Below are 57,671 nucleotides of genomic sequence, written 5' to 3' on the forward strand. Positions count from 1 at the left end.
TGCAGCAGTTTCTCATCGAGGCGGTGCTGGTTTGCCTGGTCGGCGGTGCGCTGGGGGTGACGTTGTCGCTGATGATCGCGTTTATTCTGCAACTGTTTCTCCCGGGCTGGGAGATCGGTTTTTCGCCGCTGGCGCTGGTGACGGCGTTTCTCTGTTCGACGTTAACCGGGGTGCTGTTTGGCTGGCTGCCGGCGCGCAATGCGGCGCGGCTCGATCCGGTGGATGCCCTGGCGCGGGAGTAGTCGGGATGAGAAATAAAAATGCCAGTCAGAAGGACTGGCATTTTATTAGCAGGATGTACACAATGAAGCAAAAGAGTTATGCAGCCGTTTCCGCTTCCACAGGGACGATCACGCTGGCGTGGTTGCCTTTTGGCCCCTGGTGAACATCAAACCGAACGGCTTGTCCGGCTTTTAGCGTTCTGTAACCATCCATCTGGATGGTGGAGTAATGGGCGAAAATGTCTTCGCCGCCGCCCTCAGGGCAGATAAAACCGAACCCTTTGGCATTGTTGAACCACTTAACAGTACCCATTTCCATACTTCGACATCCTTCGTAAATCTTTATTAGTAAGATGGAATGAACCGGTGGTGGAGTGACGAGTTGTTCAATTGCTCGCCAACTCTCGCCACTACAATTTAGAGAAATACGAAAACGCGTCAAGCGATTGAGGAGGGGGAACGGCGAAAAATGCGTCAAAATTTGAAGCAGTTAACGCTATTGCCGGGGAATGTGACAGCCGTCGCGGATAGAAGCGATAGATGATAGTTATCTATGATCTGTTGTAGATTTGTGATGAGCATAACCTCTGGTCATCGACAGGCCTCCGCCTGTTGGCAACAGCAACCGATGATGAACACTGACGATGAGTAAGAGAGATTGGCTGGACTTCGAGCACCTGGTTGACGACGAAGTTCGTGATGCGATTAAACCGCCATCTATGTATAAAGTGATATTGGTCAATGATGACTACACTCCAATGGAGTTTGTTATTGACGTGTTACAAAAATTCTTTTCTTATGATGTTGAACGTGCAACGCAACTGATGCTCACGGTTCACTATGAAGGTAAGGCGATTTGTGGCGTGTTTACCGCGGAAGTGGCGGAGACCAAAGTCGCTATGGTGAATCAGTACGCGAGGGAGAACGAGCATCCATTGCTGTGTACGCTGGAAAAAGCCTGAATTCAGGCATGAAAATTGGGGGAGGTGCCTATGCTCAATCAAGAACTGGAACTCAGTTTAAATATGGCTTTCGCCAGAGCGCGCGAGCACCGTCATGAGTTTATGACCGTCGAGCACTTGCTGCTGGCTCTGCTAAGCAATCCCTCGGCCCGTGAGGCCCTGGAAGCGTGTTCAGTGGACCTGGTGGCATTGCGTCAGGAACTTGAAGCCTTCATCGAACAAACCACACCCGTCCTGCCAGCCACGGAAGAAGAGCGCGACACCCAGCCGACGCTGAGCTTCCAGCGTGTGCTGCAGCGCGCCGTTTTCCACGTGCAATCTTCTGGCCGCAGCGAAGTGACCGGCGCCAACGTGCTGGTGGCCATTTTCAGCGAGCAGGAGTCGCAGGCCGCCTACCTGCTGCGTAAACATGAAGTGAGCCGACTCGATGTGGTGAACTTCATTTCTCATGGTACACGCAAAGATGAGCCGAGCCAGTCTTCCGATAACAGCGGAAGCCAGCCTGGCAATGAAGAGCAAGCCGGCGGGGAGGAACGTATGGAAAACTTCACCACCAACCTCAATCAGCTTGCTCGCGTTGGCGGCATCGATCCCCTGATCGGCCGTGAAAAAGAGCTGGAGCGCGCCATTCAGGTGCTGTGCCGTCGGCGTAAAAATAACCCGCTGCTGGTGGGGGAATCCGGCGTCGGTAAAACCGCCATCGCCGAAGGCCTTGCCTGGCGTATTGTGCAGGGCGATGTGCCGGAAGTCATGGCTGACTGCACCATCTACTCGCTTGATATTGGTTCTCTGCTGGCCGGGACGAAATACCGTGGCGATTTTGAAAAACGCTTTAAAGCGTTGCTGAAACAGCTGGAGCAGGATACCAACAGCATCCTGTTTATTGATGAAATCCACACCATCATCGGTGCGGGAGCGGCGTCTGGCGGCCAGGTCGATGCGGCTAACCTGATCAAACCGCTGCTTTCCAGCGGCAAGATCCGGGTGATTGGCTCCACCACTTACCAGGAGTTCAGCAACATCTTTGAAAAAGATCGTGCGCTGGCCCGCCGTTTCCAGAAAATCGATATTACCGAACCGTCGGTGGAAGAGACCGTCCAGATTATCAACGGCCTGAAGCCGAAGTACGAAGCGCACCACGATGTGCGTTATACCGCCAAGGCGGTGCGTGCGGCGGTTGAGCTGGCGGTGAAATACATTAACGATCGCCATCTGCCGGATAAGGCGATTGACGTGATTGACGAGGCGGGGGCGCGGGCGCGCTTAATGCCGGTCAGCAAGCGTAAGAAAACGGTCAATGTGGCGGATATCGAGTCCGTGGTGGCGCGCATTGCGCGGATCCCAGAGAAGAGCGTCTCCCGCAGCGATCGCGATACGCTGAAAAACCTTGGCGATCGACTGAAAATGTTGGTCTTTGGTCAGGATAAGGCCATCGAGGCGCTGACGGAAGCCATCAAGATGGCGCGCGCCGGGCTGGGCCATGAGCACAAGCCGGTGGGTTCATTCCTGTTCGCCGGGCCGACCGGGGTGGGGAAAACCGAAGTGACCGTGCAGCTGGCGAAGGCGCTGGGTATTGAGCTGCTGCGTTTTGATATGTCCGAATATATGGAACGTCATACCGTCAGTCGTTTAATCGGGGCGCCTCCGGGCTACGTCGGCTTCGACCAGGGCGGGCTGCTGACCGATGCGGTGATTAAACATCCGCATGCGGTGCTGCTGCTCGATGAGATCGAAAAAGCGCATCCGGACGTGTTCAACCTGCTGCTGCAGGTGATGGACAACGGCACGCTGACCGATAACAACGGACGTAAAGCGGACTTCCGCAACGTGGTGCTGGTGATGACCACCAACGCCGGGGTGCGGGAAACCGAGCGTAAATCGATTGGCCTTATCCAGCAGGATAACAGTCCGGACGCAATGGATGAGATCAAGAAGATCTTTACGCCGGAGTTCCGTAACCGTCTCGACAACATCATCTGGTTCGATCACCTCTCCACCACGGTGATCCATCAGGTTGTCGACAAGTTTATCGTCGAGCTGCAGGTTCAACTGGATCAGAAAGGCGTCTCCCTGGAAGTCAGCCAGGAAGCGCGCGACTGGCTGGCGGAAAAAGGCTACGACCGGGCAATGGGGGCACGTCCAATGGGACGCGTCATTCAGGACAACCTGAAAAAACCGCTGGCGAACGAGCTGCTGTTTGGCTCGCTGGTCGACGGCGGGCAGGTGACGGTCACTCTGGACAGCGCGAAAAATACGCTGACCTACGACTTCCAGAGCGCGCCGAAGCACAAACCGGAAGCCGCCCATTAAGGCGATATCTTCAATGTAAAAAACCGGCCAGGGGCCGGTTTTTTTTTGCCTGCTGGCGGTAGAAATGAAAAGACCGGGAATTATCCCGGCCTTCAGCATCTGACGCCTTAAGGGCGAAAACAATCAGCGACTACGGAAGACAATGCGGCCTTTGCTCAGGTCGTACGGGGTCAGCTCAACAGTCACTTTGTCGCCCGTCAGAATGCGGATGTAGTTTTTACGCATTTTACCGGAGATATGCGCGGTTACCACGTGACCGTTTTCCAGTTCTACGCGGAACATAGTGTTAGGCAACGTTTCAAGTACGGTGCCCTGCATTTCAATATTGTCTTCTTTGGCCATCTAGTCCTCTGGGGTATCACTACCGTAGTTTTGAACCGGCAAGATAATGCCGAAGTTCATCATGTAAGTAAAGTTTTACGTGTCTACCCTGAATCATTCACCTTGCCGCAAGGCGCGCAGTCAGCACGCCGGCAATGGAAATATGACGGGTATGAATCGCCGAAGTAGTTTTGGCGCATTGCCCGGGACACACACGGCCATGCCGCGTGACAGGCGCAAACGTAAAGGGGAGTGACAGAACGATGGGCGTTATCTGACTCTTATTATTCCCAAACGGCGGCGGGGCAACAGGCAGAAGCTACTCTACCGCGCAATTATACCATCCTGACGCAAAATGTGCTGAAAACATTTTATTGTCCGCCCGGAAATAGCACCCGCGGTACCCAAAATCGCTCGGGCAGACGGTAGCCGCGTAATACTGACAGATAGTCCAGATAATCGCGGCGGGGAATATCCACCGCGCCTAATGATGCGGTATGGTTGTTCAGCACCTGACAGTCAATTAATTTACCGCCGCTCTGCGCAAAGTCCTGGCAAAATAACAGCAGCGCGGTTTTGGAGGCATTTTCCGCCCGGCTGAACATCGACTCGCCGCAAAACAGCGCCCCCTGTGCCACGCCGTACATTCCCCCCACCAGAGTATTCTCCTGCCAGACTTCAATGGAGTGGGCATGCCCCAGCTCATGCAGCTGGTGGTAGGCGCGAACGATGCTGCTGGTTATCCAGGTGCCTTCGTCACGATCGCTGGCGCAGCCCTCTATCACCTCGCCAAAGGCGTGATTGAGCGTGACGCGGTAGGGCGAACGCTGATGAAAGCGCTTCATGCTGCGGCTGAGATGGAACTGTTCCGGCCAGAGCACCGCGCGGGGATCGGGCGACCACCAGAGGATCGGGTCGCCGGGGGAAAACCAGGGAAAAATACCACGCTGATAGGCCATCAGCAGGCGCGCGGGGCTCAGATCGCCGCCGAGCGCCAGCAGGCCGTTAGGTTCACGCAGGGCGCCTTCCGGAGAAGGAAAGGCGATAGAATGCCGGGAGAGCTGAACCAGACGCATTTTAACCTCAATACGCATCAGCAAAAATTAGATAATAGCCTACAGACGCTGTTTAAACTGGAAGTACCGGCCCTGTTTAGCGAGCAGCTCCGCGTGACTACCTTGCTCAATTATCTGGCCGTTGTCCATGACTATTATCTGATTAAAACGCGCCAGGCCTCGCAGGCGGTGGGTGACCATCAGCACGGTTTTCTCGCGTAAGACTTCCGCCAGCAGATGCAGGATCTGGCTTTCGGTGGCCGCATCCAGACCTTCTGTCGGTTCGTCCAGCAGCATCAGCGGCGCATCGTGGAGCAGCGCGCGGGCAATGGCCAGCCGGCGCAGTTCGCCGCCGGAAAGCTGGCGTCCGCCTTCGCCCAGCCAGCCGTTGAGTCCGCCATCTTCCAGCAGTTTTTCCAGGCCTACCTTCTCAAGGGTGGCGCAGAGCAGAGTGTCATCAGCCTCAGGCGCCGCCAGCAGCAGGTTGTCGCGCAGGGTGGCGCTGAACAGGTGCACGCGCTGCGGTACCACGCTCATTGACTGCCGCAGGGTGGCTTCGCTGAGCCCGGACAGCGGCTGATCGTTGAGCAATATTTCACCCTGTGTCGGATCCCATGCGCGGGTGAGTAACTGCAACAGCGTCGACTTTCCGCAGCCGGTTCGGCCAAGAATAGCAATATGTTCCCCGGCGGCAATCTGCAGGGAGATGTTCTCCAGAGCGGGGGAGGGCTGCTGCGGGTAGCGGAAGGTGACCTGCCTGAAATCTAAGGCCACCTGCGCAGGCTTGCAGGCCTCGCCCTCGACGAAGGAGACTTCCGGCTGCTGGTCAGTGATCTGCGAGATCCGCAGCGCGGAGGCGATCACCTGACCTAAATGCTGGAAAGCGCCGGTGACGGGCGCCAGGGCTTCGAAAGCCGCCAGGGCGCAGAAGACGAACAGGGCGATCAGCGCCCCGGGCTGACTGTTGCCGCCGACGCCATCTGAGGCCAGCCAGAGCATGGCCACCACGGCGATACCGCCGATCAACAGCATCAGCGCCTGCGAAAGCGCGGTCAGCTCGGCCTGGCGACGCTGCGCCTCCTGCCAACTGAGCTCGGTCTTTTCCATTTGCGCGCGATAGCGGTCGCTGGCGTTAAACACCATCAGCTCCGCCTGGCCCTGCAGCCAGGCGGTAAGCTGTTGCCGATACTGGCCGCGCAGCTGGGTCATACTCTCTCCGGCCGGTTTACCGGCGCGATAGAACAGCGGCGGCATAACCAGCAGGGTCACCAGCATGATACCGCCGAGCGTTAGCGCGAGGGTGACATCGAGCAGGCTTAATCCGCAGGTCACCACCACAATCACCACCAGCGCGCCGACCAGCGGCGAAATGACCCGCAGGTAGAGATGATCCAGGGTGTCGACGTCGGCTACCACGCGGTTGAGCAGTTCACCCTGGCGAAAGCGCGCCAGCCCCGCCGGAGAGAGGGGGAGTAGTTTGCTGAAGGTGAAGACGCGCAGGTGCTGTAGCACGCGGAAGGTGGCGTCGTGGCTGACCAGACGCTCGAAGTAGCGTCCGGCGGTCCGGATAATCGCTGCGCCGCGGACGCCCGCGGCGGGCAGCATATAGTTAAAACTGTAGATCCCGGCGACGCCCACTACCGCAGAGGCGGAGAGAAACCAGCCGGAGAGCGTCAGCAGGCCGATACTGGCCAGCAGGGTCACAATAGCCAGTACGATGCCGAGCAGCAGCATCCATTTGTGGCGTTTGTACAGTGCCAGATAGGGTAAGAGCGCGCGCATTTAAATCTCCTCCTGACGATGGGCCAGCAGCGCCGAGAAGACCCCGCCGGCGCGGGCCAGCGTGGCGTAGTCGCCTTGTTCGATAATCTGTCCGTCCTGCATCACCCAGACGGCATCCCAGTCCGCCAGTCCCTCAAGCTGATGGGTAACCAGCAGCGTGGTTTGCTGGGTGGAGGCGTGGGTCAATGCCTGCATGACCCGTTGTTCGCTATGGGCGTCGAGGCTGGCGGCGGGTTCATCCAGCAGCAGCAGGCGGCACGGCACCAACAGCGCGCGGGCGACCGCGATACGCTGCGCCTGGCCGACCGACAGACGGCCCGCCTGATCGCCCACGGCGGTATGGATCCCATCCGGCAGCAGAGCGATAAACTCGCTCACCCAGGCCTTGTCCAGCGCCAGTCGAAGCTGGGCATCGCTGGCTTCCGGCCACGCCAGCAGCACATTTTCCCGCAGCGTGGCGGCAGGAAGCTGGGGATTCTGCCCCACCCAGCTTAACAGGCGACGCCAGCGATCGGCGTCCAGCTCGCGCAGCTCTGCGCCATTGACCTTCAGCGAACCCTCATAGGGCAAAAAGCCGAGCAGGGTGTTCAGCAGTGAACTTTTCCCTGAGCCGCTCTGCCCCACCAGCACCACCCGCGCGCCTGCAGGCAGTGAAAAGGTCAGCGGCCCGGCGAGGACTTTCCCTTCGGGAGATTTGATCAGCAGATCGCGCGCTTCCACGCCAATCAGATCGTTGTCATTTAAGGTTTTTTCGCCACGCTCCACCTGGGTCAGCGGGGTTTCCATAAACGTTTTCAGACTGTCTGCGGCGCCGACGGCCTGGGCTTTGGCATGGTAGAAGGTGCCCAGGTCACGTAATGGCTGGAAAAACTCCGGGGCGAGGATCAGCGTCAGGAAGCCCGCCATCAGCGTGACGCCCGCCCCATAGTGGCCGAAGTTCAGCTCGCCAAGGTATGAGAAGCCGAAATAAACCGCTACCAGCGCAATGGAGAGCGAGGTGAAAAATTCCAGTACCCCGGAGGAGAGGAACGCCAGGCGCAGGACTTCCATGGTGCGTTGGCGAAAATCCTGCGAGGCGTCGCGAATATTATCGATTTCTGCCTGACCGCGGTGAAAAATACGCAGGGTTTCCATGCCGCGCAGGCGGTCGAGGAAGTGGCCGCTGAGGCGGGCCAGCGCCTTGAAGTTACGCCGGTTGGCATCGGCGGCGCCCATCCCGACCAGCGCCATGAAAAGCGGGATCAGCGGGGCGGTGCCGAGGAGGATCAACGCGGCGGCCCAGTTAATCGGGAAAATAGTGATAACGATCAGCAGCGGTACGCAGGCCGCCAGCGTCATTTGCGGCAGGTAGCGGGCATAATAGTCATGCATATCGTCGATCTGCTCGAGGATAAGCGTTGCCCAACTGCCGGCCGGTTTGCCCTGGATCCACGCCGGGCCCGCCTGCTGGAGGCGGTCGAGCACCTGGCGGCGAATTTCATAGCGAATATGCTGCCCGGCCTGAAAGCCGACCCGTTCACGCAGCCAGACCACCCAGGCGCGCAGCACAAAGGTCAGCACCAGCAGGGTTAGCGGCAGCAGCAGGGCGGTCGCAGGAATATTCTCCATCACCATCCGATGCAGGATCCGCGCCAGGAACCAGGCCTGCGCCACGATCAGCAGACCGCTCGCCACGCCAAGGAGGCGGGAAATCATCAACCAGCGACGGGAGATAATGCTTTGCTGTTTTAACCAGCGGGTTAACTCTTGTTGACGGGTTTTATTCATTGCGCGCTTTGCAGGTGTCGTTATCGGAATATTGGGCACGGCAATGTTACATCGCGGCAAAAATAAAGGCGACTTTTCGTCGCCTTCTTTACCTTTGTTACTGACTTGTAAAGATTATTTGCAGGCGTCAGCCAGACCGTCGAGGTAACGTTCAGCGTCCAGCGCCGCCATGCAGCCGGTGCCGGCGGAGGTGATAGCCTGACGATAAATATGGTCCATGACATCGCCGGCGGCGAACACGCCCGGGATGCTGGTCTGGGTCGCATTGCCATGGATACCGGACTGCACTTTGATGTAGCCGTTCTCCAGCTCCAGCTGACCTTCAAAGATGGCGGTGTTCGGGCTGTGGCCGATGGCGACAAACAGACCGGCTACTTCCAGGAACTCGACGTTGTCGCTGTTTTTGGTATCGCGCAGACGCAGGCCGCTGACGCCCATCTGGTCGCCGGTCACCTCTTCGAGGGTGCGATCGGTATGCAGCACGATGTTGCCGCTTTCCACTTTGTCCATCAGACGTTTGATGAGGATTTTTTCCGCACGGAAGGAATCGCGACGGTGGATGAGGTGTACCTCAGAGGCGATGTTTGACAGATACAGAGCCTCTTCAACCGCGGTGTTGCCGCCGCCGATCACCGCTACTTTCTGGTTGCGATAGAAGAATCCGTCACAGGTGGCGCAGGCGGAAACGCCGCGGCCCTTGAAGGCTTCTTCGGAAGGCAGGCCCAGGTAACGGGCGGAAGCGCCGGTGGCAATAATCAACGCGTCACAGGTGTATTCGCCGCTGTCGCCGGTCAGACGGAACGGCCGGTTTTGCAGATCGACGCGGCTGATATGGTCGAAAATAATCTCGGTTTCAAATTTCGTGGCATGCTCGTGCATGCGCTCCATCAGCAGCGGACCGGTCAAATCGTTCGGATCGCCTGGCCAGTTTTCCACTTCCGTCGTGGTGGTCAGCTGACCGCCTTTTTCCATCCCGGTGATCAGCACCGGCTGCAGGTTGGCGCGTGCGGCATAGACCGCCGCGGTGTATCCCGCAGGTCCAGAACCAAGGATAAGCAGTTTACTGTGTTTGGCTGTGCCCATGAGATCCCCATAATAATTGGCATACATTGGGCTGGGATTGTAGGGAATTTGTTGTCGTAAAAAAAGAGCGCAGCGATTTTGTTAACGATGTGTGCAATAGAAGCGGCCGATGAATTGGCGATTTTCCCGGCAAGGAATATAACTATTTCTACTGTTGGCGGGACAATTATAAGACGAAAAAATGAGAATCAACCAGGGTAGATGATGAATATCTGGCATCTTGTACTAAAAATCGATGTTTTGCTTTGACAATCCCCTGTGCTTTTGCGAAAACATTCAAGGAAGAAGAAAAGCAGTATTTGGCGTGCGGCGAATTTTCATGCACGCAAATGCCATTTTTATCCGGGTTAACGAAATCTACGCATGGTGTGGACAGACGCCATGCGTGATGTCGGTGACTGCCGTCAGGCAACGGGCTTCTCACGTACCCCTGGGTTACCCAATGTCGTACGGGTAATAACAGGATGGGCTCTGGCAGTGAAGGCACAGAGCCGGAACAGGAGTAGGGAAGGAATACAGAGAGACAATAATAATGGTAGATAGCAAGAAGCGCCCTGGCAAAGATCTCGACCGCATTGATCGTAACATCCTGAATGAATTGCAAAAAGATGGGCGAATTTCTAACGTCGAGCTTTCTAAACGGGTGGGACTTTCTCCGACGCCTTGCCTTGAGCGTGTGCGTCGTCTTGAAAGACAGGGTTTTATTCAGGGCTATACGGCGCTGCTCAACCCGCATTATCTGGATGCATCACTTCTGGTATTTGTTGAGATTACTCTGAATCGTGGCGCACCGGATGTGTTTGAGCAATTTAACGCCGCAGTGCAAAAACTTGAAGAAATTCAAGAGTGTCATCTGGTTTCCGGTGATTTCGACTATCTGTTGAAAACCCGCGTACCGGATATGTCAGCGTATCGTAAATTACTGGGCGAGACCTTGCTGCGCCTGCCGGGCGTTAACGACACCCGTACCTATGTGGTAATGGAAGAAGTCAAGCAAAGTAATCGTCTGGTTATTAAGACGCGCTAACACGGAACAGGTGCAAACTCGACGTAGTTTGATTACACTCCTGTTAATCCATACAGCAACAGTGCCGGGGAGACCCGGCGCTGTTGTCCGTTTTAGCAGCAGGCAGGAAACAGCCTGATACCTGGAGAGCCTTTCTTGAGCCAGGAATACACCGAAGACAAAGAAGTCAAACTTACCAAACTCAGCAGCGGGCGCCGACTCCTCGAGGCGATGCTCATCCTTTGCTCCCTCTTCGCCATCTGGCTGATGGCGGCATTACTGAGCTTTAACCCCTCGGACCCGAGCTGGTCGCAAACGGCATGGCATGAGCCTATCCATAATTTAGGCGGCCCCCCCGGCGCGTGGCTTGCCGATACCCTCTTTTTCATTTTTGGCGTCATGGCCTACACCATCCCGGTGATCATCATCGGCGGATGCTGGTTTGCCTGGCGGCATCAGGAAAATGACGAATATATTGATTATTTCGCCGTTTCTCTGCGCCTCATCGGTGCGTTAGCCCTGATCCTGACCTCCTGCGGTCTGGCGGCGATTAACGCCGATGATATCTGGTACTTCGCCTCTGGCGGGGTGATTGGCAGCCTGCTGAGCACCACCCTGCAACCGCTGCTGCACAGCAGCGGCGGCACCATCGCGCTGTTGTGCATCTGGGCGGCCGGCCTGACGCTGTTTACCGGCTGGTCGTGGGTCAGCATTGCGGAAAAACTGGGCGGCGGCATCCTGTCCGTGCTCACCTTTGCCAGCAATCGTACCCGTCGGGATGATACCTGGGTCGATGAAGGCGAATACGAAGACGACGATGAAGAGTACGACGACGAAGAGGCGGCAACCCCCCAGGAGTCGCGTCGCGCCCGTATCTTGCGCAGCGCACTGGCGCGGCGTAAACGTCTCGCTGAGAAGTTTACCAACCCCATGGGGCGTAAAACCGACGCGGCGCTTTTCTCCGGCAAACGGATGGATGACGGGGAAGAGGCAGTGCAGTACAGCGCCAGCGGTGCGCCTGTTGCCGCCGACGATGTACTGTTTTCCGGCGCCAGCGCCGCGCGTCCCGCAGAGAATGATGTGTTGTTCTCCGGCGCCAGCGCCGCGCGCCCGGGCGATTTCGACCCTTACGATCCGTTGCTGAACGGCCAGAGTATCGCTGAGCCGGTGGGCGCAGCGGCGGCGGCCACTGCCGCGCCGCAGCCGTGGGCCGAATCACCGGCTGGTCATCAGGGCGCTGCGCCGGTTTATCAGCCGGAAGCTGGTTACCCGCCGCAGCCCTACCAGCCAGAGCCGGCACCGTATCAGCAGCCTGCTTATGCTCCTCATGCCGGTCAGCCGGCACCGCAGGCGTATCAGCCTGAGCCAGTGCAGTATCAGCAGCCGGTTTACGATCCGTATGCCGGTCAGCCGGCTCCGCAGGGGTATCAACCCGAGCCTGCGCCGTATCAGCAGCCGGTTTACGATCCGCATGCCGGTCAGCCGGCTCCGCAGGGGTATCAACCCGAGCCTGGGCCGTATCAGCAGCCGACTTACGATCCGCATGCCGGTCAGCCGGCACCGCAGGGGTATCAGCCTGAGCCAGTGCAGTATCAGCAGCCGGTTTACGATCCGCATGCCGTCCAGCCTGCGCCGCAGGGGTATCAACCCGAGCCTGCGTCGTATCAGCAGCCGGTTTACGATCCGCATGCCGTCCAGCCTGCGCCGCAAGGGTATCATCCAGAGCCGGCGCCGTATCAGCAGCCGGTTTACGATCCACATGTTGCTCAGCCTGCGCCGCAGGGGTATCAACCCGAACCTGCACCGTATCAGCAGCCGGCTTACGATCCGCATGCCGGTCAGCCTGCGCCGCAGGCGTATCAGCCTGAGCCCGCGCCGGTACCTGCCGCGCAGCCAGAGCCTGAGGTCGTGCAGGAAGAAGTGAAACGTCCGCCGCTCTATTATTTCGAGGAAGTGGAAGAGAAGCGGGCGCGCGAACGCGAGCTGCTGGCTTCCTGGTATCAGCCTATTCCGGAGCAGGAAAGTCCGATCGCCACCAAACCGCTGACGCCGCCCGCCTCGCCGTCCAAACCGCCCGTGGAGTCAACCGTAGTTTCTGCGGTGGCGGCAGGAGTGCATCAGGCAACGGCTGCCAGCGGCGGCGCAGCCGCTGCGAAGACGGCGACCGCCGCGTCCGCAGCGACAGCGCCATTGTTCAGCCCGGCCTCCAGCGGACCGCGGGTCCAGGTGAAAGAGGGCATTGGTCCAAAACTACCGCGGCCAAATCGCGTTCGCGTCCCGACGCGTCGGGAACTGGCCTCCTACGGCATCAAGCTACCGTCGCAGCGGGAAGCTGAACAGCGCGCGCGGCAGGCCGAGCGCGACCCCCATTATGATGATGAGCTGCTCTCGGATGAGGAAGCGGATGCTATGGAGCAGGATGAGCTGGCTCGCCAGTTCGCCGCCACTCAACAGCAGCGCTATGGCCATCGCTGGGAAGACGATAACGCGACTGATGACGATGACGCCGATGCCGCGGCGGAAGCGGAGCTGGCGCGCCAGTTTGCCGCCACCCAGCAGCAGCGCTACGCCTCCGAGCAGCCGCCGGGCGCTAATCCGTTCTCGCCGGCGGATTATGAATTCTCGCCGATGAAAACGCTGGTCAATGAGGGTCCGAGCGAGCCGCTGTTTACGCCGACACCGGAAGTACAGCCGCAGCAGCCAGCCCAGCACTATCAACAACCGGCCGCCGCTCCGCAGCAGGGTTATCAACCTGCGCAGCACCAGCCGGTAAACCCTCAGCCAGTGCCGCAGCAGCCCGTGCAGCCGCAACAGCCGGTTGCCCCGCAGGGGCACCAGCCTGCCGCGCCTGCGCCGCAGGAGAGCCTGATCCACCCGCTGCTGATGCGCAATGGCGATAGTCGACCGCTGCAAAAGCCGACAACTCCGCTGCCGTCGCTGGATCTGCTCACGCCGCCGCCCAGTGAAGTCGAGCCGGTCGATACCTTTGCTCTTGAGCAGATGGCACGACTGGTGGAAGCGCGACTCGCCGATTTCCGCATTAAAGCGGATGTGGTGAACTACTCGCCGGGGCCGGTGATCACCCGCTTCGAACTGAATCTGGCGCCTGGCGTCAAAGCGGCGCGAATCTCTAACCTGTCACGGGATCTGGCGCGTTCGCTGTCCACGGTCGCCGTGCGCGTGGTGGAAGTGATCCCGGGTAAACCGTATGTCGGGCTTGAGCTGCCGAATAAAAAGCGCCAGACCGTCTACCTGCGTGAAGTGCTCGACAACAGCAAGTTCCGTGATAACCCGTCGCCGCTGACCGTGGTGCTGGGTAAAGACATCGCCGGCGATCCGGTGGTGGCCGATCTGGCGAAAATGCCGCACCTGCTGGTGGCCGGTACCACCGGTTCCGGTAAGTCAGTCGGCGTCAACGCCATGATCCTCAGCATGCTCTACAAAGCGCAGCCGGAAGATGTGCGTTTCATTATGATCGACCCGAAAATGCTCGAGCTGTCGGTCTACGAAGGTATTCCGCATCTGCTGACGGAAGTGGTCACCGACATGAAAGACGCCGCCAATGCGCTGCGCTGGAGCGTCAACGAGATGGAGCGTCGCTACAAGCTAATGTCGGCGCTGGGCGTACGTAATCTGGCGGGCTATAACGAGAAGATTGCTGAAGCGGCACGCATGGGCCGTCCGATCCCGGATCCATACTGGAAGCCAGGCGACAGTATGGACGCCGTGCACCCGGTACTGGAAAAGCTACCGTACATAGTGGTGCTGGTGGACGAATTCGCCGACCTGATGATGACCGTCGGTAAGAAGGTGGAAGAGCTGATCGCTCGCCTGGCACAGAAAGCGCGTGCGGCGGGGATCCACCTGGTGCTGGCGACGCAGCGTCCGTCGGTGGATGTCATTACCGGTCTGATTAAGGCCAACATTCCGACGCGTATCGCCTTTACCGTGTCGAGTAAAATTGACTCGCGTACCATTCTCGATCAGGGTGGTGCGGAATCGCTGCTGGGGATGGGGGATATGCTCTACTCCGGGCCGAACTCCACCACGCCGGTGCGCGTCCATGGGGCGTTTGTTCGCGACCAGGAAGTCCACGCTGTGGTTCAGGACTGGAAAGCCCGCGGTCGTCCGCAGTATGTTGACGGCATTACCTCCGACAGCGAAAGCGAAGGCGGCGGCGGTGGTTTCGACGGCGGTGAAGAGCTGGATCCGCTGTTCGATCAGGCGGTCAGCTTTGTGACCGAGAAGCGTAAAGCGTCGATTTCCGGGGTGCAGCGCCAGTTCCGCATTGGCTATAACCGTGCCGCGCGTATCATCGAACAGATGGAAGCGCAGGGCATTGTCAGCGAGCAGGGCCATAACGGTAACCGCGAAGTACTGGCGCCGCCGCCCTTTGAATGAGTGCAAAGTTGGGTAAATAAGCGCAAAATCAGCCAATTCTTCTGTCCCGCCGCCGTCGGCGGTCCTACATTAGGGGCAGAAGAGGCTCCCGCGTCGGGAGTGACGCACATTAAGGAAGAACAATGAAAAAACTCGCAATCACCTGCGCATTACTGTCTGGTATGGTCGTCAGCCAGGTCTGGGCAGATGCGGCCAGTGACTTAAAAAGCCGTCTTGATAAAGTGAGCAGCTTCCATGCCAGCTTCACGCAAAAAGTCACCGACGGCAGCGGTAACGCCGTGCAGGACGGACAGGGCGACCTGTGGGTAAAACGCCCGAATCTGTTTAACTGGCATATGACCCAGCCGGATGAGAGCGTCCTCGTTTCGGATGGTAAAACCCTGTGGTTCTATAACCCGTTCGTCGAGCAGGCCACGGCGACCTGGCTGAAAGACGCCACCAGCAACACGCCGTTTATGCTGATTGCCCGCAACCAGTCCAGCGACTGGCAGCAGTACAATATCAAACAAAACGGCGATGATTTTGTGCTGACGCCGAAAAGCGGCAGCGGCAACCTGAAGCAGTTCACGATCAACGTCGGTCGGGACGGCACCATCCATCAGTTCAGCGCCGTCGAGCAGGACGATCAGCGCAGCAGCTATCAGCTGAAATCGCAGCAGAACGGCGCCGTCGACGCATCTAAGTTCACCTTTACGCCGCCGAAAGGGGTGACGGTGGACGATCAACGTAAGTAGAGGCGAAAGTGAGCAATCTGTCGCTCGATTTTTCCGACAACGCGTTTCAACCTCTGGCCGCTCGCATGCGGCCAGAAAATTTAGCGCAGTATATTGGCCAGCAGCACCTGCTGGCGCCGGGCAAACCCCTGCCGCGGGCGATCGAAGCCGGGCACCTGCATTCGATGATCCTCTGGGGGCCGCCGGGTACCGGCAAGACTACCCTGGCGGAAGTTATCGCCCGTTATGCCAGCGCCGATGTCGAAAGGATCTCGGCGGTGACCTCCGGGGTGAAAGAGATCCGCGAGGCCATTGAGCGCGCGCGGCAGAATCGCAACGCCGGCCGACGAACGATTCTGTTTGTTGACGAAGTGCATCGCTTCAATAAAAGCCAGCAGGATGCCTTTCTGCCGCATATTGAAGATGGCACTATCACTTTTATTGGCGCGACCACCGAAAACCCTTCCTTTGAGCTTAACTCAGCGCTGCTCTCCCGCGCCCGCGTCTATTTACTGAAATCGCTCACTACCGACGATATCGAGCGGGTGCTTGACCAGGCGATGAACGATAAAACCCGTGGCTACGGCGGCCAGGATATCGTTTTGCCGGATGAGACCCGCAGGGCCATCGCCGAACTGGTGAACGGCGACGCGCGGCGGGCGCTGAATACCCTGGAAATGATGGCCGATATGGCCGAGAGCGATGATGCGGGCAAGCGGGTGCTGAAGGCGGAACTGCTGACCGAGATCGCCGGCGAGCGCAGCGCGCGCTTTGATAATAAAGGCGACCGTTTCTACGATTTGATTTCCGCCCTGCATAAGTCGGTGCGCGGTAGCGCGCCGGACGCGGCGCTTTACTGGTACGCGCGGATCATCACCGCCGGGGGCGATCCGCTGTATGTTGCCCGCCGTTGTCTGGCGATTGCCTCGGAAGACGTCGGCAACGCCGACCCGCGGGCGATGCAGGTGGCCATCTCGGCGTGGGACTGCTTCACCCGCGTCGGGCCGGCGGAAGGCGAACGGGCGATTGCCCAGGCTATTGTCTATCTGGCCTGCGCGCCGAAGAGCAATGCGGTCTACACCGCCTTTAAAGCGGCGCTGGCCGATGCGCGAGACCGTCCGGACTATGACGTTCCGGTGCATCTGCGCAATGCGCCGACGAAGCTGATGAAAGAGATGGGCTACGGGCAGGAGTATCGCTACGCTCATGACGAACCTAACGCCTACGCCGCCGGCGAGCAGTACTTCCCGCAGGAAATGGCGCAAACGCGCTATTATCACCCGACAAACCGGGGGCTTGAAGGCAAAATTGGCGAAAAGCTCGCCTGGCTCGCTGAACAGGATCAAAATAGCCCGATAAAACGCTACCGCTAATTGAGGCGTTGCGGTAAGGTTATTACACTATTTCCGTGGCCGTAGCCTGCGGCCACTTTTCTTTTTTTAATTCGATAAGCACAGGATAAGCATGCTCGATCCCAATCTGCTGCGTACCGAGCCAGACGCAGTCGCAGAAAAACTGGCACGCCGGGGCTTTAAGCTGGATGTAGATAAACTTCGCGCGCTTGAAGAGCGTCGTAAAGTTCTGCAGGTGCAAACTGAAAACCTGCAGGCGGAGCGCAACTCCCGATCGAAATCCATTGGCCAGGCGAAAGCGCGCGGGGAAGACATCGAGCCATTACGCCTGGAAGTGAACAAACTCGGCGAACAGCTGGATGCCGCAAAATCCGAGCTGGAAGCGCTGCTGGCGGAAATCCGCGATATCGCGCTGGCGATCCCGAATATTCCTCACGATGACGTGCCGGTTGGCCGTGACGAAAACGACAACGTTGAAGTCAGCCGCTGGGGCACGCCGCGCCAGTTCGATTTTGACGTGCGCGATCACGTGACGCTGGGTGAAATGCACGGCGGGCTGGATTTTGCCGCCGCCGTTAAGCTCACCGGTTCGCGCTTCGTGGTGATGAAAGGCCAGCTGGCCCGTCTGCACCGCGCCCTGGCGCAGTTCATGCTGGATCTGCACACTGAACAGCATGGCTATAGCGAAAACTATGTCCCGTACCTGGTAAACCAGGACACCCTGTATGGCACCGGCCAGCTGCCGAAATTCGCCGGCGACCTGTTCCATACTCGTCCGCTGGAAGAAGAGGCTGACAGCAGCAACTACGCGCTGATCCCGACGGCGGAAGTGCCGCTGACCAACCTGGTGCGTGATGAAATTATCGATGAAGACGATCTGCCGATCAAAATGACCGCCCATACGCCGTGCTTCCGTTCCGAAGCGGGGTCTTATGGTCGCGACACCCGCGGTCTGATCCGTATGCACCAGTTCGATAAAGTTGAGATGGTGCAGATTGTCCGTCCGGAAGACTCCATGGCGGCGCTGGAAGAGATGACCGGCCACGCCGAGAAAGTGCTGCAGCTGCTGGGCCTGCCGTACCGTAAGGTCGCGCTGTGCACCGGCGATATGGGCTTCAGCGCCTGCAAAACCTATGACCTCGAAGTGTGGGTTCCGGCGCAGAACACCTACCGTGAGATCTCTTCCTGCTCTAACGTCTGGGATTTCCAGGCGCGTCGTATGCAGGCTCGCTGCCGCAGCAAGTCCGACAAGAAGACCCGTCTCGTTCATACCCTGAATGGTTCTGGCCTGGCGGTTGGTCGTACGCTGGTGGCGCTGATGGAAAACTATCAGCAGGCCGATGGCCGTATCGAGATCCCGGAAATCCTGCGCCCGTATATGCGCGGCCTCGAATATATCGGTTAATTTTTACCTTCTCCCTTAAAAGCGCCTGCGGGCGCTTTTTTTACACCCTTATTGATACCGGGCAATAATCCCTTCCGCGAATGCAGTGATACTCCCTTTGGATTAAATCAGCATAAAAAACCAATAATATTTCAAAGCATTATATATATGACTATATAGCGCTTATCAGTTTATTGTGAGCAACCAAAGCGAGTATCCATGAAAATTAAAGCCCCCGATGCTTTACTGGCTGCTGAGGTAAGCCGCCGTGGTCTGATGAAAACCACGGCAATAGGCGGCCTGGCGCTGGCCAGCAACGCACTAACGTTACCCTTTTCCCGTATGGCCCATGCCGCCGACACGCCAGCCCCGGCCAGTGAGAAGGTGGTCTGGAGCGCCTGCACCGTCAACTGCGGTAGCCGCTGCCCGCTGCGCATGCACGTGGTGGATGGCGCGATTAAATACGTTGAAACCGATAATACCGGTGACGATAACTATGACGGCCTGCATCAGGTGCGCGCCTGCCTGCGCGGACGTTCTATGCGCCGCCGGGTTTATAACCCCGATCGGCTGAAATACCCCATGAAGCGCGTAGGTAAACGCGGTGAGGGTAAATTCGAGCAAATCAGCTGGGAAGAGGCTTTCGATATCATCGCCAGCACGACGCAGCGGCTGATTAAAGACTACGGCAACGAGTCCATCTATCTGAACTACGGCACCGGCACGCTGGGTGGCACGCTGACCCGCTCCTGGCCGCCGGGGAAAACCCTGATTGCCCGTCTGATGAACTGCTGCGGCGGGTATCTCAATCATTACGGCGACTATTCATCCGCGCAGATTGCTGCCGGGTTGAATTACACCTACGGCGGTTGGGCAGATGGCAACAGCCCGTCGGATATTGAAAACAGCCAGCTGGTAGTGCTGTTCGGCAACAACCCCGGGGAAACGCGGATGAGCGGCGGCGGGGTGACCTACTATCTTGAGCAGGCGCGCCAGAAATCCAATGCCCGGATGATCATTATCGATCCGCGCTATACCGACACCGGCGCCGGACGCGAAGATGAATGGATCCCGATTCGCCCCGGCACCGATGCGGCGCTGGTATCGGGTCTGGCGTGGGTGATGATCACCGAGAATCTGATCGATCAGCCGTTCCTCGATAAATACTGCGTGGGATACGACGAGAAAACGCTGCCCGCCGGTGCGCCAGCCAATGGTCATTACAAAGCTTACATTCTTGGCGAGGGCACTGACGGTATCGCCAAAACGCCGGAGTGGGCCTCGACCATTACCGGTATTCCGCGCGAACGCATTGTTAAACTGGCGCGGGAAATTGCCACCGCTAAACCGGCCTATATCAGCCAGGGCTGGGGGCCGCAGCGTCATGCCAACGGCGAAATCGCCACCCGGGCTATCGCGATGCTCGCCATTCTGACCGGTAACGTCGGGATCAACGGCGGCAATAGCGGCGCGCGCGAGGGCTCCTACAGCCTGCCGTTTGAACGTATGCCGACGCTGGAGAATCCGGTTCAGACCAGCATCTCGATGTTTATGTGGACCGATGCGATTGAGCGTGGTCCGGAAATGACCGCCCTGCGCGATGGGGTGCGTGGCAAAGATAAGCTCGATGTGCCGATCAAAATGATCTGGAACTATGCGGGCAACTGCCTGATCAACCAGCACTCTGAGATCAACCGCACCCACGAAATCCTGCAGGACGATAAGAAGTGCGAGATGATTGTGGTCATCGACTGTCATATGACCTCGTCAGCGAAATACGCCGATATTCTGCTGCCGGACTGCACCGCCTCTGAGCAGATGGATTTCGCGCTAGATGCCTCCTGCGGCAACATGTCCTACGTCATCTTTGCCGACCAGGCCATTAAGCCGCGTTTCGAATGTAAAACCATCTATGAGATGACCAGCGAGCTGGCGAAGCGCCTTGGCGTTGAGGAGAAATTTACCGAAGGCCGTACCCAGGAAGGCTGGATGCGCTATCTGTATGAGCAGTCGCGCAAAGCGATTCCCGACCTGCCGGATTTCGACACCTTCCGTCAGCAGGGCATCTATAAGCAGCGCGATCCGCAAGGTCATCATGTGGCCTACAAAGCCTTCCGTGAGGATCCGCAGGCTAATCCGCTGACCACGCCTTCGGGCAAGATCGAAATTTACTCGCAGGATCTGGCGAAAATCGCCGCCACCTGGGAGCTGCCGGAAGGGGATGTTATCGATCCGCTGCCGATCTACACCCCGGGTTTCGAAAACTACAACGATCCGCTGACGGCAAAATACCCGCTACAGCTCACCGGTTTCCACTATAAATCTCGCGTCCACTCGACCTACGGCAACGTCGATGTACTGAAGGCCGCCTGCCGGCAGGAGATGTGGATTAACCCGATCGATGCCCGCCAGCGCGGCATTGCCAACGGCGATCGCATTCGTATCTTCAACGACCGTGGGGAAGTGCATATCGAAGCGAAGGTGACGCCGCGCATGATGCCGGGCGTCGTCGCGCTGGGGGAAGGGGCCTGGTATAACCCGGACGCCTCGCGCGTGGATCAGGCGGGCAGCATTAACGTGCTGACCACCCAGCGCCCCTCGCCGCTGGCGAAGGGCAACCCGTCGCATACCAACCTCGTCCAGGTTGAGAAGCTGTAAGGAGTAACCGATGACAACTCAGTATGGATTTTTTATTGATTCCGCCCGTTGCACCGGTTGCAAGACCTGCGAACTGGCCTGTAAGGACTACAAAAATTTGACCCCGGAGGTCAGCTTCCGCCGCATCTATGAATATGCCGGCGGCGACTGGCAGGAGGATAACGGCGTCTGGAATCAGAACGTGTTCGCCTATTACCTCTCCATCGCCTGTAACCACTGCGAAGATCCAGCCTGCACCAAAGTCTGCCCGAGCGGTGCGATGCACAAGCGCGAAGACGGTTTTGTGGTGGTCAACGAAGAGGTCTGCATTGGCTGCCGTTACTGCCATATGGCCTGTCCGTACGGCGCGCCGCAGTATAACGCCGATAAAGGCCATATGACTAAGTGCGACGGTTGTCATGAGCGCGTCGCCGAAGGGAAAAAGCCGATCTGCGTCGAGTCCTGCCCGCTGCGGGCGCTCGATTTCGGGCCGATTGCCGAACTGCGCGCTAAGCACGGCCAGCTGGCGGCGGTGGCGCCGCTGCCTTCGGCGCACTTTACCCGGCCGAGCATCGTGATCAAACCTAACGCCAATGCCCGGCCGTGTGGCGATACCACTGGTTACCTGGCGAACCCGAAGGAGGTGTGAGATGGGAAACGGATGGCATGAATGGCCGCTGATGATCTTTACGGTCTTCGGCCAGTGCGTCGCGGGCGGCTTCATCGTCCTGGCGCTGGCGCTGATGACGGGCAAGCTTTCCCGTGAGCAGGAGCAGCGCGTCGTGGGCAGCATGTTCGGCCTGTGGGTATTGATGGGGGTTGGGTTTATCGCCTCGACAATGCACCTCGGTTCGCCGCTGCGGGCCTTTAATTCGCTCAATCGCGTGGGGGCCTCGTCGCTGAGTAATGAGATAGCCAGCGGGGCGATCTTCTTCGCCATTGGCGGGATTGGCTGGCTGCTGGCCGTGTGCAAAAAGCTGCCTGCCGGACTGCGTAGCCTGTGGCTGGTAGTGACCATGGCGCTGGGGGTGATCTTCGTCTGGATGATGGTGCGGGTCTATAACACCATCGACACGGTGCCGACCTGGTATACCGTCTGGACGCCGCTGAGCTTCTTCCTGACGCTGTTTATCGGCGGCCCGCTGCTGGGCTATCTGCTGCTGCGCGTCGCAGGCGTCGACGGTTGGGCGATGCGCCTGCTGCCGGTGGTCACTTTGCTGGCGCTGCTGGCGAGTATTGTGGTGGTCCTGATGCAGGGGATTGAACTCGCCACTATCCGCAGCTCAATTCAGCAGGCCTCCGCCCTGGTGCCGGATTATGGGCTGCTTATGGCCTGGCGCGTGGTGCTGCTGGCGCTGGCCCTGGCCTGCTGGTGCGTGCCGCAGATTCGCGGCCGCAAGCCGGCGCTCTCGCTGCTCGGCCTGGCGTTTGTTCTGGTGCTGGCGGGAGAGATGATTGGCCGCGGCGTATTCTATGGTCTGCATATGACCGTCGGGATGGCTATCGCCAGTTAATCAGCCTCATCATGCCGGCGCAGGCGTGCCGGCATGATGAAAACGTGCTGTTGATAGATGAAATTTTTCGACTGAAATTAACGCCGGGATTTATTAATAAATTAAGAAAAACAATAGCGTATTATTTGTTGCCTCACCTTTCCCCCTTCTGTGGATAAAAAACTTCTATCGTGCCCTGCAAAACCGCGTCAGGCCTGATTTCAGGTGGATTGACAATGTTTTTAGCGGTGGCATGATGCGCTCGCGATCTGAACATTCCTCACGGTTTTTACCCATGACCATCTACACCCGGCCAGTGCAAATGCTGCTCTGTGGCCTGCTTTTACTGACCCTGGCGATAGCGGTGCTGAATACGCTCGTCCCGCTGTGGCTCGCCCATGAAAATATGCCAACCTGGCAGGTCGGCATGGTGGGGTCATCTTATTTTACCGGCAACCTGGCCGGTACGTTGCTTGCCGGCTGGGTGATCAAGCGCCTGGGGTTTAACCGCAGCTATTATCTCGCGTCGTTAATCTTTGCCGTCGGCTGCGTAGGGCTGGGGATCACCGTGGGCTTCTGGACGTGGCTGAGCTGGCGGTTTATCGCCGGCGTAGGCTGCGCGATGATTTGGGTGGTAGTGGAAAGTGCGCTGGTCTGCAGCGGCACTTCTCGCAGCCGCGGTCGTCTGCTGGCGGCGTACATGATGGTTTATTACGTTGGTACCGTACTCGGCCAACTGATGGTCAGTAAACTACCCACTGATTTAATGAGCGTCCTGCCGTGGGTGACGGGCCTGGCGCTGGCGGCGATCCTGCCGCTGCTGTTTACCCGCATTATGGGGCAGGCCGAAGAGCCGCATGAAACGGTACGGATCTGGCCGATGCTTAAGCTGCGCCAGGCGCGCCACGGGGTCAATGGCTGTATTATCTCGGGGATTGTCCTCGGTTCGCTGTATGGCCTGATGCCGCTGTGGCTGAACCATCAGGGCGTCAGCGACGCCGGCATTGGCTTCTGGATGGCGGTGATGGTGAGCGCGGGGATCCTCGGCCAATGGCCGGTAGGGCGGCTGGCAGACCGCTACGGTCGCCTGCTGGTGCTGCGGGTGCAGGTTTTTGTGGTGATTCTGGGATGTCTGGCGATGCTCAGCCAGGCGGCAATGGCGCCGGCGCTGTTTGTACTCGGGGCATCCGGTTTTACGCTGTATCCGGTGGCGATGGCCTGGGCCTGTGAGAAAGTGGAGCACCATCAGCTGGTGGCGATGAACCAGGCGCTGCTGATGAGCTATACCATCGGCAGCCTGCTGGGCCCGACGCTGACGGCGATGCTGATGCAGAACTTCTCGGATAACCTGCTGTTTATCATGATCGCCAGCGTGTCGTTTATCTATCTGCTGACCCTGCTGCGCAAAGCCGGGCATCATCCAACGCCGGTGGCGCATGCCTGATCCTGTAACGCGCAGCGTATGCTGCGCGTCATCCGTTTCAATTACCTATGTTTACTGCTGCAGAACCAACCTGTCGCTTTGCATGAGAAGGCAATGGCTGGACGGACACGGCTTCCCACGCCGTTGCAGGCCGGCATAGGTGCTTCACCGGCCCGGACGGGATTAGTACATCACTTTGTGGCCATACTGCTCAAGGATGCCTTTTACCCGCTCCATGGTCTCTTTCTTCGGCGGATGGACGCCGTCCAGCTTGTATTCTTCGCCCATTGCTACCCATTTGTGTTTGCCCAGCTCATGGTAGGGCAGCAGCTCGATTTTTTCGACATTGCCCATATCGCGGGTAAATTCGCCCAGGCGGTGTGCGGAGTCATCATCGTCTGACCAGCCCGGAACCACCACGTAGCGGATCCAGACATTGATATTCTTCTTCGCCAGATACTGGGCGAATTCCAGCGTACGATGGTTAGAGACGCCGACCAGGTTCTGGTGAATCTCATCATTCATCTGCTTGAGATCCAGCATCACCAGGTCTGTTACCTCCAGCAGTTCGTCGATAACCGGATCGTAGCGACGGACAAAGCCGTTGGTATCGAGACAGGTATGAATACCTTCTTTCTTACAGGCGCGGAACCAGTCGCGAACAAACTCCGCCTGCAGGATCGCCTCACCGCCCGATGCGGTGACGCCGCCGCCGGAAGCATTCATAAAGTGACGATAGGTCACCACCTCTTTCATTAGCTCTTCAACGGTGATTTCTTTGCCGCCGTGGGTATCCCATGTATCACGGTTATGGCAGTACAGGCAACGCATCAGGCAGCCCTGGAAAAAGGTAATAAAGCGGATGCCCGGGCCATCAACGGTGCCACAGGATTCAAAGGAGTGAATGCGACCAATAACTGACATTGCGGTGTTTTCTCCAGATGTGGCCCATCCGGGGCCGTGTTGGTGCACAGCTCAGCGGCTGTGTCGAGTCTGTTTTGACAGATACCCAAAGTATAGATAACTGGCAAAGCAGGCTAGGGCGGGGATTGCTTGTTAAAAAGGCCCCACTGATGTGGGGCCTTTATTGTACGCTTTTTCAGTCAGACAGGGAATTACATGGTCTGAGTGAAGGTACGGGTAATAACGTCCTGCTGCTGTTCTTTAGTCAGGGAGTTAAAACGTACAGCGTAGCCAGATACGCGGATGGTCAGCTGCGGATATTTTTCCGGGTTTTCCATCGCGTCGAGCAGCATTTCGCGGTTCATCACGTTCACGTTCAGGTGCTGACCACCTTCGATGGACGCTTCGTGGTGGAAGTAACCATCCATCAGACCCGCCAGGTTGGTCTTACGAACTTCGTCATCTTTACCCAGTGCGTTCGGTACGATAGAGAAGGTGTAAGAGATACCATCTTTCGCGTAAGCAAACGGCAGTTTCGCTACGGAGGTCAGAGAGGCAACAGCGCCTTTCTGGTCACGACCGTGCATCGGGTTAGCACCTGGTCCGAACGGCGCGCCAGCGCGACGACCGTCTGGGGTGTTACCGGTTTTCTTACCATATACCACGTTAGAGGTGATGGTCAGAACAGACTGAGTCGGGATCGCGTTGCGGTAGGTGTGCAGTTTCTGAATTTTCTTCATGAAACGTTCAACCAGGTCAACGGCCATGTCATCGACGCGAGCATCGTTGTTACCAAACTGCGGATATTCGCCTTCGATTTCGAAGTCAACAGCCAGACCGTCTTCGTCACGAATCGGTTTAACTTTCGCATATTTGATAGCAGACAGGGAGTCAGCAGCAACGGACAGACCCGCGATACCACACGCCATGGTGCGGATAACGTCACGGTCGTGCAGCGCCATCAGAGAGGCTTCGTAGCTGTACTTGTCGTGCATGTAGTGGATGATGTTCAGCGCAGTGACGTACTGTTTAGCCAGCCAGTCCATGAAGTGATCCATGCGCTCCATGACTTCGTCGAAGTTCAGGACGTCGCCTTTGATCGGTTCAGATTTCGGACCCACCTGCATTTTCAGTTTTTCATCCACGCCGCCGTTGATAGCGTACAGCATGGTTTTCGCGAGGTTGGCGCGAGCACCGAAGAACTGCATTTGCTTACCAACAACCATCGGGCTTACGCAGCATGCGATAGCGTAGTCGTCGTTATTGAAGTCCGGACGCATCAGGTCATCGTTCTCATACTGCAGAGAAGAGGTATCGATGGACACTTTAGCCGCGAATTTCTTGAAGCTCAGCGGCAGTTTTTCAGACCACAGGATAGTGATGTTCGGCTCCGGAGACGGCCCCATGGTGTACAGGGTGTTCAGGAAGCGGAAGCTGTTTTTGGTCACCAGAGTACGGCCGTCAACGCCCATACCGCCGATGGATTCCGTTGCCCAAATCGGGTCGCCGGAGAACAGTTCATCGTATTCCGGGGTACGCAGGAAGCGAACCATACGCAGTTTCATGACCAGGTGGTCAACCATTTCCTGCGCGTCTTGCTCGGTGATTTTACCCGCCTGCAGGTCACGTTCGATGTAGATATCCAGGAAGCTGGAGGTACGACCGAAGGACATTGCCGCGCCGTTCTGAGATTTCACGGCAGCCAGGTAACCGAAGTAGGTCCACTGGATAGCTTCCTGAGCGGTGGTTGCCGGACCGGAGATGTCGTAGCCATATTTAGCCGCCATCTCTTTGATCTGGCCCAGCGCACGGTGCTGTTCAGCGATTTCTTCACGCAGACGGATGGTCGCTTCCAGATCTTCGCCGCTTTCCAGTTTCGCTTGCAGAGAGTTGAACTGGGCGAATTTGTCTTTCATCAGGAAGTCGATACCGTACAGCGCAACGCGACGGTAGTCACCGATGATACGACCACGGCCGTAAGCATCCGGCAGACCGGTCAGTACGCCGGATTTACGGCAGCGCAGGATGTCCGGAGTATAGACGTCGAAAACGCCCTGGTTGTGAGTTTTACGGTACTCGGTGAAGATTTTTTTCAGCATCGGGTCCAGTTCGCGATTGTACGCTTTGCAGGAACCTTCAACCATTTTAATACCACCAAACGGGATGATCGCACGTTTCAGCGGCGCTTCGGTCTGCAGACCAACGATTTTTTCCAGACCTTTCTCGATATAGCCTGCGTCGTGAGAGGTGATGGTGGAAGCCAGGGCAGTGTCAAAATCAACAGGCGCGTGAGTGCGGTTTTCCTGTTTTACACCTTCCATTACGGTGTCCCACAGCTTGGTGGTCGCTTCAGTCGCGCCAGCCAGGAAGGATTCGTCGCCTTCATATGGGGTGTAGTTTTTCTGAATAAAGTCACGGACGTTGACTTCATTCTGCCAGTCACCTTTCGCAAAACCTTCCCAGGCTGTGGCTAACTTTTCATTAAGCTCGGACATGTAACACCTACCTTCTTAAGTGGATTTTTTATTTACTGCCTGAAACAACCCTTAGTGATGGTCGTTGCCACGCAGGTAAATGACCCAGTATGTCAACCCGACCAGCAGACCCCCGCCGATAATGTTCCCGATAGTTACCGGAATCAGGTTATCAGTGATGAAGTTCATAACGGTCAAGTGAGAGAAACTTTCCGGAGTCGAACCGATTGCGGTCCAGAATTCCGGGCTTGCAAAGTTGCGGATTACGATACCCATCGGGATCATAAACATGTTGGCGATGCTGTGCTCAAAGCCGCTGGCAACGAACATCGCTACCGGCAGGACCATGATCATCGCTTTATCCATCAGGCTACGACCGGAATAGCTCATCCATACGGCGAGACAAACCATCAGGTTAGCGAGGATACCCAGGCTCACGGCCTCCACAAAAGTATGGTGCATTTTGTGGTCAGCGGTCTGCAGGACATTGAGCCCCCAACCGCCGTTGGCAGTCATATATTCGCCTGATAACCACATCAGCAGCACAAACAGCAGTGCGCCCACCAGGTTACCAAAATAGACGTTGAGCCAGTTTTTTGCCAGTTGCCCCCAGGTAATTCGACCGCTGGCTTTCGCCACCACGATCAATACCGTAGAGGTAAAGAGGTCAGCGCCGCAGATAACGCACAGAATCAGACCCAGGGAAAAACAGACCCCACCGATAAGCTTGGCAATCCCATAAGGCATCGCGGCAGTGCCGGTGGTCGCGGTGATATAGAATACGAAAGCGATGGAGATGAAAACGCCAGCGGTGATCGCCAGATAAAAGGTCTTCATCGGATGCTTCGTTGCTTTATAGACACCTGCTTCTTCGGCGACTTTCGCCATCGCGGCAGGGAGCAAAAGATCAAAAGGGTTGTCAGCTTTCACACTAACTCTCTCTTTATATAAGTTGGCGGTGAGATACTAACAAAGCATTATAGAAGGGAAATTGATATAGATCATATCTCACCGGAACTATATGCCTTTTTAGTGTGTGGTTTTTGTGATTTATTGAATTAAGTAATTGAATGTTATGAGGAAAATAAATTTTAAAATTTATAAATTATGTTGAATTTTTTCGTTTTCACGCCATTTCTTGAGTTAATTAATATGGAGTATTTTATTTAAAATTAACGAATGGTAAATGTTATATGCGCGTTATTTACTATTAATTAACTTTACAACTACAAACTATAGTGGCCACCTCGTCAGGTGAAATCAACGGAGCCACATTGGGCTCCGTTGTTGGCAACCACGATGGCGCGCTTAGGGCTTATTTTGCCCAGAACGCTGCCTTCGCCCGCTGCAGTTTTTCATAAGCCTTCAGTAGAGACTGATGGGCCGGGAAGGCCTGCAGATCGCTGTCGACAGCCTGGAGGCCATAGAACGGCGCTTCCCCGCTCAGCGCCGCGCTGGCGGCTTCGACCGCCTCGGCGCCGTACATACGGATGAAGGCGTTCAGGTATTGCAGCGGCTGACGCTCCTCTTCCTGGCTCAGCAGCAGCAGGGTCTGCAGGCAGCGATAGTAGTTAGCACGTTCGGCGCTGAAGACCGAAGCGTTGAATTCCATGGTCCACTCGGTCCAGATCAGCGCCTGCTCCAGATCGCCGCCGGCCAGGGCCAGCATGGCTTTCAGCTCCCCGACGCGCAGGGTATACCAGCCGTTGTCTTTGCCGGTGGCGAGGCCCAGCAGTTCGCGAACGCGGGTGAAATCATCCAGACCCTCATCGTCCATCTGCTCGATCAGCGCCAGGTAATCTTCTTTTTCCCACTCGCTGCCCGGCAGGGACAGAATGGTGTCGCGCAGATGAGCGCCCATGCTGTTGTTCGCCAGCCACAGATCTTCCGCTGGGTAAATATCCGACATCCCCGGGACGATGATACGGCAGGCGTAAACGCCCAGGTGCTCGTAGTCGGCGATATACACTTCTTTATCTTCGGCCTTGAAGATGGCCATCAGGGTGGCGAACTCTTCTTCTGTTGTGCCGGAGAAGCTCCAGTCAACGAACGGATAGTCGGCATCCTGCTTGAACATATCCCAGGAAATCAGTCCGCTAGAGTCGATAAAGTGGGTTTCAAGGTTAGCGTGCTCGGCGACCTCTTCATCGTCGAAGGTCGGCGGTGTGAAGACGTCGAGATCTTTCAGGCTACGGCCCTGCAGCAGTTCGGTGACCGTACGCTCCAGCGCCACGCCGAAGTCCGGGTGGGCGCCGAAAGAGGCGAAGCAGGTGCCGTTTGCCGGGTTAAACAGCACGACGCAGATAACCGGATACTTGCCGCCCAGCGAGCCATCATAGGCAAAGATCGGGAAACCTTCGGCTTCCAGTTTGGCGATCGACTCCACGACGCCCGGATAACGCGCCATGACCTCCGCCGGGATCTCCGGCAGGCTGATGCTCTCGGCGATGATGCGGTTTTTGATGTGGCGCTCAAAGACTTCGGACAGGCCCTGCACGCGAGCTTCATTACGGGTGTTGCCGGCGGACATGCCGTTGGAGACATACAGGTTGCCGACGATATTCATAGGAATATAGACCGTTTCGCCGTCGGACTGGCGGGTAAAGGGCAGGCCGCACACGCCGCGCTCATCATTACCGGATTGCAGATCCACCAGCATGCTGGCCGTCAGCTGATCGTCCGGATCGTAGAACGCGCGCAGACGAGCATCCAGCAGGCCTTCCGGGACCTCGTCGTCTTCGGTCAGCGGGAACCACTTTTCGTTCGGGTAGTGAACGAACGGGCCATTAGCGATAGTGTCGCCTAACCAGAAGTCAGCGAAAAAATAGTTGGTGGACAGGCGCTCGAAATATTCGCCCAGCGCGGAGGCGAGGGCTGCCTTTTTGGTGGCGCCTTTACCATTAGTAAAGCACAGCGCGCATTCCTTATCGCGAATGTGAACGGACCACACGTGCGGCACCGGGTTCAGCCACGAGGCCTCTTCGATATCAAATCCGAGGTCGAGCAATTTTTGCTGGAAGCGAGCGATGGAATCTTCCAGGGCGGCATCTTTGCCGGGAATAAACGTTTGGGTCATGGCGATCACTTTTGTCGTACGGAAAGCGCGCAATGATACGGCTTTTATCTGACAGGTGCTATCTCCATCATCTGGCTATGCTTAGAGACATCTTTTAATGCTCAGGGAGATGATAATGAAAGCCTTTGACTGGCAGCGGATGGCGCTCGATAAAGTGCCGGTGGAATTTCTCGGCGAGGTGGCGCTGCGCAGCCTCTACACCTTCGTTCTGGTCTTTATTTTCCTCAAAATTACCGGACGGCGCGGCGTGCGGCAGATGTCGCTGTTTGAGGTGCTGATTATTTTGACCCTCGGTTCGGCGGCGGGAGACGTGGCGTTTTATGACGATGTCCCGCTGTTGCCGGTGCTGGTGGTCTTCGTCACGCTGGCGCTGCTTTATCGCGGCATCATGTGGCTGATGGGGCATAGCGAAAAGCTGGAGGATCTGCTGGAGGGGAAACCTATCGTGGTGGTGGAGGAGGGGCAGTTGGCCTGGGAGAAACTGCATGCGGAAAATATGACCGAATTCGAATTTTTTATGGAGCTGCGGGTCAACAGCGTCGAGCAGCTCGGCCAGGTGCGGCTGGCGATCCTTGAAACCAACGGCCAGATCAGCGTGTTTTATTATCCCGATGACGAGGTGAGGGCCGGGTTGTCGATCCTCCCGACGCACTGCACCACGCGCTATACCACTATTCCTCAGGAAGGGATCTACGCCTGCGTACGCTGCAGCATCGTGATGGCGATGCAGGCGGGAGAAAAGCGAATATGTCCCCGCTGCGCAAATGCAGAATGGTCGAAGGCCAGCCGGGCGAAACGGCTCACCTGACAGCAAATATGTCGGTTTTATTACGTCAAGCCGATAGATTCTGTTGTGTGACGGCCGCCGCGTTTTGCCGTCGGCGAGTTTTAGCCATTGCGGACCGTGTCACTGAATGATAAAACCGATAGCCACAGGAATAACTTATGCCCGCGGCGGTTCGCGGGCAAAACAACATAGCAACGTGGTGAGGGGAAATGGCTCAGGTCTATAACTTCAGTTCGGGCCCGGCAATGCTGCCGGCGGAAGTACTCAAACTGGCTCAGCAGGAACTGTGCGACTGGCACGGTCTGGGTACGTCGGTCATGGAAATCAGTCACCGTGGTAAGGAATTCATCCAGGTGGCAGAAGAGGCAGAACAGGACTTCCGTTCTCTGCTGAACATCCCTTCCAACTATAAAGTGTTGTTCTGCCATGGCGGCGGCCGCGGCCAGTTCGCCGGGATCCCGCTGAACATCCTCGGCGATAAAAACGTCGCTGACTATGTGGACGCCGGCTACTGGGCGGCCAGCGCGGTCAAAGAGGCGAAGAAATACTGCACGCCTAACGTCATCGACGCGAAAATCACCGTCGACGGCAAGCGCGCGGTCAAGCCAATGAGCGAGTGGCAGCTGACGCCGGGCGCGGCGTATCTGCACTACTGCCCGAACGAAACCATTGACGGTATCGCGATTGACGATACGCCGAACTTCGGCGACGACGTCATCGTGACCGCCGATTTCTCCTCCACTATTCTGTCTCGCGAAATTGACGTCAACCGCTACGGCGTGATCTACGCTGGCGCGCAGAAGAATATCGGCCCGGCAGGGTTGACGCTGGTTATCGTGCGTGAAGATCTGCTGGGTAAAGCCAGCGTGGCCTGTCCGTCAATCCTCGACTACACCGTGTTAAGCGAGAATGACTCGATGTTTAACACGCCGCCGACGTTCGCCTGGTATCTGGCCGGTCTGGTGTTTAAGTGGCTGAAACAGCAGGGCGGCGTCGCCGCGATGGACAAGATCAACCAGCAGAAAGCCGAACTGTTGTATGGCGTGATCGATAACAGCGGCTTCTATCGTAACGATGTGGCGCAAGCCAACCGCTCCCGCATGAACGTGCCGTTCCAGCTGGCGGACAGCGCGCTGGATAAACTGTTCCTTGAAGAGTCGTTTGCCGCCGGGCTGCACGCGCTGAAGGGCCACCGGGTGGTGGGCGGCATGCGTGCCTCCATCTACAACGCGATGCCGCTGGACGGCGTGAAGGCGTTAACCGACTTTATGCTGGACTTCGAACGCCGCCACGGTTAATCGCCCGTTTCTTTCTTCCTCCCCGCGGCCTGTCTGCGGGGTTTTTATTCTGTTTGTTTGAGAGTGAAGTTTGATGGAATCCCTGACGTTACAACCCATCGCACGCGTAGAGGGCACCGTGAACCTGCCTGGTTCGAAAAGCGTCTCCAACCGCGCGCTGCTGCTGGCCGCCCTGGCCCGCGGCACGACGGTGCTGACCAACCTGCTGGACAGCGACGATGTGCGCCATATGCTGAATGCCCTGAGTGCGCTGGGGGTTCAATACACCCTGTCTGCTGACCGTACCCGCTGTGAAGTGACCGGCAACGGCGGCCCGCTGCATGCCGCAGCGGCGCTGGAGCTGTTCCTCGGCAACGCCGGTACCGCGATGCGCCCGCTGGCGGCAGCTCTGTGCCTTGGCAGCAACGATATCGTGCTGACCGGCGAGCCGCGAATGAAAGAGCGCCCGATTGGCCATCTGGTGGATGCCCTGCGTCAGGGCGGCGCTCAGATCGACTATCTGGAGCAGGAAAATTATCCGCCGCTGCGCCTGCGCGGGGGGTTCCAGGGGGGCAACGTCGACGTTGACGGCAGTGTCTCCAGCCAGTTCCTGACCGCGCTGCTGATGGCCGCGCCGCTGGCGCCGCAGGATACCGTTATCGCCATTAAGGGCGATCTGGTGTCGAAACCCTATATCGACATCACCCTGCACCTGATGAAAACCTTCGGGGTTGAGGTGGACAACCAGTCTTATCAGCGCTTTGTGGTGCGCGGCAAGCAACAGTATCAGTCACCGGGGGATTACCTGGTGGAAGGAGATGCTTCATCGGCCTCGTATTTCCTCGCCGCTGGCGCCATTAAGGGCGGCACGGTGAAGGTCACCGGTATTGGCCGCGGCAGCGTACAGGGCGACATTCGTTTCGCCGACGTACTGGAAAAAATGGGCGCCACCGTCACCTGGGGCGACGATTTCATCGCCTGCACCCGTGGCGAGCTCAAGGCTATCGATATGGATATGAACCATATTCCGGACGCCGCGATGACCATCGCCACCGCCGCGCTGTTCGCGCAAGGCACTACCACGCTGCGCAATATCTACAACTGGCGGGTCAAGGAGACGGACCGTCTGTTCGCCATGGCGACAGAACTGCGTAAAGTAGGCGCCGAGGTGGAAGAGGGTGAAGATTATATTCGCATCACCCCGCCGGCGACGCTGAAGTTTGCTGAAATCGGCACCTATAACGACCACCGGATGGCGATGTGCTTCTCGCTGGTGGCGCTGTCTGATACGCCGGTGACTATCCTTGATCCCAAATGTACGGCGAAAACGTTCCCCGACTATTTTGAGCAACTGGCGCGGATCAGTACCCTCGCCTGAGTAAAACTTTGTCATCCCGCGGGCTGATGTCCTGTCAGCCCGCTATAATTGCGCAAAACTTCTGCTTTTCATTTCCTGTAGTCCGTAATTTACAAGCAATGCTCACTTTCCGGCGTATTGATGCGTATAATGCGCGGCGTTTATATTCCATGCGCCTTGCTGAAGGAGAAAAAGATGACGGCGAATATTCCGGTAATCACCATTGATGGGCCTGGCGGTGCGGGTAAAGGTACGTTGTGCAAGGCAATGGCGGAAGCGCTGGGCTGGCATCTGTTAGATTCAGGCGCGATCTACCGCGTTCTGGCGCTGGCGGCGCTGCATCATCATGTTGACGTGGAGTCCGAAGAGGCGCTGGTGCCCCTGGCTGCCCATCTTGACGTGCGCTTTATTTCTACTGACGGCAACCTGGAAGTGGTGCTGGAAGGGGAAGATGTCAGCGGCGAAATTCGCACCCAGGAGGTCGCGAACGCTGCCTCGAAGGTGGCGGCTTTCCCTCGCGTTCGCGAAGCGCTGCTGCGCCGCCAGCGCGCCTTCCGTGAACTGCCAGGGCTTATCGCCGACGGGCGCGATATGGGCACGGTGGTTTTCCCGGACGCGCCGGTGAAAATTTTCCTCGATGCCTCGGCCGATGAGCGAGCGCATCGCCGCATGCGGCAGTTGCAGGAAAAGGGCTTTGATGTTAACTTTGAACGTCTTTTGTCCGAGATAAAAGAGCGTGACGATCGCGATAGAAATCGCGCCGTGGCGCCGCTTGTCCCGGCTGCCGATGCATTAGTTCTCGATTCAACCGAACTAAACATTGAGCAAGTGATTGAAAAAGCGCTACAATATGCGCGCGAAAAATTGGCCGTTGCGTAAGCCTTAACCGGTAACGCGCCGAAGCCTCCGAATTATAGCAGTACCCCGCGGCAATGGATGGTCAGCGGGTATGTGAAACAACCCCATCCGGCACGGAGCCAGGTGGACGTTAATATTAACCTGAAGATTAAACATGACTGAATCTTTTGCTCAACTGTTTGAAGAATCCTTAAAAGAAATCGAAACCCGCCCGGGTTCCATCGTTCGTGGTGTTGTTGTTGCTATCGACAAAGACGTAGTACTGGTTGACGCCGGTCTGAAATCTGAGTCCGCCATCCCGGCTGAGCAGTTCAAAAACGCCCAGGGCGAGCTGGAAATCCAGGTTGGTGACGAAGTTGACGTTGCTCTGGATGCAGTAGAAGACGGCTTCGGTGAAACTCTGCTGTCCCGTGAGAAAGCTAAACGTCACGAAGCTTGGATCACGCTGGAAAAAGCTTACGAAGACGCTGAAACTGTTACCGGTGTTATCAACGGCAAAGTTAAAGGTGGCTTCACTGTTGAGCTGAACGGTATTCGTGCGTTCCTGCCGGGTTCCCTGGTAGACGTTCGTCCGGTGCGCGACACGCTGCACCTGGAAGGCAAAGAGCTTGAGTTCAAAGTCATCAAGCTGGACCAGAAGCGTAACAACGTTGTTGTTTCTCGTCGTGCCGTTATCGAATCCGAAAACAGCGCAGAGCGCGATCAGCTGCTGGAAAACCTGCAGGAAGGCATGGAAGTCAAAGGTATCGTTAAGAACCTCACTGACTACGGTGCATTCGTTGATCTGGGCGGCGTTGACGGCCTGCTGCACATCACCGATATGGCCTGGAAACGCGTTAAGCATCCGAGCGAAATCGTAAACGTTGGCGACGAAATCACTGTTAAAGTGCTGAAGTTCGACCGCGAGCGTACCCGTGTATCCCTGGGCCTGAAACAGCTGGGCGAAGATCCGTGGGTAGCTATCGCTAAACGTTATCCGGAAGGTACCAAACTGACCGGTCGCGTGACCAACCTGACCGACTACGGCTGCTTCGTTGAAATCGAAGAAGGCGTTGAAGGCCTGGTTCACGTTTCCGAAATGGATTGGACCAACAAAAACATCCACCCGTCCAAAGTTGTTAACGTTGGCGACGTAGTGGAAGTGATGGTTCTGGATATCGACGAAGAACGTCGTCGTATCTCCCTGGGTCTGAAGCAGTGCAAATCTAACCCATGGCAGCAGTTCGCGGAAACCCACAACAAGGGCGACCGTGTTGAAGGTAAAATCAAGTCTATCACTGACTTCGGTATCTTCATCGGCCTGGACGGCGGCATCGACGGCCTGGTTCACCTGTCTGACATCTCCTGGAACGTTGCAGGCGAAGAAGCAGTTCGTGAATACAAAAAAGGCGACGAAATCGCAGCAGTTGTTCTGCAGGTTGACGCAGAGCGTGAGCGTATCTCCCTGGGCGTTAAACAGCTGGCGGAAGATCCGTTCAACAACTACGTTGCTCTGAACAAGAAAGGCGCTATCGTTGTTGGTAAAGTCACTGCAGTTGACGCGAAAGGCGCAACCGTAGAACTGGCTGACGGCGTAGAAGGTTACCTGCGTGCTTCTGAAGCATCCCGTGACCGCGTTGAAGACGCAACTCTGGTTCTGAGCGTTGGCGACGAAGTTGAAGCGAAATTCACTGGCGTGGATCGTAAGAACCGCGTAGTGAGCCTGTCTGTACGTGCGAAAGACGAAGCGGAAGAAAAAGACGCTATCGCTACCGTGAACAAGCAGGAAGACGCGAACTTCTCCAACAACGCCATGGCTGAAGCGTTCAAAGCAGCGAAAGGCGAGTAATCTTTGTCATTCAGGTAATAACAACCTGAATAGTGACGAGTTTACTTGACAGATTGCAGGATTCGTCCTGTAATCAAGCACAAAGGGCGGCTACGGCCGCCCTTGTTTAAGCTGTTAGCTAATTTTTGCCTTGAAGGAAACCGGAGGAATAATGACCAAGTCAGAATTGATTGAAAGACTTGCCAGCCAGCAATCTCACATTCCGGCGAAAGCGGTGGAAGATGCTGTTAAAGAAATGCTGGAACATATGGCCTCAACGCTTGCTCAAGGTGAGCGCATTGAAATCCGCGGTTTCGGCAGCTTCTCTCTGCACTATCGTGCACCTCGCACCGGACGTAACCCGAAAACTGGTGATAAAGTCGAACTGGAAGGTAAGTACGTTCCGCACTTTAAGCCCGGGAAAGAATTACGTGACCGCGCCAATATTTATGAAGGGTGAGTTGCACGACGTGCAACCGGCCTGACGATAAAAGCACCTTCGGGTGCTTTTTTTGTGCCCGCCATTTACGTCCCGCTTCGCAAAAAAAAAGCGCCTGACTGCAAGCGTGACGATTGTCTGGAACGCTGCACGCGCGCCTGAATTCTACCCGAGGACGTCAGCTTCGCTTTGCGTAACACTGCCCGCTCACAGGGAGGTGTTTATGCGTCTACCATGGCTTGCCGGATGCGCCATCATCGCGATACTGCCGCTACTCTGGCTACCCGCGTTGCCGGGCCCGGGCATTCTGGCGTTCGCCGGCGTACTGGGGCTGTTGCTGACCCGTCTGCGCGGGACGGTCATCGCCGTTGTGGCGATGACGCTTCTGCTGATGGTCTGGGGAGTATTGAGCGCATATCAGGCGCTGTGGCCAACGCAGCACCTCACCGGCGCCGCCCGGCAGGCGGAAGTGTTCCTCCACGAGACGGATGGCCAGACTCTGCACCGCGGACAGATTGTGCGCCTGGCGGACCGCTTCCTGTTCCCCCCGGTTGGCGTGACGTTATACGGGGAACTTGCACCAGCCCCCGTCTGTGCGGGGCAGCGCTGGATGATGACGCTGCGCCTGCGGCCGGTGCATGGGCAGCTCAATGACGGAGGCTTCGACAGCCAGCGCTATGCGCTGGCCCAGCATCGGCCGCTGAGCGGGGGGATCGTCGCCGCTTCCGCGTTGGATACCCGCTGCAGTCTGCGCGCCCGCTACCTGGCGTCGCTGACCCGGCGATTGCAGACTTATCCCTGGCATCCGGTGATGCTGGGCCTGGGGATGGGGGAGCGGCTGGTGCTGCCGGCGGAGATCAAAGTCCTGATGCAGAACACAGGCACCTCCCACCTGATGGCTATCTCCGGTTTGCATATTGCTCTTGCGGCTTCCCTGATCGTGCTCCTGCTGCGCGGTTTACAGTCCCTTTTCCCGGGGCGCTGGATCGGCTGGCGGCTACCGCTGCTGGCTGGGCTGGCGGGCGCAGTCGGCTATGCCTGGCTGACCGGTATGCAGCCACCGGCCCTGCGCACTTGCGTAGGGCTTGCAGTCTGTTGTGCTTTACGTTTGTCGGGTCAACGCTGGACGGCGTGGCAGGTGTGGCTCTGCTGTCTGGGGGCGATTCTGGTTGCTGATCCGCTGGCGGTGTTGTCGCAAAGCCTGTGGCTATCCGCCTTCGCGGTGGCGGGGCTGATCTTCTGGTTCCAGTGGTTACCGCTGCCTGACAGTCGCTGGCGCTGGCCGTGGAAAGCGCTGTTCGCCCTCGTGCATTTGCAGGCTGGCGTGACGCTGCTGCTGATGCCACTGCAGCTGCTGCTCTTCCATGGCATAAGCCTGACGTCGATGGCCGCTAATTTGCTGGCGGTACCGTTAGTGACCCTGCTGGCGGTGCCGCTCATTCTCGCCGGAATGCTCCTGCATCTCACTGGACCGGAAGTGGTGGCGTCGCTGATCTGGCTGGCAGCCGATCGCGTGCTGGCGGTGTTGTTCTGGGGGTTACGACGTTTACCGGACGGCTGGCTGACGCTGGATGCCCGCTGGCTCTGGATCAGTAGCCTGCCGTGGCTGCTGGTGATGGGCTGGCGTTTTCAGAGCTGGCGGTATACTCCGGCGCTGTGCCTGAGTGTGCTGTTTTTGCTGGCGCGGCCATTCAGCCGGCAACCGCCCGCGGACCAATGGCGGGTGACGATGCTGGATGTCGGACAGGGGCTGGCGATGGTGATCGAACGTCACGGCAAGGCGTTATTGTACGATACCGGGCCGGCATGGCCGCAGGGCGACAGCGGTCGACAGGTGATTATCCCTTGGCTGCGCTGGCACCATCTGCAGCTGCAGGGGATTATGCTGAGCCACGAGCATCTTGACCATCGCGGCGGCCTCGAATCTGTGCTGCAGGCTTGGCCGCAGGCGTGGGTGCGCAGCCCTTTAGGCTGGGCGCGTCATCTGCCGTGCCATCGCGGCGAACGCTGGCAGTGGCAGGGACTCACTTTCCAGGCGCTGTGGCCGCTGCCGGGCAGCGCGGCAAAGGGAAACAATCACTCCTGCGTGGTGCGAATCGATGACGGTCGCTCCAGCATCCTGCTGACCGGCGATATCGAACGTCAGGCGGAGCAGGCGATGATCAGCCGCTACTGGCAGCATCTGGCGTCTACACTTATTCAGGTTCCCCATCACGGCAGCAACACCTCTTCCAGCGAACTGCTGGTCCGGCGGGTGGATGGCGCGGCCGCGCTGGTTTCCGCTTCGCGCTACAATGCGTGGCGGATGCCCTCGCACAAGGTCGTTCAGCGCTATCGCCAGCGGGGGTATCGCTGGTTCGCCACGCCGCAGCAGGGGCAGATAACGGTGGTTTTTTCTTCAGAAGGGTGGCAAATCCATAGCTTACGGGATCAAGTTTTACCTCGTTGGTATCATCAGTGGTTTGGCGCGCCCGCCGATAACGGGTAGAATATGCGGCTATTTCAACACAAGCTGGTTTATTGAATGCAGAACGATAAAGATCTCTCCACGTGGCAGACCTTCCGCCGACTTTGGCCGATTATTGCACCGTTTAAAGCCGGGCTAATCGTAGCGGCGGTGGCGTTAGTGCTTAACGCGGGCAGTGACACCTTCATGTTATCGCTTCTTAAACCGTTATTGGATGATGGTTTTGGTAAAACGGATCGCTCAGTGCTGCTATGGATGCCGCTGGTGGTTATCGGGCTGATGGTGCTGCGTGGGATCACCAGCTACATCTCGAGCTATTGTATCTCCTGGGTTTCCGGCAAAGTGGTGATGACCATGCGTCGTCGCCTGTTCGGCCACATGATGGGCATGCCGGTGGCTTTCTTTGACAAGCAGTCTACCGGGACGCTGCTGTCACGTATCACCTATGATTCTGAACAGGTCGCTTCCTCCTCTTCCAGCGCGCTGATCACCGTGGTCCGCGAAGGGGCATCAATTATCGGCCTGTTCGTGATGATGTTCTATTACAGCTGGCAGCTGTCGTTGATCCTAATTGTACTGGCGCCGATCGTGTCGGTAGCAATCCGCGTGGTCTCCAAGCGTTTTCGCAATATCAGTAAGAATATGCAGAACACGATGGGGCAGGTCACCACCAGCGCTGAGCAGATGCTGAAAGGGCACAAAGAGGTGCTGATGTTTGGCGGCCAGGAAGTGGAAACCAAACGTTTTGATAAGGTCAGCAATAAAATGCGCCTGCAGGGGATGAAAATGGTTTCCGCCTCGTCTATCTCCGACCCGATCATTCAGCTTATCGCCTCCCTGGCGCTGGCCTTTGTCCTGTATGCCGCCAGCTTCCCGAGCGTGATGGACACCCTGACCGCTGGGACCATTACCGTGGTCTTCTCCTCCATGATTGCGCTGATGCGTCCGCTGAAGTCGCTGACCAACGTCAATGCCCAGTTCCAGCGCGGGATGGCGGCATGCCAGACGCTGTTTGCGATCCTCGATTCCGAGCAGGAGAAAGACGAAGGTACCCGCGTCATTGAGCGGGCGAAAGGCAATCTCAAGTTCGAGAACGTCACCTTTACCTATCCGGGTCGCGAAGTGGCCGCGCTGCGCAATATCAATCTCGATATCCCGGAAGGGAAAACTGTGGCGCTGGTGGGACGCTCCGGTTCGGGTAAATCTACCATCGCCAGCCTGATCACGCGCTTCTACGATGTCGACGATGGGCAGATCCTGCTGGATGGCCATGACTTGCGCGAGTACAAGCTGAGCTCGCTGCGCGACCAGGTAGCGCTGGTTTCACAGAACGTGCACCTGTTCAATGATACCGTCGCCAATAACATCGCCTATGCCCGTACTGAAGAGTACAGCCGCGAGCAGATTGAAGAGGCTGCGCGAATGGCCTACGCCATGGACTTCATCAACAAGATGGACAATGGCCTGGATACCATCATCGGCGAAAATGGCGTGATGCTGTCCGGCGGCCAGCGCCAGCGTATTGCTATCGCCCGTGCGCTACTGCGTAACAGCCCGATCCTGATCCTCGATGAAGCCACCTCGGCGCTGGATACCGAGTCCGAGCGTGCGATTCAGGCGGCGCTGGATGAGCTGCAGAAAAACCGCACCTCGCTGGTTATTGCCCACCGTCTGTCAACCATTGAGCAGGCTGATGAGATTGTGGTGGTTGAAGACGGGCGGATCGTGGAGCGCGGAACGCACCACGACCTGCTGGAGCATAAAGGCGTATACGCCCAGCTGCATAAGATGCAATTCGGCGAATGATCGCGCGCATCTGGTCCGGTGAGTCGCCGCTGTGGCGCCTGCTGCTGCCGCTCTCCTGGCTGTATGGCCTGGTGAGCGCGTTGATTCGCCTCAGCTATCAGCTGGGGTGGAAAAAAGCCTGGCGCGCGCCGGTGCCGGTGGTGGTGGTCGGTAACCTGACCGCCGGCGGCAACGGTAAAACGCCGGTGGTGATCTGGCTGGTGGAGCAACTGCAGCAGCGCGGCATTCGCGTTGGGGTGGTCTCTCGCGGCTACGGCGGTAAAGCCGAACGCTACCCGCTGGTATTAACTGACCGGACCAGTACGGCGCAGGCAGGCGATGAACCGGTGCTCATCCATCAGCGCACCGGCGCGCCAGTGGCGGTCTCTCCGCTGCGCAGCGACGCGGTGAAAGCGCTGCTCAGCGCGCACGAGCTGCAGATTATCGTCACCGACGATGGGTTGCAGCACTATAAGCTGGCGCGGGACCGGGAAATTGTCGTCATCGACGGCGTGCGCCGCTTTGGCAACGGCTGGTGGCTGCCTGCCGGGCCGATGCGTGAGCGGGCATCGCGCTTGCAAAGCGTTGATGCGATTATCGTCAACGGCGGCGTGGCGCGTCCGGGAGAGATCCCGATGCAGCTGCGTCCCGGGATGGCAGTCAACCTGCTCACCGGCGAACGTCGCGATGTCTCTACCTTCACTAACGTAGTGGCAATGGCCGGCATCGGCCATCCGCCGCGCTTTTTCGCCACCCTCGAAAGCTGTGGCGTCCAGCCGGTCAAAACCGTGGCGCTGGCGGACCATCAGGCGCTGAGCCAGGCCGATGTCGCCGCTCTGGTAACCGCCGGGCAGACGCTGCTGATGACCGAGAAAGACGCCGTGAAATGTCGCGATTTCGCCGCTGCGAACTGGTGGTATTTACCGGTCGACGCCATAATGGCCGATGAACGCGCACAGCGGTTGCTTGCGGACTTAGCGACGTTGGCGCAACGTTAACCGACGCGCCGGCTTTGCTCGCCGCTGTGCTGGAATTCCTGACGGAGAACCTGCATGTCGGTATTGCAACTATCGCTTAATGAGGCGCGCCACCTCCATCTCGCGGCGCAGGGGTTATTAAAAAAGCCCCGGCGTCGCGCTCGCCCGAATGACATCCTTTCCACCATCCAGCAAATGTCGCTGCTGCAAATCGATACCATCAACGTGGTGGCCCGCAGCCCCTACCTGGTGTTGTTCAGCCGCCTCGGCAGCTATCCGCAGCACTGGCTGGATGAGTCATTGCGCAGCGGCGAGCTGATGGAATACTGGGCGCATGAAGCCTGTTTTCTGCCGCGCAGCGATTTCGCCCTTGTGCGCCACCGGATGTTGAACCCCGACAAGATGGGCTGGAAATATCATCGCGCGTGGATGGAGGAGCATGCCGGAAGTATTGCAGAGCTGGTGGCGCATATCGGACAAAACGGACCGGTTCGCTCGGCGGATTTTGCCCACACACGCAAAGGCGCCAGCGGCTGGTGGGAGTGGAAACCGCATAAGCGCCACCTGGAAGGGCTGTTTACCGCCGGTGAAGTGATGGTGGTGGAGCGGCGCAACTTTCACCGCGTGTATGATTTAACCCGGCGGGTGATGCCGCACTGGGACGACGAGCGCGATGCGCTGCCCCGCGACGCTGCGGAGGCCATCATGCTGCGCAACAGCGCCCGCAGCCTCGGCATCTTTCGCCCCCAGTGGCTGGCGGATTACTATCGTTTACGTCAGCCGGCGCTACCGGGTTTGCTGGCGGCCTGGCAGGAAGAGGGCCTGGTTGTGCCAGTCGACGTGGAGGCGCTTGGCGAGATGTGGCTGCATCGCGACGCGCTGGCGCAGCTGGAGTCCGCGCCCGGCGGTAAACTTACCGCCAGCCATAGCGCCGTGCTCTCGCCTTTCGACCCGGTGGTCTGGGATCGGAAGCGCGCTGAGCAACTGTTCAACTTCAGCTATCGCCTGGAGTGCTATACCCCGGCGCCGAAGCGTCAGTATGGCTACTTCGTACTGCCTCTGCTGCACCAGGGGAAACTGGTCGGGCGGATGGACAGTAAAATGCATCGCAAAAGCCGGGAGCTGGAGATCTTCGCCCTGTGGCTGGAGGATGAGGTGAAGATCACCCGTGGTCTGGAGCAGGGGCTGCGCCGGGCGATCAACGACTTCGCACGCTGGCAATCGGCAGACCGGATCCTGTGTCGAGGCCTGCCGGAAGGGCTGTTTGTCGGCCAGGAGCAAGGGTGGGAAATCGATGCCGATTGATCCCGGCGCCGACCTTCCTGTGTTATGCTGCTGAGAAATCTATCCGGTCCATCAGGAGGAAACATGGATCACCGTTTACTTGAAATCATCGCCTGCCCGGTCTGTAACGGTAAGCTGTATTACAGTCAGGATAAGCAAGAACTTATTTGCAAACTTGATAGTCTGGCGTTTCCGCTGCGCGACGGTATCCCTGTGCTGCTGGAGACAGAAGCGCGTCCGCTGGCGGTTGAAGAGAGTCACTCATGAGTTTCGTGGTCATTATTCCTGCGCGTTTCGCCTCCACGCGCCTGCCGGGAAAACCACTGCAGGACATTAACGGCAAGCCGATGATTGTCCATGTGCTGGAGCGCGCCCGCGAATCCGGCGCGGATCGCATTATTGTCGCCACCGATCACGAAGAGGTCGCCCGGGCGGTTGAAGCCGCCGGCGGCGAGGTCTGCATGACCCGCGCCGACCATCAATCCGGCACCGAACGGCTGGCGGAGGTGGTGGAGAAGTGCGCGTTCAGCGATGACACCATCATCGTCAATATCCAGGGCGATGAGCCGATGATCCCCCCGGCTATCGTCCGCCAGGTGGCGGAGAATCTGGCTGCCAGCACCAGCGGAATGGCGACGCTGGCGGTACCGATCCACGATGCGGAAGAGGCGTTTAATCCAAATGCGGTCAAAGTGGTGATGGATGCGCAGGGCTATGCGCTCTATTTCTCCCGCGCCACCATTCCCTGGGATCGCGATCGCTTTGCCCACTCCCGCGACGCCATTGGTGATTCTCTGCTGCGCCACATCGGCATCTATGGCTATCGCGCCGGCTTTATTCGCCGCTATGTCAGCTGGGCGCCAAGCCCGCTGGAGCAGATAGAAATGCTCGAGCAGCTGCGGGTGCTGTGGTATGGCGAGAAGATCCATGTCGCCGTGGCGGCCGAAGTGCCCGGCACCGGCGTCGATACCCCTGAAGATCTGGCGCGCGTCCGCGCTGAACTGCGTTAGTCCTCTGTCCCCTCCTTGCAGGAGGGGATATTCCCACCGGTTTTATGCTTTTTTTGCCCATTTTTGATCTTATCCGATGACAACCCTGGTGCGGGCGCTCATTATGAAATCAGTAGTGTTCATAGGGGTAATCGACAATGGAACAGTTGCGAACCGAACTGAGTCACCTGCTTGGCGAAAAGCTGAGCCGGGTGGAGTGTGTCAGTGAAAAAGCCGCTACGGCGCTGTGGTCCCTGTATGACGCGCAGGGAAATCCGATGCCGCTGCTGGCGCGAAGTTTCACCACCCCCGGCGTGGCGCGGCAGCTGGCCTGGAAGATCTCCACTCTGGCGCGCAGCGGTACGGTGCGCATGCCGGTGGTCTATGGCGTGATGACGCATGAAGAGCATCCCGGGCCGGACGTGCTGCTGCTTGAGCGTCTGCGCGGCGTCCCGGTGGAGGCGCCCACCCGCACCCCGGCGCGCTGGGAGCAGCTGCAGGAGCAGATCGTCGAGGCGCTGCTGGCCTGGCATCGTCAGGACAGCGGCGGCTGCGTGGGGATGGTCGATAATACCCAGGACAATCTGTGGCCGAACTGGTACCGGCAGCGGGTGGCGATGTTGTGGAGCACCCTGAACCTGTATCAGGACACCGGTCTGACCATGCAGGATAAGCGGGTTTTGTTCCGCTCCCGCGAGTGTCTGCCGGAGCTGTTCCGCGATTTCAATGATAATGCCGTACTGGTGCACGGCAATTTCACCCTGCGCAGCATGCTGAAAGATCCGCGCAGCGATCAGCTGCTGGCGATGGTTGGTCCGGGGATGATGCTGTGGGCGCCGCGGGAGTACGAACTGTTCCGTCTCGCGGAGGGGGGCCAGGCCGAGCAGCTGCTATGGCGTTACCTGCAGCAGGCGCCGGTCTCCGAGGCCTTTGTCTGGCGGCGCTGGCTTTATCTGCTGTGGGATGAGGTGGATAGTCTGGTCAATACCGGGCGCTTTGACCGCGCCCGTTTCGACCTCGCCGCAAAATCACTCCTGCCCTGGCTCGCCTGAGCTGCCTTTCAGCCATTGCCAGACGCGACCAAGCGTTTCATAGCCGACCCGGTCGCTGTGCATCAGCCACACCGGTGAAGGAATGACCCGCTCCCACGGATTGAGCGGTGATGTGACCGCCATCTGATTAGCCGGCGCGGGCAGCGGATCCAGACCGGCATGGCGAAAGAAGATCATCGCCCGCGGAAGATGCGACGCCGAGGTGACCAGCAGGAAGGGGGCGTCGCCGATGGCACCCTTCACCGCCAGCGCTTCCTCTTCCGTATCTTTCGGCTTATCGAGCACGATGATATCGCTGCGCGGTACGCCGAGGCTTTCCGCCACTCTCGCCCCGGCCTCCGCCGTGCTGACGGGGTTGGTTTTTGCCGCCGCGCCGGTAAAGATCATTTTCGATCCCGGATTCTCCTGCCACAGGCGAATGCCCTCCGTCAGGCGCGGCAGGCTGTTGCTGATAAGGTTAGAGCTAGGCGCCCACTCCGGGTTCCAGGTATAGCCGCCGCCCAGCACCACCACGTAGCTCACCGGCTGCTCGCCGCGCCAGGTGGGATAGCGATCTTCTATCGGTTTAAGCAGGCTGTCTGCCACGGGCTGCAGGCTCAGCAGCGTCAGCAGCAGCCAGCCGAGGCTCACGCAAAACTTCCCGGTACGTTGAAAGCGGCTGAACCATAACAGGGCGATCCCGATACCGATCAGCAACAGCAGGGCAGGAAGCGGTAGCAGCAGACCGCCGACAATCTTTTTTAGCGTGAAAAGCATGCCAGATGGTTCCTTTTTTAACCATATAACCAAAGTTATGTTCGGATCTTATAACAGATCGCTTCATTCTCGGCGTGGGTATGACAAAATAGCGGTTTTGTGTTGGCTTGTGGAGTCGCCCGTGCAGGATCGCAATTTCGATGACATTGCTGAAAAGTTTTCGCGCAATATTTACGGCACCACAAAAGGCCAGCTGCGCCAGGCGATCCTCTGGCAGGATCTGGAGCCGCTGCTGGCGCAGCTGGGGCCGGGGCCGCTGAGGGTACTGGATGCCGGCGGCGGAGAAGGGCAAACGGCCATTAAAGTGGCGCAACTGGGTCATCACGTGACGCTGTGCGATCTCTCCGCTGAAATGGTGGCCCGCGCCCGCCAGGCTGCTGTCGATAAAGGTGTGATCGACAACATGCATTTTGTACAATGCGCGGCTCAGGATATTGCGCAGCACTTGGAAAGCCCGGTCGATCTGGTACTGTTTCATGCGGTGCTGGAGTGGGTGGCGGAGCCCCAGGCGGTGCTGCGTACCCTGTGGTCGACGCTGCGTCCTGGCGGCGGCTTGTCGTTGATGTTCTACAATGCTAACGGCCTGCTGATGCACAATATGGTTGCCGGTAATTTCGATTACGTACAACTGGGCATGCCAAAAAAGAAAAAACGCACGCTGTCGCCGGATTATCCGCGTGAGCCGCAGCAGGTTTATCACTGGCTGGAAGAGATTGGCTGGCAGATTGTCAGCAAAACCGGCGTGCGGGTGTTTCATGATTATCTGCGTGAAAAACGCCAACAGCATGACAGCTATGCGGCGCTGCTGGAGCTGGAGACGCGCTACTGTCGTCAGGAGCCGTACCTCAGCCTGGGCCGTTATATTCATGTCACCGCGCTTAAGAGCCAGGCTCATAGCCGCAGATGCAAGGATAAAGTATGAGTGAATTTTCCCAGACAGTCCCCGAACTGGTTGCCTGGGCCAGGAAAAATGATTTTTCTATCTCGCTGCCGGTCGACAGACTCTCTTTCCTGCTGGCGATCGCCACCCTGAATGGCGAACGGCTGGAAGGGGAAATGAGCGAGGGAGAACTGGTGGATGCGTTCCGCCACGTGAGTGATGCGTTTGAGCAGACCAGCGAAACCATCAGCCAGCGCGCCAATAACGCCATCAACGATTTGGTGCGCCAGCGTCTGCTGAACCGCTTTACCAGCGAAATTACCGAAGGCAATGCAATCTATCGTCTGACGCCGTTGGGGATCGGGATCACCGATTATTATATCCGGCAGCGCGAATTTTCGACGCTGCGTCTCTCGATGCAGTTGTCGATCGTCGCCGGCGAGCTGAAGCGCGCGGCGGATGCCGCGGAAGAGGGCGGCGATGAGTTTCACTGGCATCGCAACGTTTTTGCCCCGCTGAAGTATTCGGTAGCGGAAATTTTCGACAGCATCGACCTGACGCAGCGCATCATGGATGAGCAGCAGCAGCTGGTGAAAGACGATATCGCGCAGCTGTTGAACAAAGACTGGCGCGCGGCGATTTCCAGCTGTGAACTGTTGCTGTCGGAAACCTCCGGCACCCTGCGTGAACTGCAGGATACGCTGGATGCGGCGGGGGATAAGCTGCAGGCGAATCTGCTGCGCATTCAGGATTCGACCATGGCGCGCGACGATCTCCATTTTGTCGACCGGCTGGTGTTCGACCTGCAAAGCAAGCTGGACCGCATCGTCAGCTGGGGCCAACAGGCGATTGACCTGTGGATCGGCTATGACCGCCACGTGCACAAGTTTATCCGTACCGCTATCGATATGGATAAGAACCGCGTCTTCGCCCAGCGTCTGCGCCAGTCGGTACAGACCTATTTTGATGAGCCGTGGGCGCTGACTTACGCCAACGCCGACCGTCTGCTGGATATGCGCGACGAGGAGATGGCCCTGCGCGATGAAGAGGTCACCGGCGAGCTGCCGGCGGACCTCGAATTTGAAGAGTTTAACGAAATTCGCGAGCAGCTGGCGGCGCTGATCGAAGCGCAGCTGGCGGTCTATAAAGAGAAAGGAATACCGCTGGATCTCGGCCTGGTGGCGCGGGAGTTCCTGGCGCAGTATCCGCGCGGGCGTCACTTCGACGTGGCGCGGATCGTCGTGGATCAGGCGGTACAGCTGGGCGTCGCCCAGGCAGATTTCACCGGACTGCCAGCCAAATGGCAGCCGATTAATGATTACGGAGCCAAGGTACAGGCGCATGTCATTGACAAATATTGAACAAGTGATGCCGGTTAAGTTGGCGCAGGCGTTAGCCAATCCGTTATTTCCGGCGCTGGACAGCGCCTTGCGCGCGGGCCGACATATCGGCCTCGACGAGCTGGATAATCACGCATTTTTGATGGACTTCCAGGATTATCTGGAAGAGTTTTACGCTCGCTATAACGTCGAGCTGATCCGCGCGCCGGAGGGGTTTTTCTACCTGCGCCCGCGTTCCACAACCCTGATTTCACGCTCGGTGCTGTCCGAACTGGATATGATGGTGGGCAAAATTCTTTGCTATCTCTATCTCAGCCCGGAGCGCCTGGCAAACGAAGGAATTTTCACCCAGCAGGAGCTGTATGACGAGCTGCTGACCCTGGCGGATGAAGCCAGGCTGCTGAAGCTGGTCAACAACCGTTCCACCGGTTCGGATCTGGACCGTCAGAAGCTGCAGGAAAAAATGCGCGCGTCGCTAAACCGCCTGCGCCGTCTGGGGATGGTGTGGTTTATGGGCCACGACAGCAGTAAGTTCCGCATTACCGAATCGGTATTCCGCTTTGGCGCCGATGTACGCGCCGGCGACGACCCGCGCGAGGCGCAGCGCCGCCTGATCCGCGACGGGGAAGCGATGGCCCTGGAAAATCACCTGCAGCTCAATGATGAGAATGAAGAGAACCAGCCGGATAGCGGGGAGGAAGAGTAATGATTGAACGCGGTAAGTTTCGCTCGCTGACGCTGGTTAACTGGAACGGCTTCTTTGCCCGGACCTTTGATCTTGATGAACTGGTCACTACCCTCTCCGGGGGGAACGGCGCCGGTAAGTCGACGACCATGGCGGCCTTCGTCACGGCGCTGATCCCCGATTTAACCTTGCTGCACTTCCGTAACACCACTGAAGCGGGGGCCACCAGCGGCTCACGCGATAAAGGCCTGCACGGTAAGCTGCGCGCCGGCGTCTGTTACTCAGTGCTCGACGTTATCAACTCCCGCCATCAGCGCGTGGTGGTCGGCGTGCGCCTGCAGCAGGTTGCCGGGCGCGATCGCAAAGTCGATATCAAGCCTTTCGCCATTCAGGGGCTGCCCACCTCTATCCTGCCGACCCAGCTGTTAACCGAAACGCTGAACGATCGCCAGGCGCGCGTAGTCAGTCTCAATGAGCTGAAAGAAAAGCTCGAGGCGATGGAAGGGGTCCAGTTTAAGCAGTTCAACTCGATCACCGAGTATCATTCGCTGATGTTCGATCTGGGCGTGGTGGCGCGCCGTCTGCGTTCCGCCTCCGATCGAAGTAAATATTATCGCCTGATCGAGGCCTCGCTATACGGCGGGATCTCCAGCACCATTACCCGCTCGCTGCGCGACTACCTGTTGCCGGAAAACAGCGGCGTGCGTAAGGCATTCCAGGATATGGAAGCGGCGCTGCGGGAAAACCGCATGACTCTCGAGGCGATCCGCGTCACCCAGTCCGATCGCGATCTGTTCAAACATCTGATTAGCGAAGCCACCAACTACGTGGCGGCGGACTATATGCGTCACGCCAACGAGCGGCGTATTCATCTTGATAAGGCGCTGGAGTTTCGTCGCGATCTCTTTACCTCGCGTTCGCAACTGGCGGCGGAGCAGTATAAGCACGTCGACATGGCGCGCGAGCTGCAGGAGCATAACGGCGCAGAAGGCGATCTGGAAGCGGATTACCAGGCCGCCAGCGATCACCTGAACCTGGTGCAGACCGCGCTGCGTCAGCAGGAAAAAATCGAGCGCTACGAAGCGGATCTCGACGAGCTGCAGATCCGTCTGGAAGAGCAGAACGAAGTGGTGGCGGAAGCCATCGATCGCCAGGAAGAGAACGAAGCCCGCGCCGAGGCTGCCGAGCTGGAAGTGGATGAGCTGAAAAACCAGCTGGCCGACTATCAGCAGGCGCTTGACGTGCAGCAGACCCGCGCCATTCAGTATCACCAGGCGCTGCAGGCGCTGGAGCGCGCGAAGGCGCTGTGTCATCTGCCGGACCTGACGCCGGAGAGCGCCGACGAGTGGCTGGAAACCTTCCAGGCGAAAGAGCAGGAAGCGACGGAGAAAATGCTGTCGCTGGAACAGAAAATGAGCGTGGCGCAAACCGCGCACAGCCAGTTTGAACAGGCCTACCAGCTGGTGGCGGCGATTAACGGCCCGCTGGCGCGCAATGAAGCCTGGGACGTGGCGCGCGAATTGCTGCGCGACGGCGTGAACCAGCGCCACCAGGCCGAGCAGGCGCAGGGGCTGCGCAGCCGCCTCAACGAGCTGGAGCAGCGCCTGCGCGAGCAGCAGGACGCCGAGCGCCAGCTGGCTGAGTTCTGCAAACGCCAGGGCAAACGCTACGATATCGACGATCTGGAAACGCTGCATCAGGAGCTGGAAGCGCGCATCGCTTCGCTGGCCGACAGCGTTTCTAACGCTCAGGAACAGCGCATGACACTGCGCCAGGAGCTGGAGCAGCTGCAGTCGCGCACTCAGACGCTGATGCGCCGGGCGCCAGTCTGGCTGGCGGCGCAGAACAGCCTTAACCAGCTGTGCGAGCAGAGCGGCGAGCAGTTTGAATCCGGCCAGGAGGTTACCGAATACCTGCAGCAGCTGCTGGAGCGCGAGCGCGAAGCTATCGTTGAACGTGACGAGGTCGGCGCCCGCAAGCGCGCCATCGACGAAGAAATCGAGCGTCTCAGCCAGCCGGGCGGTTCGGAAGATCCGCGCCTCAACGCGCTGGCGGAACGGTTCGGCGGTGTTCTGCTGTCCGAGATCTACGATGATGTTAGCCTTGACGATGCGCCGTACTTCTCCGCGCTGTACGGTCCGTCGCGCCACGCCATCGTGGTGCCGGATCTGTCGCAGGTTGCCGAGCAGCTTGAAGGGCTGGAAGATTGTCCCGAAGATCTCTATCTGATCGAAGGCGATCCGCAGTCCTTTGACGATAGCGTATTCAGCGTGGACGAGCTGGAAAAAGCGGTGGTGGTGAAGATTGCCGACCGCCAGTGGCGTTATTCGCGCTTCCCGTCGCTGCCGCTGTTTGGCCGCGCCGCGCGTGAAAACCGCATTGAAACCCTGCATGCCGAGCGTGAATCGCTGTCCGAGCGTTTTGCGACCCTGTCTTTCGATGTGCAGAAAACGCAGCGCCTGCATCAGGCTTTTAGCCGCTTCATTGGCAGCCATCTGGCGGTGGCCTTCGAGGACGATCCGGAAGAAGAGATCCGCAAACTCAACAGCCGCCGCGGCGAGCTGGAGCGCGCGCTGAGCGCCCATGAAAGCGATAACCAACAGAACCGCGTGCAGTATGAGCAGGCGAAAGAGGGCGTGTCGGCGCTTAACCGCCTGCTGCCGCGCCTGAATCTGCTGGCGGATGATACGCTGGCCGACCGCGTGGACGAGATCCAGGAACGTCTGGATGAAGCGCAGGAGGCCGCGCGCTTTATTCAGCAGCACGGCAATCAGCTGGCGAAGCTGGAGCCTATTGTTTCGGTGCTGCAGAGCGATCCGGAGCAGTTTGAGCAGCTGAAAGAAGATTACGCCTATGCGCAGCAGACCCAGCGCGATGCGCGCCAGCAGGCTTTTGCCCTGGCGGAGGTCGTCCAGCGCCGGGCCCACTTCAGTTACTCCGATTCGGCGGAAATGCTCAGTGGCAACAGCGATCTCAACGAGAAGCTGCGCCAGCGTCTGGAGCAGGCGGAAACCGAACGCAGCCGCGCGCGCGACGCGATGCGTGCCCATGCGGCGCAGCTTAGCCAGTACAATCAGGTGCTGGCCTCGCTGAAGAGCTCGTATGACACCAAGAAAGAGCTGCTTAACGATCTGTATAAAGAGCTGCAGGACATTGGCGTGCGCGCCGATGCCGGCGCGGAAGAGCGGGCCCGTGTGCGTCGCGATGAGCTGCACATGCAGCTGAGCAATAACCGCTCCCGTCGCAATCAGCTGGAGAAAGCGTTGACCTTCTGCGAAGCGGAAATGGACAACCTGACCCGCAAACTGCGCAAGTTAGAGCGCGATTATTGCGAAATGCGCGAGCAGGTGGTGACCGCCAAGGCGGGCTGGTGCGCGGTGATGCGCCTGGTGAAAGACAACGGCGTCGAGCGTCGTCTGCACCGCCGCGAGCTGGCCTATCTTTCCGCCGACGAGCTGCGCTCCATGTCGGATAAGGCGCTCGGTGCGCTGCGTCTGGCGGTCGCTGATAACGAACATCTGCGCGACGTGCTGCGTATCTCGGAAGATCCGAAGCGTCCGGAGCGCAAAATTCAGTTCTTCGTTGCCGTCTACCAGCATCTGCGCGAGCGTATCCGCCAGGATATTATCCGCACCGATGATCCGGTGGAAGCGATCGAGCAGATGGAGATTGAGCTCAGCCGCCTGACCGAAGAGCTAACAAACCGCGAACAGAAGCTGGCCATCAGCTCCCGCAGCGTGGCCAACATTATTCGCAAAACCATTCAGCGCGAGCAGAATCGTATCCGGATGCTCAATCAGGGATTGCAGAGCGTCTCCTTCGGCCAGGTCAACAGCGTGCGTCTGAACGTCAATGTGCGTGAGACCCATTCGATGCTGCTCGATGTGCTCTCCGAGCAGCATGAACAGCATCAGGATCTGTTCAACAGCAACCGCCTGACCTTCTCGGAAGCGCTGGCTAAGCTCTATCAGCGCCTGAATCCGCAGATCGACATGGGGCAGCGCACGCCGCAAACCATCGGTGAAGAGCTGCTCGACTACCGCAACTATCTGGAGATGGAAGTGGAAGTTAACCGCGGCTCCGACGGCTGGCTGCGCGCGGAGTCCGGCGCGCTGTCCACCGGGGAAGCGATCGGTACCGGGATGTCGATTCTGGTGATGGTCGTCCAGAGCTGGGAAGATGAATCCCGCCGCCTGCGCGGCAAGGATATCTCGCCTTGCCGTCTGCTGTTCCTCGATGAAGCGGCGCGTCTCGATGCCCGCTCCATCGCCACGCTGTTCGAGCTGTGCGAACGTCTGGAGATGCAGCTGATTATCGCGGCGCCGGAGAACATCAGTCCGGAGAAAGGCACCACCTATAAACTGGTGCGTAAAGTGTTCAATAATCACGAACACGTCCACGTGGTGGGGCTGCGCGGGTTTGCCGCGCCGCTGCCGGAAGCGCTGCCGGGAACGGCCGACGCCTCCTGAGGCTGCGGCTACATTCTGGCGGTTAAGCGGTGAAGAGGGCAACGTTAAGTTGCCCTTTTTTTCTATCCAGCCCGGCATGCCAGGGTGGTATAATCTTTAAACTTCTTTACATTAGGTAAGGCAAAAGCCTTTTCGTCTTTATATACTGAAAAAGAGCCCCAATTTTGTGGGCTGCAATGTGTGACAACAGGGGGCAAGGGATGTTGCTAAAGAAACGGTATGGTCGTCCATTGTCAGCGCTCAGCCTGAGCCTGGCACTGGCATTTGCTCCGCTGTTCAATGTCCAGGCCGAAGAGCCTGAAGTCGTACCCGGCGACAGTTCCGCGACGCCCGCTGAGGTCTCTGTCGCGCTGGCGCAAAGCGATGGGCAATCGCCGGCGGTCGCGAAGCTGGCCGGTGAGCAGCCGCTGTCGATGGTGACGGCGGCAAACAGTCGCGCCCAGATCGAGGCGCTGTTGCCGGCAGGGTATAAACCCGTCTTTATGAATCCGCTGGTGTCGCTTTACGCCGCCAGGGATATGAAACCGATGTGGGAAAACCGCGAGGCGGTGCAGGCGTTCCAGCAGCAGCTGGCGGAGATCGCCATCGCCGGTTTTCAGCCGCAGTTTACCACCTGGGTCAGTCTGCTGACCGATCCCGCCGTCAGCGGCATGGCGCGCGATGTGGTGCTGTCGGACGCCATGATGGGCTATCTGCACTTTATCAGCGGCATCCCCACCCAGGGGACCCGCTGGTTGTACAGTTCAACGCCGTACAAGATGGCGACCCCGCCGCTGTCGGTGATTAACCAGTGGCAGCTGGCGCTGGACAATGGCTCCCTGCCGGCGTTTATCGCCGGCCTGGCGCCGCATCATCCGCAGTATGAAGCCATGCATCAGTCGCTGCTTGCGCTGGTGGCTGATTCTCGCCCGTGGCCGCAGATGACCGGCAGCGGCTCGCTGCGCCCCGGCGAATGGAGCAATGATATCGGTGCCCTGCGCGAGATCCTCCAGCGTACCGGGATGCTGGACAATACCGCCAATATCGTTCTGCCTGGCGATGTGGTGAGCCCGTCGGCGAAGAAAAAGAGCAAACCCGCGGCGCGCGGCGTGTACGATCGCCAGCTGGTGGAGGGGGTTAAGCGCTTCCAGGCGATGCAGGGGCTGGGGGCGGATGGCGTCATCGGCCAGTCGACTCGCGACTGGCTCAACGTCTCTTCCGCGCAGCGCGCAGGGGTGCTGGCCCTGAACATTCAGCGTTTACGCTTACTGCCGGGCAAACTATCCACCGGCATTATGGTCAATATTCCGGCGTTCTCGCTGGTCTATTACCAGGACGGCAGCCAGGTGCTGGCCTCGCGGGTGATTGTGGGGCGTCCGGACCGCAAAACGCCAATGATGAGCAGCGCGCTGAATAACGTGGTGGTCAATCCGCCGTGGAACGTGCCGCCAACCCTGGCGCGCAAAGATATCCTGCCGAAGGTGCGTAACAATCCAGGCTATCTGGAGCAGCATGGCTACACCGTGATGCGCGGCTGGAACAGTAAAGAGACCATCGATCCTTATCGGGTTGACTGGTCGACCATCACCGAGAACAACTTACCGTTCCGCTTCCAGCAGGCGCCCGGGGCGCGTAACTCGCTCGGACGCTACAAATTCAATATGCCGAGCTCCGATGCCATCTACCTGCACGATACGCCGAACCATAATCTGTTCCAGAAGGATGTTCGTGCGCTCAGTTCCGGCTGTGTGAGGGTGAATAAGGCTTCGGAGCTGGCCAATATGCTGCTGCAGGATGCGGGCTGGAATGACTCGCGTATTTCTGATGCCCTGAAGCAAGGGGACACGCGCTATGTCAATATTCGGCAAAATATACCGGTGAATTTATATTACTTAACGGCGTTTGTGGACGCTGATGGACGTACACAATATCGAACAGATATTTACAATTACGATATCACTGCGCGATCCAGCGCACAAATTCTGACGAAAGCTGAACAATTAATCAGGTAAATGAAGTAGTTCAATGGATTTTGTTGTCCTAGCACTGGGTAAAAAAGGGCGCTGCTCCTCTGCAGCGCCCGATTTTCCTGGGGTGAGGCTGCCTTGACGTTGGCAATAATGCCCGGTAAGGTGCCTTTCGTGCGCCAGAAGTGCATATACATATCATTCCGCTCAATGCGTGGCGCGGTCAGCGCGAACGCTCTCTTTTGCCAGGCTGCATCAAGGCTGTGGCGAGCGATGGCGTGCTGAGGTTCTGCATCGCGCAAGGCGGAAAAAGTATATAACGATTCATTGACTGTAGACCTGATTATCATGGACAAATTTGACGCTAATCGCCGCAGATTGCTGGCGTTGGGTGGTGCTGCGCTGGGTGCTGCCGCCATTCTCCCTGCGCCGGCATTTGCCACCCTCTCGACCCCCCGTCCGCGTATTTTGACGCTGAATAACCTGCATACTGGTGAATCACTCAAGGCGGAGTTTTTCGATGGCAGAGGCTATATTCAGGATGAATTAGCAAGACTTAACCATTTTTTCCGTGATTACCGCGCGAATAAAATTAAGTCCATCGATCCAAATCTGTTCGATCATCTTTATCGGTTGCAGGGGCTACTTGGCACCAACAAACCTGTCCAGCTTATCTCTGGCTATCGTTCCCTCGATACCAATGATGAGCTTCGCGCACGAAGCCGTGGTGTAGCAAAACACAGCTATCACACCAAGGGGCAGGCAATGGATTTCCATATTGAAGGTATTTCGTTAAGCAATATTCGCAAAGCGGCGTTATCTATGCGCGCAGGTGGTGTAGGATATTACCCACGTAGTAACTTTGTGCATATTGATACCGGTCCCGTAAGGCACTGGTAACGAAAGGAGCGTCATGAACTATCGTATTATTCCGGTTACCGCGTTCGCGCAGAACTGTTCTCTTATCTGGTGCGAACAAACCCGGCTGGCGGCGCTGGTCGATCCTGGCGGCGATGCTGAACGTATCAAAGCGGTGGTGACGGAGGCTGGCGTCACGCTGATGCAGATTCTGCTGACGCATGGCCACCTCGATCACGTCGGCGCCGCTGCGGAACTGGCGGAGCATTATGGCGTGCCGGTTATTGGTCCGGAAAAAGAAGATGAGTTCTGGCTGGAAGGCTTACCGGCGCAAAGCCGGATGTTCGGCCTGGAGGATTGCCAGCCGCTGCGTCCGGATCGCTGGCTTAATGAAGGCGACGTGGTTAATGTGGGGAATGTGGCGCTGCGGGTGCTGCACTGCCCAGGCCATACTCCTGGTCATGTGGTCTTCTTTGATGACGCTTCCCGACTGCTCATTTCCGGGGATGTGATTTTCAAAGGCGGGGTGGGGCGCAGTGATTTTCCACGCGGCGACCATGGGCAGCTGATCGCGGCCATTAAGGATAAGCTGTTGCCGTTGGGCGATGACGTGACCTTTATTCCCGGCCATGGTCCGCTGTCGACGCTGGGTGAGGAACGCCGCAACAACCCGTTCCTGCAGGATGAGATGCCGGTCTGGTAACCCACCTGACGCGAACATAAAAAAGGCCGCATTCGCGGCCTTTTTCTTGATATCGAATAATATTGCTTACAGCACGGCGACGATGGCTTCGCACAGCGGCGCCATGTTGTCAGGCGTCATGCCGGCCACGTTGATACGGCCGGACGCGACCGCATAGATGGCGAACTCTTCACGCAGACGCAGCACCTGCTCTTTCGTCAGGCCGCTGAACGAGAACATACCGTTCTGTTTGCTGATAAAGCTGAAGTCGCGGCTCGCGCCTTTCTCCTGCAGGGTGTTGACGAACAGCAGTCGCATGCGCTGAATGCGCTGGCGCATATCGGTCAGCTCCTGCTCCCAGATCGCCCTCAGCGCATCGTTGCTCAGAATGGTCGCGACCACGGACGCGCCGTGCGCAGGCGGGTTTGAGTAGTTAGCGCGGATCACCGACTTCATCTGGCTGAATGCGCGGTCTACAGTCTCCTGATCGGCGGCGACCAGAGTGCAGGCGCCGACGCGCTCGTTGTACAGGCCAAAGTTTTTCGAGTAGGAGCTGGCGACCAGCAGCTCTTTATGCAGAGCAGCAAAGGCGCGCAACCCTTCAGCATCTTCT

The 57,671-nt window shown here is 58.0% G+C and carries 44 protein-coding genes (2 of these 44 only partly in view); 32 read left to right on the forward strand and 12 right to left on the reverse strand.

Translation table 11 applies throughout. The annotated features are described in order from the left end of the window. Nucleotides 1-242: the end of a macrolide ABC transporter ATP-binding protein/permease MacB gene (gene macB, locus ABLU50_RS02720; RefSeq protein ID WP_069602577.1), read on the forward strand. 1,699 nt of this gene lie to the left of the window's left edge; the window shows 242 of its 1,941 coding nt (coding positions 1,700-1,941); the start codon falls outside the window, past its left edge; it ends in the stop codon at nt 240-242. A 76-nt stretch (nt 243-318) separates the two neighbouring features. Here the strand turns inward: macB and cspD are convergent, their stop codons facing one another. After that, nucleotides 319-540, reverse strand: coding sequence for a cold shock-like protein CspD (gene cspD, locus ABLU50_RS02725; RefSeq protein WP_002896516.1), 222 nt, complete (start codon nt 538-540; stop codon nt 319-321). 325 nt (nt 541-865) lie between these two features. Here cspD and clpS point away from each other — a divergent pair, with 325 nt between their 5' ends. After that, nucleotides 866-1,183 (forward strand): ATP-dependent Clp protease adapter ClpS, encoded by a 318-nt coding sequence (clpS, locus tag ABLU50_RS02730; RefSeq protein ID WP_002896520.1) that lies wholly within the window; start codon nt 866-868, stop codon nt 1,181-1,183. Between the two features lie 30 nt (nt 1,184-1,213). Beyond that, the gene (gene clpA / locus ABLU50_RS02735; protein WP_087832924.1) at nt 1,214-3,493 is read left to right on the forward strand and encodes an ATP-dependent Clp protease ATP-binding subunit ClpA; all 2,280 of its coding nucleotides are present in this window, start codon (nt 1,214-1,216) and stop codon (nt 3,491-3,493) included. A 123-nt stretch (nt 3,494-3,616) separates the two neighbouring features. Here the strand turns inward: clpA and infA are convergent, their stop codons facing one another. The 5 genes from infA to trxB form a co-directional block, all read right to left on the reverse strand. Then, on the reverse strand, nt 3,617-3,835 hold the full coding sequence (gene infA, locus ABLU50_RS02740; protein WP_001040187.1) for a translation initiation factor IF-1: 219 nt from the start codon (nt 3,833-3,835) through the stop codon (nt 3,617-3,619). Nucleotides 3,836-4,185: 350 nt separating this feature from the next. After that, a complete protein-coding gene (gene aat / locus ABLU50_RS02745) occupies nt 4,186-4,890 on the reverse strand; it encodes a leucyl/phenylalanyl-tRNA--protein transferase (protein ID WP_087832925.1) in 705 nt (234 codons plus the stop codon). A gap of 39 nt (nt 4,891-4,929) precedes the next feature. Further along, nucleotides 4,930-6,651, reverse strand: coding sequence for a cysteine/glutathione ABC transporter ATP-binding protein/permease CydC (gene cydC, locus ABLU50_RS02750; RefSeq protein WP_017899436.1), 1,722 nt, complete (start codon nt 6,649-6,651; stop codon nt 4,930-4,932). Beyond that, nucleotides 6,652-8,418: a cysteine/glutathione ABC transporter permease/ATP-binding protein CydD gene (gene cydD / locus ABLU50_RS02755; RefSeq protein ID WP_087832926.1), complete on the reverse strand. Its 1,767-nt coding sequence runs from the start codon at nt 8,416-8,418 to the stop codon at nt 6,652-6,654. 114 nt (nt 8,419-8,532) lie between these two features. Next, a complete protein-coding gene (gene trxB / locus ABLU50_RS02760) occupies nt 8,533-9,501 on the reverse strand; it encodes a thioredoxin-disulfide reductase (protein WP_087832927.1) in 969 nt (322 codons plus the stop codon). 532 nt (nt 9,502-10,033) lie between these two features. Between trxB and lrp the strand changes: the two genes are divergently transcribed. The 9 genes from lrp (at nt 10,034) to ABLU50_RS02805 (ending at nt 23,931) form a co-directional block, all read left to right on the forward strand. Beyond that, a complete protein-coding gene (gene lrp, locus ABLU50_RS02765; protein ID WP_000228469.1) occupies nt 10,034-10,528 on the forward strand; it encodes a leucine-responsive transcriptional regulator Lrp in 495 nt (164 codons plus the stop codon). Nucleotides 10,529-10,663: 135 nt separating this feature from the next. Continuing rightward, complete coding sequence (gene ftsK / locus ABLU50_RS02770; RefSeq protein ID WP_348864534.1) at nt 10,664-14,908, forward strand: DNA translocase FtsK; 4,245 nt, start codon at nt 10,664-10,666, stop codon at nt 14,906-14,908. Nucleotides 14,909-15,030: 122 nt separating this feature from the next. Beyond that, nucleotides 15,031-15,642, forward strand: a complete 612-nt coding sequence (gene lolA / locus ABLU50_RS02775; protein ID WP_004201368.1) for an outer membrane lipoprotein chaperone LolA — start codon at nt 15,031-15,033, stop codon at nt 15,640-15,642. Nucleotides 15,643-15,650: 8 nt separating this feature from the next. Next, complete coding sequence (gene rarA, locus ABLU50_RS02780; protein WP_004201370.1) at nt 15,651-16,994, forward strand: replication-associated recombination protein RarA; 1,344 nt, start codon at nt 15,651-15,653, stop codon at nt 16,992-16,994. 91 nt (nt 16,995-17,085) lie between these two features. Next, the gene (gene serS / locus ABLU50_RS02785) at nt 17,086-18,378 is read left to right on the forward strand and encodes a serine--tRNA ligase (RefSeq protein WP_004201371.1); all 1,293 of its coding nucleotides are present in this window, start codon (nt 17,086-17,088) and stop codon (nt 18,376-18,378) included. Nucleotides 18,379-18,576: 198 nt separating this feature from the next. Further along, nucleotides 18,577-21,015, forward strand: a complete 2,439-nt coding sequence (dmsA, locus tag ABLU50_RS02790; RefSeq protein ID WP_087832929.1) for a dimethylsulfoxide reductase subunit A — start codon at nt 18,577-18,579, stop codon at nt 21,013-21,015. A 10-nt stretch (nt 21,016-21,025) separates the two neighbouring features. After that, nucleotides 21,026-21,643: a DMSO/selenate family reductase complex B subunit gene (locus ABLU50_RS02795; protein ID WP_004201375.1), complete on the forward strand. Its 618-nt coding sequence runs from the start codon at nt 21,026-21,028 to the stop codon at nt 21,641-21,643. Between the two features lies 1 nt (nt 21,644). Then, nucleotides 21,645-22,508, forward strand: a complete 864-nt coding sequence (locus ABLU50_RS02800; RefSeq protein WP_062914568.1) for a dimethyl sulfoxide reductase anchor subunit family protein — start codon at nt 21,645-21,647, stop codon at nt 22,506-22,508. Nucleotides 22,509-22,782: 274 nt separating this feature from the next. Further along, nucleotides 22,783-23,931, forward strand: coding sequence for an MFS transporter (locus tag ABLU50_RS02805; protein ID WP_004201378.1), 1,149 nt, complete (start codon nt 22,783-22,785; stop codon nt 23,929-23,931). 162 nt (nt 23,932-24,093) lie between these two features. Here ABLU50_RS02805 and pflA read toward each other — a convergent pair whose 3' ends face one another. The 4 genes from pflA to ycaO form a co-directional block, all read right to left on the reverse strand. Beyond that, complete coding sequence (gene pflA / locus ABLU50_RS02810; protein WP_002898145.1) at nt 24,094-24,834, reverse strand: pyruvate formate lyase 1-activating protein; 741 nt, start codon at nt 24,832-24,834, stop codon at nt 24,094-24,096. A gap of 191 nt (nt 24,835-25,025) precedes the next feature. Beyond that, complete coding sequence (gene pflB / locus ABLU50_RS02815; RefSeq protein ID WP_004201379.1) at nt 25,026-27,308, reverse strand: formate C-acetyltransferase; 2,283 nt, start codon at nt 27,306-27,308, stop codon at nt 25,026-25,028. Between the two features lie 51 nt (nt 27,309-27,359). Further along, entirely contained in the window at nt 27,360-28,217 is an 858-nt protein-coding gene (gene focA, locus ABLU50_RS02820) for a formate transporter FocA (RefSeq protein ID WP_004201380.1), read from the reverse strand. A 385-nt stretch (nt 28,218-28,602) separates the two neighbouring features. Then, nucleotides 28,603-30,363, reverse strand: a complete 1,761-nt coding sequence (gene ycaO / locus ABLU50_RS02825; RefSeq protein WP_023320066.1) for a 30S ribosomal protein S12 methylthiotransferase accessory factor YcaO — start codon at nt 30,361-30,363, stop codon at nt 28,603-28,605. Between the two features lie 115 nt (nt 30,364-30,478). Between ycaO and ABLU50_RS02830 the strand changes: the two genes are divergently transcribed. The 13 genes from ABLU50_RS02830 to ABLU50_RS02890 all read left to right on the forward strand — a co-directional run bounded on the left by ABLU50_RS02830 (nt 30,479) and on the right by ABLU50_RS02890 (nt 45,442). Further along, entirely contained in the window at nt 30,479-31,171 is a 693-nt protein-coding gene (locus tag ABLU50_RS02830; RefSeq protein WP_004201382.1) for a DUF421 domain-containing protein, read from the forward strand. Nucleotides 31,172-31,359: 188 nt separating this feature from the next. Then, nucleotides 31,360-32,448: a 3-phosphoserine/phosphohydroxythreonine transaminase gene (gene serC / locus ABLU50_RS02835; protein ID WP_004201383.1), complete on the forward strand. Its 1,089-nt coding sequence runs from the start codon at nt 31,360-31,362 to the stop codon at nt 32,446-32,448. 73 nt (nt 32,449-32,521) lie between these two features. Further along, entirely contained in the window at nt 32,522-33,805 is a 1,284-nt protein-coding gene (aroA, locus tag ABLU50_RS02840) for a 3-phosphoshikimate 1-carboxyvinyltransferase (RefSeq protein ID WP_023320069.1), read from the forward strand. Between the two features lie 174 nt (nt 33,806-33,979). Further along, the gene (gene cmk / locus ABLU50_RS02845) at nt 33,980-34,663 is read left to right on the forward strand and encodes a (d)CMP kinase (protein WP_004201385.1); all 684 of its coding nucleotides are present in this window, start codon (nt 33,980-33,982) and stop codon (nt 34,661-34,663) included. A gap of 133 nt (nt 34,664-34,796) precedes the next feature. Then, nucleotides 34,797-36,470 (forward strand): 30S ribosomal protein S1, encoded by a 1,674-nt coding sequence (gene rpsA / locus ABLU50_RS02850; RefSeq protein ID WP_002898162.1) that lies wholly within the window; start codon nt 34,797-34,799, stop codon nt 36,468-36,470. A 151-nt stretch (nt 36,471-36,621) separates the two neighbouring features. Next, nucleotides 36,622-36,909, forward strand: a complete 288-nt coding sequence (gene ihfB, locus ABLU50_RS02855) for an integration host factor subunit beta (RefSeq protein ID WP_002898165.1) — start codon at nt 36,622-36,624, stop codon at nt 36,907-36,909. A 202-nt stretch (nt 36,910-37,111) separates the two neighbouring features. Then, nucleotides 37,112-39,376 (forward strand): ComEC family protein, encoded by a 2,265-nt coding sequence (locus ABLU50_RS02860; protein ID WP_087832930.1) that lies wholly within the window; start codon nt 37,112-37,114, stop codon nt 39,374-39,376. 36 nt (nt 39,377-39,412) lie between these two features. Beyond that, the gene (gene msbA / locus ABLU50_RS02865) at nt 39,413-41,161 is read left to right on the forward strand and encodes a lipid A ABC transporter ATP-binding protein/permease MsbA (protein ID WP_004201387.1); all 1,749 of its coding nucleotides are present in this window, start codon (nt 39,413-39,415) and stop codon (nt 41,159-41,161) included. Then, the gene (gene lpxK / locus ABLU50_RS02870; RefSeq protein ID WP_032455788.1) at nt 41,158-42,138 is read left to right on the forward strand and encodes a tetraacyldisaccharide 4'-kinase; all 981 of its coding nucleotides are present in this window, start codon (nt 41,158-41,160) and stop codon (nt 42,136-42,138) included. The genes msbA and lpxK overlap by 4 nt, the downstream gene beginning before the upstream one ends. A gap of 54 nt (nt 42,139-42,192) precedes the next feature. Beyond that, on the forward strand, nt 42,193-43,422 hold the full coding sequence (locus ABLU50_RS02875) for a winged helix-turn-helix domain-containing protein (RefSeq protein ID WP_087832931.1): 1,230 nt from the start codon (nt 42,193-42,195) through the stop codon (nt 43,420-43,422). Between the two features lie 63 nt (nt 43,423-43,485). Continuing rightward, nucleotides 43,486-43,668, forward strand: a complete 183-nt coding sequence (gene ycaR, locus ABLU50_RS02880) for a protein YcaR (RefSeq protein ID WP_004201390.1) — start codon at nt 43,486-43,488, stop codon at nt 43,666-43,668. Beyond that, nucleotides 43,665-44,411, forward strand: coding sequence for a 3-deoxy-manno-octulosonate cytidylyltransferase (kdsB, locus tag ABLU50_RS02885; protein WP_004201392.1), 747 nt, complete (start codon nt 43,665-43,667; stop codon nt 44,409-44,411). The genes ycaR and kdsB overlap by 4 nt, the downstream gene beginning before the upstream one ends. A gap of 137 nt (nt 44,412-44,548) precedes the next feature. Continuing rightward, the gene (locus ABLU50_RS02890) at nt 44,549-45,442 is read left to right on the forward strand and encodes a YcbJ family phosphotransferase (protein ID WP_004201393.1); all 894 of its coding nucleotides are present in this window, start codon (nt 44,549-44,551) and stop codon (nt 45,440-45,442) included. Here ABLU50_RS02890 and elyC read toward each other — a convergent pair. Further along, complete coding sequence (gene elyC, locus ABLU50_RS02895; protein WP_004201396.1) at nt 45,419-46,198, reverse strand: envelope biogenesis factor ElyC; 780 nt, start codon at nt 46,196-46,198, stop codon at nt 45,419-45,421. The two genes, ABLU50_RS02890 and elyC, sit on opposite strands and share 24 nt — an antisense overlap. A 121-nt stretch (nt 46,199-46,319) precedes the next feature. On the opposite strand from elyC, the gene cmoM reads away from it, so the two are divergent. The 7 genes from cmoM (at nt 46,320) to ABLU50_RS02930 (ending at nt 57,079) form a co-directional block, all read left to right on the forward strand. Further along, nucleotides 46,320-47,120, forward strand: a complete 801-nt coding sequence (cmoM, locus tag ABLU50_RS02900; RefSeq protein ID WP_017899447.1) for a tRNA uridine 5-oxyacetic acid(34) methyltransferase CmoM — start codon at nt 46,320-46,322, stop codon at nt 47,118-47,120. Next, nucleotides 47,117-48,439, forward strand: coding sequence for a chromosome partition protein MukF (gene mukF, locus ABLU50_RS02905; protein WP_002898189.1), 1,323 nt, complete (start codon nt 47,117-47,119; stop codon nt 48,437-48,439). The genes cmoM and mukF overlap by 4 nt, the downstream gene beginning before the upstream one ends. Further along, on the forward strand, nt 48,420-49,124 hold the full coding sequence (mukE, locus tag ABLU50_RS02910; RefSeq protein ID WP_032735144.1) for a chromosome partition protein MukE: 705 nt from the start codon (nt 48,420-48,422) through the stop codon (nt 49,122-49,124). Before mukF ends, mukE begins: the two co-directional genes overlap by 20 nt. Beyond that, the gene (gene mukB / locus ABLU50_RS02915; RefSeq protein WP_087832932.1) at nt 49,124-53,572 is read left to right on the forward strand and encodes a chromosome partition protein MukB; all 4,449 of its coding nucleotides are present in this window, start codon (nt 49,124-49,126) and stop codon (nt 53,570-53,572) included. Before mukE ends, mukB begins: the two co-directional genes overlap by 1 nt. Nucleotides 53,573-53,772: 200 nt before the next feature. Beyond that, nucleotides 53,773-55,563, forward strand: a complete 1,791-nt coding sequence (gene ldtD, locus ABLU50_RS02920) for a L,D-transpeptidase (RefSeq protein WP_057214188.1) — start codon at nt 53,773-53,775, stop codon at nt 55,561-55,563. A gap of 303 nt (nt 55,564-55,866) precedes the next feature. Next, nucleotides 55,867-56,418, forward strand: coding sequence for a YcbK family protein (locus ABLU50_RS02925; protein WP_004201403.1), 552 nt, complete (start codon nt 55,867-55,869; stop codon nt 56,416-56,418). A gap of 13 nt (nt 56,419-56,431) precedes the next feature. Then, complete coding sequence (locus tag ABLU50_RS02930; RefSeq protein ID WP_004201404.1) at nt 56,432-57,079, forward strand: MBL fold metallo-hydrolase; 648 nt, start codon at nt 56,432-56,434, stop codon at nt 57,077-57,079. 66 nt (nt 57,080-57,145) lie between these two features. On the opposite strand, the gene ABLU50_RS02935 is transcribed toward ABLU50_RS02930, so the two are convergent. After that, on the reverse strand, nt 57,146-57,671 hold the final stretch of the coding sequence (locus ABLU50_RS02935) for an amino acid aminotransferase (RefSeq protein WP_023320074.1). Its footprint extends 665 nt past the window's final position; the window shows 526 of its 1,191 coding nt (coding positions 666-1,191); its start codon lies off the right edge, out of view; the stop codon is at nt 57,146-57,148.

This window comes from Klebsiella sp. GG_Kp173 (assembly GCF_040062415.1).
GTDB classification, from domain to species: domain Bacteria; phylum Pseudomonadota; class Gammaproteobacteria; order Enterobacterales; family Enterobacteriaceae; genus Klebsiella; species Klebsiella quasipneumoniae.

Excerpts from the sequence above, each read along its gene's own strand:
- kdsB (WP_004201392.1), top strand. The coding sequence starts at position 43,665 with ATGAGTTTCGTGGTCATTATTCCTGCGCGTTTCGCCTCCACGCGCCTG.
- clpA (WP_087832924.1), top strand. The coding sequence starts at position 1,214 with ATGCTCAATCAAGAACTGGAACTCAGTTTAAATATGGCTTTCGCCAGA.
- serS (WP_004201371.1), top strand. The coding sequence starts at position 17,086 with ATGCTCGATCCCAATCTGCTGCGTACCGAGCCAGACGCAGTCGCAGAA.
- serC (WP_004201383.1), top strand. The coding sequence starts at position 31,360 with ATGGCTCAGGTCTATAACTTCAGTTCGGGCCCGGCAATGCTGCCGGCG.
- cydD (WP_087832926.1), bottom strand. The coding sequence starts at position 8,418 with ATGAATAAAACCCGTCAACAAGAGTTAACCCGCTGGTTAAAACAGCAA.
- ABLU50_RS02890 (WP_004201393.1), top strand. The coding sequence starts at position 44,549 with ATGGAACAGTTGCGAACCGAACTGAGTCACCTGCTTGGCGAAAAGCTG.
- lolA (WP_004201368.1), top strand. The coding sequence starts at position 15,031 with ATGAAAAAACTCGCAATCACCTGCGCATTACTGTCTGGTATGGTCGTC.
- rpsA (WP_002898162.1), top strand. The coding sequence starts at position 34,797 with ATGACTGAATCTTTTGCTCAACTGTTTGAAGAATCCTTAAAAGAAATC.
- ABLU50_RS02930 (WP_004201404.1), top strand. The coding sequence starts at position 56,432 with ATGAACTATCGTATTATTCCGGTTACCGCGTTCGCGCAGAACTGTTCT.
- clpS (WP_002896520.1), top strand. The coding sequence starts at position 866 with ATGAGTAAGAGAGATTGGCTGGACTTCGAGCACCTGGTTGACGACGAA.
- ABLU50_RS02925 (WP_004201403.1), top strand. The coding sequence starts at position 55,867 with ATGGACAAATTTGACGCTAATCGCCGCAGATTGCTGGCGTTGGGTGGT.
- lpxK (WP_032455788.1), top strand. The coding sequence starts at position 41,158 with ATGATCGCGCGCATCTGGTCCGGTGAGTCGCCGCTGTGGCGCCTGCTG.
- ycaR (WP_004201390.1), top strand. The coding sequence starts at position 43,486 with ATGGATCACCGTTTACTTGAAATCATCGCCTGCCCGGTCTGTAACGGT.
- lrp (WP_000228469.1), top strand. The coding sequence starts at position 10,034 with ATGGTAGATAGCAAGAAGCGCCCTGGCAAAGATCTCGACCGCATTGAT.
- ABLU50_RS02805 (WP_004201378.1), top strand. The coding sequence starts at position 22,783 with ATGACCATCTACACCCGGCCAGTGCAAATGCTGCTCTGTGGCCTGCTT.
- mukF (WP_002898189.1), top strand. The coding sequence starts at position 47,117 with ATGAGTGAATTTTCCCAGACAGTCCCCGAACTGGTTGCCTGGGCCAGG.
- cspD (WP_002896516.1), bottom strand. The coding sequence starts at position 540 with ATGGAAATGGGTACTGTTAAGTGGTTCAACAATGCCAAAGGGTTCGGT.
- pflA (WP_002898145.1), bottom strand. The coding sequence starts at position 24,834 with ATGTCAGTTATTGGTCGCATTCACTCCTTTGAATCCTGTGGCACCGTT.
- trxB (WP_087832927.1), bottom strand. The coding sequence starts at position 9,501 with ATGGGCACAGCCAAACACAGTAAACTGCTTATCCTTGGTTCTGGACCT.
- cmk (WP_004201385.1), top strand. The coding sequence starts at position 33,980 with ATGACGGCGAATATTCCGGTAATCACCATTGATGGGCCTGGCGGTGCG.
- ABLU50_RS02860 (WP_087832930.1), top strand. The coding sequence starts at position 37,112 with ATGCGTCTACCATGGCTTGCCGGATGCGCCATCATCGCGATACTGCCG.
- ABLU50_RS02795 (WP_004201375.1), top strand. The coding sequence starts at position 21,026 with ATGACAACTCAGTATGGATTTTTTATTGATTCCGCCCGTTGCACCGGT.
- elyC (WP_004201396.1), bottom strand. The coding sequence starts at position 46,198 with ATGCTTTTCACGCTAAAAAAGATTGTCGGCGGTCTGCTGCTACCGCTT.
- aroA (WP_023320069.1), top strand. The coding sequence starts at position 32,522 with ATGGAATCCCTGACGTTACAACCCATCGCACGCGTAGAGGGCACCGTG.
- ldtD (WP_057214188.1), top strand. The coding sequence starts at position 53,773 with ATGTTGCTAAAGAAACGGTATGGTCGTCCATTGTCAGCGCTCAGCCTG.
- mukB (WP_087832932.1), top strand. The coding sequence starts at position 49,124 with ATGATTGAACGCGGTAAGTTTCGCTCGCTGACGCTGGTTAACTGGAAC.
- cydC (WP_017899436.1), bottom strand. The coding sequence starts at position 6,651 with ATGCGCGCGCTCTTACCCTATCTGGCACTGTACAAACGCCACAAATGG.
- pflB (WP_004201379.1), bottom strand. The coding sequence starts at position 27,308 with ATGTCCGAGCTTAATGAAAAGTTAGCCACAGCCTGGGAAGGTTTTGCG.
- infA (WP_001040187.1), bottom strand. The coding sequence starts at position 3,835 with ATGGCCAAAGAAGACAATATTGAAATGCAGGGCACCGTACTTGAAACG.
- aat (WP_087832925.1), bottom strand. The coding sequence starts at position 4,890 with ATGCGTCTGGTTCAGCTCTCCCGGCATTCTATCGCCTTTCCTTCTCCG.
- ABLU50_RS02800 (WP_062914568.1), top strand. The coding sequence starts at position 21,645 with ATGGGAAACGGATGGCATGAATGGCCGCTGATGATCTTTACGGTCTTC.
- ycaO (WP_023320066.1), bottom strand. The coding sequence starts at position 30,363 with ATGACCCAAACGTTTATTCCCGGCAAAGATGCCGCCCTGGAAGATTCC.
- ABLU50_RS02875 (WP_087832931.1), top strand. The coding sequence starts at position 42,193 with ATGTCGGTATTGCAACTATCGCTTAATGAGGCGCGCCACCTCCATCTC.
- ihfB (WP_002898165.1), top strand. The coding sequence starts at position 36,622 with ATGACCAAGTCAGAATTGATTGAAAGACTTGCCAGCCAGCAATCTCAC.
- msbA (WP_004201387.1), top strand. The coding sequence starts at position 39,413 with ATGCAGAACGATAAAGATCTCTCCACGTGGCAGACCTTCCGCCGACTT.
- ABLU50_RS02830 (WP_004201382.1), top strand. The coding sequence starts at position 30,479 with ATGAAAGCCTTTGACTGGCAGCGGATGGCGCTCGATAAAGTGCCGGTG.
- dmsA (WP_087832929.1), top strand. The coding sequence starts at position 18,577 with ATGAAAATTAAAGCCCCCGATGCTTTACTGGCTGCTGAGGTAAGCCGC.
- mukE (WP_032735144.1), top strand. The coding sequence starts at position 48,420 with ATGTCATTGACAAATATTGAACAAGTGATGCCGGTTAAGTTGGCGCAG.